This window comes from Streptomyces sp. NPDC056144 (assembly GCF_042264145.1).
Classification (GTDB): Bacteria; Actinomycetota; Actinomycetes; order Streptomycetales; family Streptomycetaceae; genus Streptomyces.
This window is the reverse complement of the sequence record NZ_JBHJVF010000012.1, coordinates 55615-111597: the sequence shown is the minus strand read 5'-3', so window position 1 is coordinate 111597 and position 55983 is coordinate 55615. Positions and strand designations below refer to the sequence as shown.

Below are 55983 nucleotides of genomic sequence, written 5' to 3'. Positions count from 1 at the left end.
GTACCCCTGCTGTCCGTACGCCCCCTGCGGGTACCCCGGCTGCGTCGGCGGCTGCTGCGGGTATCCGGGCTGGGCCGGCGGCTGCTGGTACGGGTTGGGCTGCTGGTAACCCGACTGCTGGTACGGGTTCTGACTCTGGTCCTGCGGGTTCTGCTCGCCCCCGGGCGGCTGCTGTCCTGGCCACATGGCCAGTAACGATAGAGGTGCGGCGGCGGCAGGGCCACGAGAGGGATGGCCAAGCGTGCTACTGGCGGGTAACATCGCGGTCCATGAGCGCAGACCAGATGACCGTCGGCGAGATGCTCGCCGCCACGGTTCCCATGGCCGGAACCCTCAACCTGGAGTTCCTGGAGACCACCGCCGAGCGCGCCGTCGTGCGCCTGCCGGACCAGCCCGCCTACCACAACCACGTCGGCGGCCCCCACGCCGGAGCGATGTTCACCCTGGCCGAGTCCGCCAGCGGCGCCATCGTCCTCGCCGCCTTCGGCGACCAGCTGAGCCGCGCCGTCCCCCTCGCCGTCAAGGCCGAGATCGGCTACAAGAAGCTGGCCATGGGCGTCGTCACCGCCACCGCCACCCTCGGCCGCCCGGCCGCCGAGGTCGTCGCCGAACTCGACGCGGGCGAGCGCCCCGAGTTCCCGGTCCGCATCGACATCACCCGCGAGGACGGCGCCGTCACCGGCGAGATGACCGTCGTCTGGACGCTTAGGCCTAATGACCTGGGGAAATGAGCCGAACGGCGGGCGTAGGTCCCGCACCGGTCCCATCTCCTCTCAGTGACTGAGCGTCGTTGCGCGCAGCGTAGCGGAGACGAAGGCGTCGGTGGCGAGAGACCCACGATCGCCAGCTCCATTCCGGCCGTGGACGTAACGCTCAAACGTGATCAGCGGATTCTCGTGTCCTAGCCAGTCCGCCACGTCAACGGGTGACTCGCCCGACTCAACCCACCGGGTTGCGCAGATGTGCCGGAGCATCCGCACGCCGTTCTCCGGCGAGGCCATGTACTTGGTGTCGCCGGGGCCCGGCGTGTCTGGGATGACCCCCGCGTCCACCAGGGCGGGCTTCCAGTAGTCCGCGTTGAAAACCTTGGAGCTGACCACCCTGAGCTGCGGGGTGTAGAACATCAGCCGCACTACCCGGGGCCGGAACTCCTTGCCGGGCTTCGCGTGCGGGTCGTACCAGGGCAGCAGTACCTCCACCGGCGGAAACGCCTCCGTGTGCAGCCGCAGGACGTCAGCCAGGCCCCCGGAGAGCGGCGCGCGACGCACCTTGCCGAACTTCGGGAGCTTGTAGCACCAGCCGGACCCCTTGATCCACTGGATCTGACGGACGACGTCCACCCAGCCGCCCTCGAAGTCCACGTCATCGGGGGAGAAACCGATCAGCTCCGCCGGCCGCAGCGCGGCTCCCGCGCCCAGGAATCCCTTCGCGCGGTACCGCTGGGGGAGCGCTTGGACCACCGCCGACGTCACCGGGTCCGCCCATACTTTCACCGGACCGCCATTGGCGCCCCGCTGCCGATTCTTCGGGCGCAGAGGCGCGAGCGACTCCGCCTTGCATGGGTTCGAGGCCAGGAGCTTGTCGTCGACCGCTGCGGTCAGTAGCGTCGACAGCGTGCTGTAGATCGACTCTGAGTGCGTGGAATTCGCCATCAGGCACTTCGTCCACTCTCGGATGTCCTTCGGCGTCAGCGACGAGACGATCCGGTCGCCGAGGACGGGGTACACATGCAGACGTAGGTGCCGTTCGTAGGTGTCCAGCGTCGAGATGTCGCCACGGCGGCCTGTGAGCCACTGCGTGCCGTACGCCTCAAGCGTGATCCCTTTCGCCTCCGGCCGCAGGTACGTCCCCGAGCGCAACTTGTGCGCCACCGCGTCGCGGTGCTCGTCTGCCTCGCCCTTCGTCTCGAAGGCCGGGCGCCGCTGCTCGCCATCGGGATCGCGATAACGCACCTGCCACCGCCGCCCCTTGCCGTGATCGGCGGACGGGACCAGTCGGTTTCCCTTCTCCTGGTGGGTGCAGGTCTTCTCACCCGGCCTCGGCCGGGCCTTGTGCCATCGGTCGAAGACCGAGACCGCCACCATCAGATACCCCTCCTCGCGGCCCGCAGCCGCTTCTCCGGGTCGACGACCCGCGTGTTGGTCTTCTGCCACGCCTGCACGACGGCTGGGCGGTACAGCACACCTCTGTGGCCTTGACGGACTTCGTATGCGGGCCCGCGGCCAGCGCAGCGCCAGTTCCGCAACGTCTTCGGTGCGATCCGCAGGAAGAGGGCGGCTTCGGCAGTGGTCCACACCTGATCAGCCGGTGTGGAGTTCGACGACGGTTTCAAGCCATCGGATTCAAGTTCATGACGCATCGGCGGATTCCAGACCGCTCCGGCCCCAGGCCGCGCACCACGCAGCGGCTCGACGGCGTTCACGGCAGCGGTACCGGGCTATCCGTCTCGCAGGACCTCGGGCTGAGGGGTCTCACAGAAGCCCCCGAAGTATCCCTAAGAGCCCCCGAGTTCACCCCGACGGGGGCAACCGCGACCCACTACCGGACTTGTCGTTTTTCTGATGCTATGTCAGCCGAGCGGGTGATCTTTGAGGCCGGGTTGCCAGTCGCCCCAAGGACTGCATTTTTGCGGCATTTTTAGGGCACTTGAGAACATTTATGGCTATTGCGGATCATGTGAGTGGAAGTTCGATCTCGCACTGGGAGGCATCCATGTCCGCGTCCGTGCCCCAGCTCGACCCTGAGCGGCTCGTCGCCGCACGAGTCGGACGCTTCCTGTCCCCGCAGGAGGCCGCACTGCGGGTCGGTTGCTCGTCCAACTCGTGGCGCAACTGGGAAGAGGGGCGCAACCAGCCCCGCCCGGCGTTCCTGCGGGCCGTGGCCGAAGTGCTCGGCGTCGACCCCTTCGACCTGTGCGTGCCGGGGACCGTTCCCCGCGCGTCGCTCGCCGCAGTCGGCGTGACCGAGCGCCGGTGGACGCGTCGTATCGCTGCCCGCTGACGCAAGAGCGCCCCGGCGGGGTCGGGGCTTCGTTGAGATGGAGAACACCTTGTCACCCAAAGCTACGTCCACGACCGTCACGGAGTCGTCCGCGACGCCCGCCGCGATAGTCCAGCGTCTCACGGCCCGCGCCGGTCGCCTGCCCGACCGTGGCGGCCTCGTCCCCCGGCTGCAACCCGCCCTCTACGAGGGGCACCTGGTCGCCCTGCAAGCGCTCGGCTTCGTGTCCGGCCGATGCCCCCGGCTCGACGTCCGCGTCCGCGTCGAGGTCAACGGCCAGGTCGAGGACCACGGCGTCCGTCGCCTTCACCTCATCCACCACATCAAGCAGCTCGCCGGCCTCCGCGTGGGCGAGTGGTCGGTGGGCCGCTTCGAGCGGATGCACCGTCACGGTCACCAGTGGGCGCCGCTGGCACACAAGGGTGCGCGCCGGACATGAGCGAGGCCCCCGGCTACGACTCCGGGGGCCTGCACGGCGAGCGAGAAGCACCACCAACCCACCAACGCCTCGGAAGAAGTTTCACATGTTCACAAATTCCACAGCAAGCGGCGCTCCGCCGTACGGCCCCACGTCCCCGTGGGACGACCTGACCGGTACCAACTGCCCGGACGGCGCGTACTACGCCCTGGACGCCGTGGTCGAGCGGCTGATGGAACAGGGCTGGGAAGCCGAGGAGACCAAGCCGGGCGTCTGGAAAGCCCAGTGCCCGATCCACGGCAACGCCAGCAGCGACCTCAACCTGGAGATCAAGTACGGCACCGCCAACCGCGAAGCCCTGATGCTGCGCTGCTGGGTCTGCCAGGACACCGTCACCCTTGATGACTTCGCCGAAGCCCTCGGTCTCACCACCACCGACTTCTTCAACCACGACGGCCAGGACGACGCCGAGGTCCCCACCGACGCGTACGAGGAGCCAAAGGAAAAGAGAGAGAAGCCCCACCGCGATGGGCAGCCCCGCCTGATCGAGACGTACGAGTACCGGGACGTCACCGGGGTCCTGTTGTACGAGCGGCGCCGGTTCGAGCCCGGACTCGACGGAAAGCCAAAGTCCGTCACCACACGCCGACCCGACGGTCGGGGCGGCTGGATCAAGAAGGACGTCTTCAAGGGCCCCGAGGCGCCGCCCCACATCCCGTACAACGCCCCTGACCTCCACCAGGCCGCTCTCCACGGCGACGTCGTGACCCTGACGGAGGGCGAGCGCGCCGCCGACCGGCTCATGGAGCTCGGATTCATCGCCACCTCGCTGGACGGAGGGGCCGGTGTGACCTGGACGCCGCTGCTGGTCGGCCGGTTCGCCGGGGTCGGCGCGGTACGGCTGTTCATGGACGACGACGAACACGGCGCCCAGTGGGTCCGCAACGCGGTCACCGCCCTGTCCCCGGTCGTCGGTGAGATCACCGCGCACAAGGCCGCCACCGGCAAGCGCGGGGACGACGTCGTAGATCACCTGGACGCCGGATACTCGATCGAGGACATGATCGAGGTCCCGCTGGCGGCCTTCCGGGCCCCCGAGCACGAGTGGCCGGACACGCCCATGCCGCTGGACTCGCCGAAGCTGCCACCGTTCCCCGTGCATCTGCTCGGCACGCTGGAGCCCATGGTCCGTGCGGTGTCGGCCGCCTTCCAGTGCCCGCAAGACTACGCCGCGATCTGCGCCCTCGGCGCGCTCGACACCGTCCTCGGGGGGCAGGTGCAGGTCCGACTCAAGCCGGACTGGCTGGAGAAGCACTCGGGCAAGTACCTCATGGGCTTCGGTGAGCCCTCCGACGGCAAGTCTCTCGTCCAGGACGAGATGTTCTCCCCGGTGCGCAGCGCCCTCGCCGACTACGCCGTAGCGGTGGGTCCGTTCCTCCGTGACGAGCTACTGGTCGAGGCCCTCGGCCGCACCCCGGATGCGCCGCGGGGGATCATGGAGGACACCACGTTCGAGTCCCTGATCGGCCAGCTCGGCAAGCATGGCGGCCGGATGGCTCTGGTCTCCGACGAAGGCGGCATCTTCAAGATGCTCGGCGGCATGTATGCCGGTACCGGCCAGAAGTCGAACGACGAGATCCTCCGTAAGGGATACTCGGGCAGCTCGTACACCTACGACCGCAAGAGCACCGGCGGCAAGGGCGAATCCGTCCACATCCCCGTCGTCAAGCTCAACATCTGCATCCTCGCCCAGCCCGGAATCCTGCGGGGCGTGGAAGCCGCCAATCCGAACTTCCGCGCCAGCGGCTTCCTGGCCCGTATCCTCTACGCCCTCCCGGCCCCGCTGCCCCACTACATCCTTGACGTCCCCGACATCCCCGCCCCTGTCCGTGCTGCGTACGCACGTACGCTCCACGCCCTCTTCGACCGCTTCTGGCTCACCAGCCTCCCGTACGTCTCCACCCCCGCCAACAGGAGTGAGGGATGGGACGGCGTGGACGGTGGCAGCATCGAGGCCCGCAAGTCCGTCGACCCGGTAGTCCTGACGTTGCCCGAGCCGGTGCGTGACGAGTTCCTCAAGTTCAACGTCAACCTGCGCCAGCGGGCCAAGCGAGGTGGGGCCCTGTACGACATCGCCGACTGGGTGGGCAAGCTGGCCGGCTCGACAGCGCGCATCGCAGCCGTGCTCACACTCGCCGACAACCCCGAAGCGACCGAACTCTCCCCCCGCGCCGTACGCGACGCTATGGAGATGACGCCCTACTGGATCGCGCACGCCCGGCACGCCTTCCGGCTGATGAGCCGGGCCGGAAGCGCCAACGCCCCGGCGATCCACGTGCGCGAGTGGGTGCGAACGCACACCGAGTACGGAGAGACGTTCTCGGAGTCCCAGGTACACCAGTCGATGCGGTTCCAGACCTCGTGGTATGAGACGAAGGAGGACTCCACGTCTGCCCTCGCTGTGCTCGAACGGTATGGCTGGGTCTGTGGCGTTGAGAACACCGACCGGGCCAAGACAGGCCGGTCGCCGTCACCGAGGTTCCTCGCCCACCCGCTCACGTACCGGCTGGACGACGATGTTGACGACGTCGAGGACGGCGTTTTCAGTGTTTTCAGTGGCACTCACGAAGGAGTAACCCGCGCGTCGGATCCGGAAGAACGACTTTCTAGTGTTTCCAGTGGCTCTCGCGATGTAGTGACCCAGGAGCCCGAAACATCGCCCGCTCCGCCGGTTACTGCATCGCAGTGCCCCCTGAGAACACTGAAAACTCGACGGGCAGAAGTTGCCGATCCGCCCCGGGACGCAGCCAAGCACACTGCCGCGCCCACCAAGAAGTCATCCCGCCGGACCAAGAACCCTGGTGTCGGCCAAGGAGCCGGCGGCGGCCGGAAGCCCTCGTACACGCCCGAGCAGGCCAAGGCCATGGAGGAGCTCCGCGGGGAGGGGAAGACGTTCCCGCAGGTCGCCGACGCGCTCGGCCTCAAGACGTACATCGTCCGGGACTACATCAAGAAGGTCACCCGGCAGACTGAGGCGGCTGTGTGATGTCCCGCCCTCGTCGTCGCATCCGGCCCTCCCACACCATACGGGCCTGGAACGAGATTCCCGCCGCCAGCCGCACTGCGCTCCGGACCTTCGTGTGCTGCCAGGTCGTCAGCGTCCGCCGGCCGACCGAACCCGGCGGCCTCGTGATCCTGCTGCACACCCATCAGCCCGACTGCCCCATCTGGGGACGACCCGAGGGGAACGTGTGACCGATCACCCGGAGCAGATGCCCGAGGACTACGACACCGCCGTATTCCTCGCGCAGATCGCCCTTCTCGGCGTCGGACCCGGCGCCTACGAAACTCGCCGCCCCGGCTACGTGGTCCTCGACAGCGACTCGAAGTTCTGCGTCCGCCTCGAAGACTGATCCCCCCCGACCGGCACCGTGAACGTCTTCGGAATCGCGCGGGCCGGCTCACACTTACTCCGGCCGGAGGATGTCGCCTACGCCGACGCGTCGCCGCCGAAGACGTCGGGGTGCGTGCGTTGCAGCACCGGGTAGAGCCATTCGAACGTGCGGTTCACGAGCTCTTGTAGCACGCCTGAGAGGACGTCCAGGTCGGTGACGACCAGTGGACGCGTGCGGAAGCCGTTCTTCCTCCGGTTTATCGCCATGAGCGTGCCGTCGACCTCACCCCACGCTCCGTGTATGTATGTATTGCGGCTGGTCAGATGAGGGCCAGCATCGGCGATGATCCTTGCGAGTTCACCTCGTTCGGCTTCGGTGACCTGGGGATGCCCGTCGACGATGGCCTGGACAGCGGGGAGCAGCGTCCCCGCCGTCTTGTTCACGAGTGCCTTGGATTCTTGTTCTGTAGCCGAGAGCATCTCCCCCGAGAAGCGCATCACCGTCTCCAGGGAGGCCGCTTGGTAAACCATGCGTCCGAGGGCTGCCTCGACGTCGCTCCGGTCGGGAACCGGTGCCTGTTCTGTTGTCATGGCGGGCACTCTAAGCCGCTGGTCCGGCAGGCGTTCCGGACCGGCTCAGAAAAGTGTCTCCTCCTTCACCGGCTCGTCCTCGTCGAACGGAAGGAACATCACCCCACCCAGCTCGACCTCGCGCTCGGACCAGTGGCACAGGACCAGGTCGAGGGCACGCTCACGGGGCCGCGGGTGCTTGTGGTCGGCGATGCGCCGGGTGTCCGGATTCACGGCGACGCGACGGCGGCAGGCGGGGCAGATGATGCGGGGCCATGCAGGCATGACGAGCTTCCCTTCGACGAAGGCGTGGTGGGGAGATGCGTCCCGAGAACCGGGGAGTGCTAGTGCTGCGAGCGTACGGACGCCGGCTGACAGCGGCGAGGACGTGATGCGGAAACCGCCAAGACCCGTGTTCGGGTGGGTTCGGCCGAGGTCCGAGTGGGTTCGCGCGGGTTGGAGGGGCGTTCCGTGCGAGCAACTGCTAGTAACTGCTAAGTCCTGCTGGGTAATTCGTTGCTAGGTTGGCCGGATCGAACCGGTCATGAGTTGAGTGTGGCATGGGGGCGCAGCGCCGGCCGGAGTGCAGAGAGCCATCCGGCCGGCGCTGATGCGTGAGTCTCAGTGAGCGTTGCCGAGTACTCCCGAGAGCTGGTGAGGTACGGAAGCCCTGAACTGGTCCCTCACATACGAAGCGAGCCGCGCTGAACCTCGTACGTCCAGCCAGGCGGCACCGGATTGCCCTCATCCATGCGCAGGGCCTCGTAGGTGTTGCACACGAGCCGGAAGGCGGCGTCTTCCGCCGCCACCAGGTCGACCTCGAACGGCCCCGCGACGTACACCGGCCGGCGCTCCTCGCCGTCCGCCCTCCATTCGAGACGGTGGTTGTACTGCTCCGAAAGGTCGTCGTCCGGGGTGTTGTCCCGACGGGACCCGCCTGGCTGCTGGAGGTAGCCGATCCCCATGGCGTACTCGTCGAAGTGCTCGATCACGTCTCGGGCCTTCTTGCCGCCCGGCACGGCCTTGTCGAAGTCGCCCAGCGCCTCGCGCAGCAGCTCCTTCGCCGGCTCGGTTTTGAGGTGCTCGTGGGCCATGCGGACGCCGCGGATCACGTGCCGGAGTGCCATCACGGTGTACGGGGCGTCTATGACCGCACGGTCGGGATCGTCCTCGCTGAGGATCCGGTGCACGTCGAGAGCGACCTTGCGGTGCGCCATCCACGCCGACGTGTGACCGATGTTGGCGCCGTGCTGCGTCGGCCGCCACTTCTCCTTGGTCTCGCTCACGCCGCCCAACTCCCCTCCACGTATGGCAGAACAGGCCAGGCTACGGGGTTTCGAGGAGAGCCGAGGTGGGATTTCTTTCGAGCAGTGGCAAGTGCTTTGGCCGCGGTAGGTCAAATGACCTCGGACCGGCATTTGCCATCGACTGCGGGCCCCCTCAGGTCGACTACTCGTCCGCCGCCGAGTCCAAGAGCCCAGCCGTCCGGCCGATGCGCTGGAGCTCGTCCGTCCACGGAGCGCCGACCATGAGGTCGTTGAACGCCTCCATCCCGAAGTACAGCAGCATGAACGCCACGAACGGAGACAGCTCGTCCGGGTCGGGCGCATCGCCGTAGTGCGGGCTGTCGTAGAGCCGGACGGCCTCTTCCGAACTGTCGTCGAAGAAGACGCGCGCTGCGGCGATTCCGGAGTGGGAGTGCTGCGTCTCGCTGGTCCAGATCTCGGGCAGCCCGTTGCCGAGGCGTCCCAGGAGCTTGGTCGTAAGGTTGAACTCGTTCGCGGAGTTCGGCGGGATGACCGCCGCCGCCACGGCGTCGGCTGCGGCAGCCACCTCGTCGTCGTATGTGAACACGCCGCCCGTGTCGACGGCCTTGCGCAGCTTGCCGTGGCTGTACTGGAACGCCTTGTTCATCGAGTCCACGGCGTCCTCGCCGTCCCGGGCCAGCCACTGGAGCTGAGCCATGTACTCGATCATCAGACGGCGGTTCGGGGCAGCCTCGTGACCAAGCCCGTTGCGGTGAAGGAGGACGACGGCGCACGCCTGGCGGTGAAGCGCGGCGACCAGCCCCCACCCGATCGTGAACGGCCGGCGATCCTCGGACGGGGGCGCGTGGAGCCCTGTGTCCTGCTTCAACAGCTCGGTCAGTTCCTGGAGGCCCTGGTACGCCTTCTCGTTGCGCTGCTCGGCGGAGATGCTCATGGCGCAACGATCCCCCAGCCGCCGCACGCAGCGCACCCGAAAATGAACATGGCCCGCAGCCTTGGTGGGCCGGACGCGCGGAGGCCCCGCCGGCCGCTCCTTGAGGAGGGTGAACCCCGGCGGGGCGCGAGAGTCCAGGATGACTCACGGCACTGATCGCGCGGACGTGCTATTCGGACATCACCTCGCGCAGGACCGTGCTCAGCGGCTCCCCGTCCTCGCTCCAGCGCTTGAGCGCCTGGCGGTCGATCAGCCGGGCCCTGTCGCCGTCCTCAGCCCACGCCTTCGCCCCGCCGACGAACAGCCCGTTCGTCACGACGATCGGCAGCGTCCGGGGAGGATGGGAACCGCCCACGAGGTGCTGCACCACTGGCTGCCCGACGCGCCCGTTGCCCCCGGTGAAGTGCTTGCACTGGACCGCGAGATGGTTGCCGAGCTCGTCGACCGCGAGGACGTCGACCCCCTGATCGCCGGAACCCCCGCCGGACCGCACGATCCGGTACCCGTCCCTGTCCAGGAGATCGGCAACGAGCTGCTCGAACGTGGAGTGGTGCAGCGCGTCGACTCGGTCCATCGGCAGTCCCGCCGGATCGTCCAGCAGCGAACCTTCCCTCGCCTCCTCCACCACGATCCGCAGCGCGGCCCACCGGTTCCGCAACTCCTGAAACAGGATCCGGACGAACGTGGCGTGATCGGTGTACCGCTTGACGAAGCGCGGGGTCGGCACGAAGAGACTGCCTCCCCCGACCCTGAGCAGCGGATCGGACGCGTACGCGAACGTCTCGGCGAACGTGCCCGTCATCTCCCAGAACGACGAGTTCTCGAAGGCCGATCCATGCAGTTCAAGGAGGAGTCGCTCGGCCTCCTCCTTGCGACGTGGCGACACTGAGTCCAGAGACAAGAGGGCTCCGAGGGATTCACGGGTGGCTTCGGTGAGCTGACCGAGTTCACCGCCCAGCTTCTCGACACCGTGCAGGAGGTCCACCTCCGACTTCACCCGGTCAAGCTCCGACACGATGTGTTGCGGAGGGTGGGCGGCCGTAGTTGCGTACCGGTCGAAGGTCTCGGGGATGCGGCGGAGCTTCAAGTGGACGATGTCCAGGCGTTGCCGGATACCCTCCATGCCCAGCTCCATGCCGGGAAAGACGTCCTGCGGGGCGAAATGGTCCGCGGGTCGTACGGTTCGATGCCCAGTCATAAGAGGTCCCTCCCCAGGGTTGTGCCATGCCAGGAACGAGCCTAGGTGATCACGCAGACAGCGCCGTCCGGGGCCGACGACTGGGCCGGTGGCCTGAGTTGATGACGTACCGGTCGCCGGAATCGGGGGAGACCGAAGGTCTGACGGCTGTGGGTACAGAGAAGGACACCGCCTCGCCGGCCCGCTGGTGCCAGCGCATGAAGAAGGCGCCCGCGGTCCTCTCCGAGGAGAGGCTCAAGCCCGCGGACGCCGGTGCCCCACCTAGCAGGAGGAAGCAGCTCCGACACTAGCAGCGGATCGCGCATTAGCCAATTCCGCAGCGCAATTCGCAGTCAGCCGGCCACTGCTTCGGCTATTTTGATACTGCCTCCCGCGAGAGTGCCATTCGCGTGCGACAGGCCAGGCCTCCATTTTTCAGGAAATTGCAATGAATGGTGGGGGGTGTTGCGCTATCGCATCCTTTATGCAGGGATTCGATCCCTATCTGGACATTCGATTTCGCGCAATAGAAATTGAGTGTGGAATTACTCACACCCCTTTTCCTCTTGAATTCCCTCTCGCCTATACCCATAATGCCGCTCCCCTGTGAGAATGGGGGAAACGCCGGACCTCAAGCCCCGGCCCACCTGGCGACGTTTCTAGAGGAAGGCTGAATTCGCGTGGAGAACGTTCAAGGGGAGAGCTCTGCCCAGAACCAGGTCGTCCCGAAGAATGCCGCAAAGCTGATCACACTTGCCGGTGGCCAGGGTTGGGACGTCGAGCATACCTGGGCGGACGGCGCACTCACGGTCACCGTGTGGACGGAGACGCTGGAGGGATACCAGGAATTCTCTGTGACGTGGGATGCGGCGGGAAAGGTCGACCGCAAGGAATCGGCGGACACCCTGTCGGCCACGATGGAGGCGGTTACGCGTCTCGTGGCGGTCGAGCCGGAAGGGGATGAGTGTGCGTGTGAGGACCCGGAAGAGGCGGAGGGGCTATTCCCGCGCGTGTGCGTCGAGCACGCATCCGGCCCGACCGAGACCGCTAGGGGAGATCTGTTCCACCCCGGGCGCGGCGGGTGGGGTGTCGGCATGACCCGGAATTACGAGCTTGCCGAATGGCAGTCCGATGGGCTCATCTTCCGTGACACGTACAAGGGTGACGCGCGTCTGGAAGACGTCATCCCGCGCCGGATTTTCCGTCGGCACCTCCAGAATTCGGAACTCCCCCAGCCCGTAGAGGTGGGCAACTGCACCGTCCGAGTCGACGGGAATTTCGAGGACGAATGCGACGCGTACGGCGTGCGCCTGCACTCCCTGGACGGCGGGCGCGCGACGTGTGCCAAGCACGCTGCGGAAGCGGCCGGATGCGCCGTCGAATCGCTGCGCGTGCTGCCGCTGGACGCGGAAGAGCAGACGTACGCGGCTGATCTCCAGGAAGACGCGCGCCGACTGGTGATCTTCCGGGGCGCGGAAGCGTGGGCCGAGGAGATGAACGACGCGGGGCACCACATCCCGCACCGTGGATGGGAGGACTGGGCCGAGAAGCACCACCGGGGCGACGACTACGCAGTGACCTACCGGGCGTGGCTGGCCGAGAAGGGGTGGGCGTCGGAGGAGTGGGCGCGGTGGGCGTTCGAGGAGCCGGAACCGTGCCCGGCCGTCCCCAGCATCGTGCAGCTCGTCCACGACCGCACGTTCGGCGTGGGCCTGCGCCTGGTCTGCGCGTGCGGCGATTGCCTGCCCGTCAAGCTGCGGCCGGTCATCCTCGCCGACCAGGGCCGTGCGTACACCGACCTGTCGTCGGTCGCCCCGGCCGCCGTCGAGGGGATGCTCGCCGAGCTCGGCTACGCCCCGGCGGGCGGCTGGGCGTCGTCCATCGTCACCCTGTCGAGCGGGAACGCCAATGCGCGCGTGGCACCCGTGCGCCCGCTGGACGACGGCGGCGAGGAGCAGCCGGAGCCGGTGTTCCCCGTCGAGCTCCAGGACGGCGAGAGCGTCGAGCCGTACGAGGGGGAGCACCACCGGGCCGAGGGCGACGGGCGCGACTGGTCATTCACGACCAAGGCCGGGCATGGCTACCGGCTGTGGGAGAAGAACCACAGCCGGGACACGTGGTGCGTGGGGCATGGCGTCGACACCGCCAACTCCTTCTGGTGGGCGGAGTCCGAGGACGGCGACGCCGAGGATCTGGCGGCGGCGGTGGCGTGGTGCCGGAAGGACTCCGAGTCTCGGGCGTGGGCTGCGCGTGTCTGGGAGACGTACGGGCACATCAACGGCGAGCGGGTGGCGTGGTCGGCCGAGACGGTCATGACCGAACTGGAGCCGAACGCGTGGCGTATTGAGCGGTTCGGTCGTGTGGGGCTTGCCGGGAAGTACGGGTGGGGCTGGGAGATTCACGCGGGCGGTTCGCTGGCCGAAGCGGGTTCGGGCGGCAATGTCGACGGAGCGTTCCGTAAGCGGGCGGTGCACCGGCTGACCGTGGCTGGTCTGGAGAAGATCCCTACGGATCGGCTGGTGATCACCGGTACGGACGCCCTGCACGGCAAGGACGCTGCTGCCGAGTGCGGGCACGCGTGGGAGTACGCGGCGTTGGTCGGGGGCGCGTGCTGGAACAAGAAGGCCCCGGGCCGGTACCTGGTGGATGTGCTGGCCGAGGACGGCTCCGTGATGGGCCGGATCGGGCTGTGTGCCTTCCACCTGGGGAAGCGGTTGGCGGCGGTGCACGGGCACGAGGGCAACCCGTGGGAGACGGCGTATGAGCGGGCGGGAAAGGTCGGCGGCCACATGGGGACCCGCACGGACTGGGAGGAGCGCTTCTTCGAGCTCACCGCCGAGCTGATGACGTCTGCCCTGGAGGCCGGGGAGTCCAACCCGCGCCCGGACGCGGTGGCGGTGCTGTACGCGGAGGCCGAGGAGGTCCGGGCCAAGCTGGACGCGAAGGCGGCCAAGGCGAAGCCGTCCAGGGCTCCGAGGATGGCGGCGAAGGGTGCGCCGAGGGTGCGCGACATCGCGTTTTCGGAGAAGAGCTCGTTCCCGTGCGTGGCGGAGCTGCTGGGGCATCGCTATGTCGTGCGGCAGGAGGGGAAGGGCTACAGCGTCCAGCATGAGCACAGCGCAACGAAGCTGCCGTTGGAGCTGAACGCCAAGGGCGTTCGGGCGTTGCCGGAGGCGAAGCGGGCGATCCTCACGGACGCGATCCAGCGCGGCCTGGCCGACGTCGAGCACCAGGAGCAGCGGGAGCCGGTGGCCGAGGAGCCCTCGAACCTGCCCCGGCCGCTGCGGCTGGCCCTGGAGCGCGAGGCCCTGGAGACCTGTGAGGAGTGCGAGGGGCCGTGCGAGTGCTGGGACCCCGACGCGCTGGAGCGGGAGCCGGAGCCCGAAGGCCCGGAGCTGGACGGCGAGGAGCTGGTGGCGTGGCTGGACTCCCTGACCGAGGAACAGCGGCAGGAGCTGGCCGGGCGGTGGCCGGTGCGGTGGCTGTACCCGTGGAAGAAGGGCCAGCCGGAGCGCGGCATCAACGTGTGCGGCGGCTGCGGCGGCGGCTGCGCGGGCCTGCGGAAGGTGCTTGGGGCCGAGCTGGATCTGATCTGCATCGACACGTCGAAGGACGCCTGCGCGACAGCTGAGGCGGCCGGGTGCACCGTGATCCGTATGGACGTGCGGGACATTGACCCGTCTGACTTGGCGCTGCGTGACACGCGACGGGCGGTGTTCACGATGCCGTGCCCGGACTGGTCGCCTGCGGGCAAGCGGCTGGGGCACCAGGCGGAGAACCTGGAGATCCTGGAGACGGCAATCTGTGACGTGGCCGAGGCGTACGGGAACGTCTGGACGACCGGCGGCCACCACGGGGACGTGTCGACGGCCACCTACGGGCACGTCGCTGACATCCCGGTGTCGGAGATGTGGAGCTGGATCGACGACATGACCGCGCCCACGGCTGGGCTGATGCTGGCCCCGGTCCTGATCGGCATGGGGCTGATCGCTGCCGGGGCGCCGCTGGAGTCGATCATCATCGAGCAGTCGTCCGCGCTGCCGGAGTCGGTCAAGGGCTCCATCGGGATCGAGTACATCGTGGCCGGGTGGGATGGCGTTCGGTGGGACGTCATGGACGCGGCCGACTTCGGCTCCCCGTCTGCCCGGAAGCGGGCGATCATGATGGCCCACCGCGACCGTGTGCTGGACGCGGTCGAGGCGCCAGGCATCGTCACCATGGCGTCGACCGCGATCGGCTGGGCCCCGGGTGCCCGGATCAACACGAGGGGGGTGCGGAAGACCAGCGGGGGCAATGAGTTCTCCCTGGACCGCACCATGCCGGGCATCACGTCGAAGATCCGGGGCTGGTACGACGCGCAGACCGGGCAGCGGTTCACGATCGAAGAGGTCTGCGCGCTGGTGGGTCTGCCGCGCAACTACCCGGTGACCGGCTCGCGCACCTCCCAGTGCCAGCAGCTCGGCGACATCTTCTCCCCGCTCGTGTCGGCGGCCGTGTGGGGCACGCTGCTGGGCGTGCCGTGGCTGGAGATGTTGCGGGCCTACCTCGCCGCGCGGTACCCGGCCGTTCACGGAGCCGAGGACGGCGCAACCACTGAAGCCGTTGCCGACACGGCAGATATTCCGTCCCAGGGTCCGGCCGGCGAGCTTGTCGCGGTCCAGGAGCAGGATTCCGGGCCTGCCGACACGGAGTCTGCCCCCGAGTGGTCGTACGAGAGCGAGCGCAACCCGCGCCCGGAGTGCGGCTCCTTCCCCGAACCCTGCACCCACGCGTGGCCGTGCGGGCGGGACGCCGTGGCCTGGCGCAAGGCACAGGCTCAGGAGCGGGCGGAGAAGGCGGCGGCCACCCCGGGCGCCAAGCTCACCGAGGGCGAGAACGTCGTCTACGCGGGGGCCGCCGATGACGGGTACGGCCACCACTTCGAGCGCATGGCCTACGACTGGCAGATCACCGAGGGCCAGTTCCGCACGAAGAGCAACGATCTCGGCGACACGCACCGTTTCCACGGGGAAAGCCCCAAGGGCGACAACGGATGGACCATCTCCGTGCGCTGCCTGCATGAAATGTGCAAGGGCAAGGTGTTCACGTCGGTGGACTACGACGCCGAGGCGCTGCTCGCGATGCGCGCCCACGGACGCAAGAAGCACCCGCAGGAGACGTCCGCGACCACCCTCGTCGGCACCCTCGGAAAAACCGTCGAGACGGAGAGCATCGCGGCCGGCGAGCCCGCACCGGCCCCGCTGGTCCTGGAGGCCGCACCCGCACGCGCCGCACTGACCGCAGGGCAGCGGACGTCGATCGCTCTTCCCTACCGAGCTCCCGCCCGCACCTTCGCCACGCCATTCCGTGCCCCGCTACCGCCCACAGGCCGGGCGACGTGGGAGCCGGGACAGCGGGTGACGCTGCACGGCAGGGCCGGAGCCACGCGCTACAGCACCTTTGACGGCGTACGGGTTGTGTGGGACGACGCCCCCAACGGCACCGACTATGTCAACCCCCGTGTGCTGTGGCTGGAGGGCACCGAGGCCAAGACCGTCGCGCAGATCGAGAAGCAGATCGTTACCAGGGTGCTGCACCAGACCACGGAGCAGCAGCGCAAGGCCGTGTGGAAGATCGCGGGCGAGGGGAAGCAGGCCGAGCGCACCCACGAGCGCACCACAGCGAAGCAGGAACCGAGCGCGCCCGCGATCCTCGACGGCGAGACCATCGAGCCCATGTCCCCCGGCTGGGGCCACACGTGGTGGCGCTTCGCCGACCAGTACGGCTACCCCTTCGAGGTCCAGGAGCGCCGCGCCCGCTGGTTCGGCATGATCCGCGAGGGCGAGTGGGAGACCACCACCGGGGCGACCATCCCCCGCAACCTCGTCGCCATCAACAACGACGGCTTCGACACCGCCGAGGAGCTCCTCACGGCCTGCCGGGGAATCGGGGAGGAGCGGGCACGGCTCGACGCGGGCGGGCGCATGATGCGCCGTGTCCTGGAGCAGCAGAACGAACCCGTGGGCCACACCGTGACTATCTCCGCCGCGCCGGAGCCGCGAGACTGGTTCGCCCCCGCCGTCATGCCCGAGCCGATCGACGACAGCGGCCCCGACTACGCCGCGATCTCCCGCGCCAACCGCTCCGCCAGCGAACCGGCCTCGCTGGCCTGGCACACGCTGACCGCCGAGCTGGACGACCTGCGCGCCGAGACCGCCGCACTCCTCGCCCCCGTCGGGACATGGGACGACGTGGCCCGCGAGCTGGAGGAGCTGCGCACCCTCGTACACGGCGAGCAGGGCGACGCCGAGCCTGCACCGACGTGGGAGGAGCTGACCGGCGAACTCGCCACCCTCCGCGCCGAGGTCACCACCACGCCCGTGAAGCCGCAGCCGCTGCGGGTCGTCATCCCCGCCCGCCTCGCCCGCGAAGGACTCTCCCTCGCCGCCAGCGCCGCCCTGGTGACGTTCGCCGCCGCACAGGTCGCGGCGGTGGTGCACGTCGGCTGACCGGCGGGGCTCCGGCCCCGCTGCCCGCCACGCAGACCGCCCCGACCACGAGGAGACCGCTAGCAGGAGAACCGACCGGCCACGGCTGAGGTACCCAGCCAGGCCAGCACCGCCCCCGAGGCGACGCGCGGGAGAGAGGGCCCCTCTCCCCGCCGAGCTCCGGGCAGGCGGCAGGGGCAGCCGAACCGCGCGAGCCGGGCCGCGCGGACAGCGCCCCCACACGTCCGCGATTCCGGCGCTCGCGGGACGTCGTTCTCGTTCCCGCAGCCGACCGCGGACTGGGCAGAAACACCTGGACGGGGAAGGCGAGGACACCTCCGCAACAGGCACTGTCCGCGAACTCGAATTCGGGGTCGAGGTTCATGTCGTCGGCGCCGGCGGTCGACTCCGCGGTCCGGTCGAGGATCGAGTCCGTCTCCAGGTGTCCGCGGTCGAGGTCGGATTCCAAGATCCGGACTCCACATTCGAACCGTCAACTTCCCAACTAAGGTACGGCTCAGTCCTGGTAATCGTGCTTACCGGAACTCAGGAAAGGAACTCATGTCCGAGCTCGACATCATCGACGCGGAGCTCCTCCCCGTCGGTCACGAAACGCATCCTCTCGTTCATAACGCCGCAGATCATGAGCTGAGCCCTGAGACGGTCGAAGCACTCAAAGCGGCTATCCCTCCCGAGACCTACCGGAAATACGACTTCTGGCTCAAGAAGGCCGAAGTGTGGTGTACGGCGATGGGGCGCACCTACTTCCCCATGACCACCGAAACCCTGACCGAGTGGATCAGGGTCACCAGCGACACCCCCAGCGACAAGACCCGGCAGCCGTACGGCGCATCCGCCCTCGGTCAGGCCGTCGCCGCGATCCTCGCCGCGCACACCTGGGCCCGCGTCCCCGTCGAGCGACACCCCGACCCGCGGCCGGCCCGACTGCTCATCAAGGCCCATAAGAAGCGCCTCGCCGACACCGGGCGCCGGGTCAAGAAATCCGCGACCGTCGACATCGACGGCTTCGCCGCCATGGTGCAGCAGTGCGACACCACCACCCTGCGCGGCCTGCGAGACCGACTCATCGCCGTCTGGTCGGTTTGGGCCATGACCCGCCGCAAGGAATTCGCCGCCCGAGTGATCCCGGACGTTGTGGTCGTCCCCCGCAAGGGCGTCCGACTCTTCTTCGCGAGCAGCAAGACCGACCAGGCCGCCGAAGGCGAGTGGGTCACCATGCCCCGGCGCGACGATCTCCTCGACCCCGTCACCTCCTGGACCGAATACCGCGACGCCCTCGCCGCTGTCGGCATCACCGACGGCGCGATCCTCCGCCGCATCGACCGCTGGGGCAACGTGGGCGAGGCCCTGTCCGCCGAGAGCGTCAACGACATCATCCAGGCCCTCGCCGAGAAGGCCGGCGTCCTCTACGACGAGAACGGCCTCAAGCTCACCGCCCACGGTGCACGCGCCAGCGGCGCCACCATCGCCGACGAGAACGGAGCGTCCGGAGCGGCCATCCGCAAACAGGGCCGCTGGTCTCCCAACTCCAAGGTGGCCGATGGCTACATCCGACCCCGCGATGAGTGGGACGGCAACGCCATGGCGAAGATCCCGACCATCCCGGCACCTCGCACCGAGCCGGCCTGAGAAAATCACGAGCCCGCACGAATTCTCCGGCGCCCCCGCGGAGGGGTGCGCGGGGTGTCCGCGCGGTCCGCTACCAGGACGTCCCTGGACACCGCGCCGACGAGGAGAACACTTCATGACCGACATCAACGCCGACATCTGCACCATCCCCACCCTGTCCGGCGAGCCGTGCACGAGTCCGGTCGTGTGGGAGGTGACGCCCGATCGAGACGTCGCGCCCTACGTCGCCTGCGGCCAGCACGTCACCGCGCCGATCATGCGGGCTGAGGGGCTCGTGGCGTTCAGCGCCCGGCCGATTTAAATCTCCGGACGTGCGGAAATATTATGCAGAGCCCCCGCGGAATTACTCCGTCGGGGCTTCCTGCTGTCGGCGCAAGCTTCCCGGACCCGGGGAATATATATAGGTCAGGCTATTTATCGGCCGGGCCACTGTTTCGCCTGGCCGGCGCGAGTGCCGCGCGCCCTTCCTGGCTCTAGTAGGAGCAAGTGCGTGGCTCCGCATGAGTAAGCGCAGGGGGGTGTTGGCTCCAGCGGGAGTAAGGGCGGGGTTTTCGCAGGAGAAAGCGCAGGGCTCCCGTGGGTGTAGGCCACGGCACACCTGTCTCTATAGTGCTCCTCGTCGGGAGACTATTGGCATCCCCGATTTCGGCAGGAATTCAGTGGTGTCAGGAGCAGGAAGCGCAGCCCGCATGGACGGGCCACAACGCGCGAGCAACCAAAAGAGCACCTTCGGGGTGCTTAAGTGACAGATCGGTGGAGTCCGTCACGATGAGATGGAGTACTCCGTCGGGCCTCACGAAGTTCACACCCATGTTGAGCTTCGTGTCAGCGGTGGCGTCGAGGGAAGCGCGCGTACCTCTTATCGTCAGGGCTGCCACGAGCGAGAGGGAATGAGGCGCATCGCCGACCCTCCTAAGCTCGTTCAGAAGCCCCGAGACCGCGGCAGGGTACGGAATGCCGACCTTGGCCTTGGGCGACATCCCCGTGTAGTGGACCCTCGGGTGGTTGCTCATCAAGACCGTCTTGACAATCCAGCGGGACAGCGGCGCGAGTTTCTCCTGAGTCGAGATGAAAAGCTCCCGCCCCTCAAACAGCTTCGGAAAGTGCTCGGCGGCGGGCTTCTCGAAAGTCTCATTCAGCCACTGATTGCAAGAAAGGTAGCAGGGAACTCGGATGGCGCTCAGCCGGTTCTCCAGCTTCTTCGTCTCCTTCTCCGTGGACCCCTGACGCGTCATGGCGTACATGTCGTATGCGTTCTCGCCCAACATGACGTCATTGGCGAAATTGAGGTACTGGAGGAGCTGCTGAGGTACAGCGTGTTCGCCCGTGGCCTTCCGCACCGGCGCCGAGCACAGGGCGCAGGTGTGCTTCTTGGCAGACATGAGCCCGAACGTAGCAGTCAGCAGCCCGACGTGAAGCCCTCCCTGCACCCCCGCACGTGACAAGGAAGGCTTCGTGCTGTTCAGCGCCCGTGGGGCTCCTCGAACCCGGCCTCGACGCCTTCGCCGAACTCCTGGACCACGGCGCCGCCCAGCTTGGGCCGGCCGCTGCGGTAGTACCGCGAGGCGTGGGTGGGGTCGGTGTAGCAGCCCATCGCGTAGTCGTGATCGGACCAGTCGTCTACGACCATGCGCCGATTCCATGCGTTCGTCATCTTCCCGGGGTGGTCTTCGTTGACCGAGCTTCCGCTGAACGAGCCCGCGGGCCGCCACCCGTCGGGGCGGGCGATGTCCGGGTGGATCGCCGTTTCGCTGGAGAAAGCGCCGGGCCGGTATCCTTCCTCGGACTTCATATTCCTGATATTCGACGTCGGCGGATTCTCCTGGAGCGCGGAATCCCTCGTCACCGACTTCTGCGTCGCCCGCTTCTCGTCCAGCGGAACACGGCTACTCGTGTCACGGTATCGCATGTGAACCTCCTTAGGTTTTTCTCTATTCTCTGGCGCGATTATCAATGCGTGGTATTCGCAGGTCACGATGGACAACGCCAAAGGGGGGAAACGGAAAAGGAGAACATGATGAGCGACTTCTGGATCAACGCGAGCCGCGCCTACGCGGAGCGGCAGCGGGAGGCCGAGACGCAGGCGGCGGCGGAGAGTCTGCGGCCGAACTACCCCGAGCTGGCGGGGAACACCGCCTCGTGGGTGGAGGTGCGGCGGGCGAAGACTGAGCGGAACCGCGCCGCCGGCGCGGCCATGAGCTACCTGAACCTCGACCACGTTCGTGCCGCCAGCCACGAGTACGCCGTCCAGCGCTACCTCAACACCGGATGGCGCTGCTCCCGTGGGGCGCTGACTGGTGTCGAGCAGAACCCGGACCAGGCCACCGCGTGGCGGGCCGAGCGTCCGGCCGCGGCCTACTCGGACGTCTGGTGACCACCGCACCGCCGCCGCAGTGGGCGACGGCCTACCGCTACCTGCACGACGGGTTCGCTCCTCCGCCGAGCGCCGGGCCGGCGGCTCGCGTCATGCCGGGCGTCAAGGTGTACGACGCCCCGGACGGCTGCTTCTTCGCCTCGGGCACGCTTTGGTGGAAGGTCGACCAGGGCAACGCGCTCCTACGGTTCGACCGGTTCGAGCGGGGCCACAACGGCAGCCGATGGCTTATGGCCGCTGTCGTCGACCTCTACCTCCCCAGCGGACGAGAGCTGAACGGCATCGCTCTGCCCTCCAGCTCGCTCTCCCGGGACGTGGAGACGCTGACGTCGTGGACGGCGCTGCGCATCCTGCGGGACGGCCGCAACCGGCCCTGGCGGGCCATCCTCATCCCGGCGGGCCCGTGGCATGACGTGGCCGCCGAGCTGAACGCGCGAGACGCGTGAAGCCCACGCTGGCCGGGTGCGGGAGACGAGTTCTCACCGAGCCCGTCGAGCCTGGGGAGTTGAAGAGCCCGAGTTACCCGCTCGTTCTCCACTCCCGTCCCGGCCGCCGCGGGCCCCTCTGATGTTGTTACCCACTCCGCTGGTGTGGATGTCGAGCCACGCCAGCGGTGATCTCCAGGAGGCATGATGCTTCTCCCTGAGTTCCTTCGCCGGCGTCGGTCCGACACCGACCTGGTCATCGACCTGACGACCCCGGAGGCTCGAAGCGAGTACGAGATGCTGCGCGAGGCCGAGGCGCTGCCGGAGAAGCGGGTCGTCGACTTCACCCGCCCGCAGGCTCCCTCACCGCGACGACGGCGTCAGGACGACTACCCCATGCTCGTCCGGATCGTGAGGAAGGACGACGGCCGTGGGTAGGCGGCGTAAGGCGGCACGGCGGGTGCTGCGGCATGTGCCGGTGCTCGGGACGTCGGCGCGGCGGGAGTACGCGGAGGCGATTCTGGCCGAGCCGCCGCCGGATTCACCGACGGCCCCATACAGCCTGGAGCCGCCCGCCTGGATGATCACCCCTGTGGCGGTCCACGACCCCACGACGGGCGCGCCCGTGTATTGGGTGGACGAGGCCCCCTACGAGGCGTGGACGACTCGCCGTGGGAAGGCCGCGTACGAGCTGGAGAAGGAGAGCGTCCTGGACCGGCTCCGCAGCCGCGAGCCCCAGGAGGACGAAGGGCGGCCCGACTGGGCGGGCCCGGCACCGTTCAGCGTGCGGACACCCATGAGCGTGATCAACCACCCCGCCAACCGCCTGACAGTTCAGCAACGCCAGGAACGTGAGCTTACGGCTCCCTGGAACCGCCGGCCGATGCCGAAGCCGCTGACCGAACCGGAGCTCCCGGAGGCCGCGTGCGGTTGGGCGCCCTGGTGGCTGGAGTAGAGCGCGGACGTGGCCGTGCCCCCCTCTCGGTCAGTCGGTAGGGGGGCACGGGCGTGACGGCTAGCGTTCCAGGTAGGCGACGGCCCCGGCCCGACGGGCGGTGTCGACAGCGTGGAGTCGTGCGAAGTTCCGCGGTGTCATCTCCCGCTCCCACTCCTCCAGCGTCCGCACGCGAACCTCCGTGTGCTCCTCCGGGTCGAGCACGATGCTGTTGATCTGTTCGTCGGTGAGTGTTCCGCCGTCGAAGACGAAGCCGATGTGGTTGACGGGCCAGCCGTCTCCGGGGCTGAGGAACTGCGTGCCGAGGAGCTTCTTCTCGCCCTCGAAGACCATGCCGGTTTCCTCCCAGCACTCACGTAGCGCGCACTCCCATGGAGTCTCACCCGGGTCCATGTTCCCGCCAGGCCACTGCCAGATCTCGGCCTTCCGAGTGGAGCGGAGCTGTACCGGGCGGCCGTCGGTGTCGGTGAAGTAGAAGCAGGCGTATGAGGTGGCGCGGGCGATGGTCTCGATGTACTGCTCGGGCGGCAGCCACTTCGGGCTCACGCGGTGACCTCCTCGAAGCGGGCGAGCACCTGCTCCAGATAGACGAGGATGTACGGCGGCACCTTCATGTTCACCACGTCGTCGACCGGGATCACTCCTAGCGCCTGGCCCTCGTCCCCCTTCACGAGGTTGTCAGCAGTGCCGCTCCACAGCTTCCAGAAGACGTGTGGGGGCCGCTTGCTGACCTCCTGCGTGCCGGGGAGGATCTCGTACGGCTCCTCGGCGAACACGACGTCGATCTCGTGGAGCTCCGTCAGGTCCAGGCCGGCCTCCTCGCGGACCTCGCGCAGCGCGGTCTCCAGCGCGGTCTCACCGACCTCCGGCTTTCCGCCGAGCACGCCCCAGTAGTCCGGCCAGCAGTGACTGCCCTCCTTGTCGCGGTGCATCATCACCAGCTCGCGGCGTGGGGCGATGAGGAATACGAGCGTGCCTTCGGGGCGCGTGAACGTGGTCATGCGGGACCTTTCATGTCGAGGCGGCGGCGTCGAGTCGGTTCTGCCCGGCTCGCGAGCTCGAAATCGGTCGCTGTGTGGAAGGCTCGGCGGAGCCCACCCCCTCTCCTGGGAGGCGCCCCGCTACAAGGCCCGGTTCGGCCTGGCCGTGGTGAGACGGGCAGGGAGCCCGCGTCCTACTTCGCGCGTCAGGGCCTCGTGGCAACGGTGCACTCGATGTGGACCGTGTTGCGGTAGATCCCGGCGGGGTCGAAGTCGAGCAGGGCGGCGCGGAGGTCCTGCTCGAACCTGGTCTTCTTCGTGCTGAGCACGTGCGGGCTGGAGTAGGAGAAGGAGAATTGCAGGCCGACCAGTTCGTCCAGGGTGCGGTGGAAGTGCTGGGGCACGACCGTGGTCTCGACGTGGCTGAACGGCGAGCGGGCGAGGGTGGACTCGCGTTCCTCGGCTGGATGCCGAGCGGGACCGTGGCGTCGGCGGTAGTCAGGGCCGAGGTGGGAGGTGGCGACTTCGTCGATCACCGTGAGCCAGGCGGGCCGGTCCGCCGTGTGGGCGCCTGACAGGAGTACCACGCCGCCGTGCGAGGTAATCACGCCGTCCAGGTCGGCCAGCACCTGGGACTGGTTCATCCAGTGGAAGGACTTACCCATGGTGCACAGGTGGATCGGGGGGAGATTCAGTTCCCCGAGATTGGCCGAGTTGCCCAGCCGCCACTGGATGCCCTGGGTGACGTGTTGGTGGGCCGCGCGCTGTGCCTCGGCGAGCATGGCAGGTTCCGGGTCCACCGCGATCACGCTGCCGACCAGCGGGGCGAGCGGGATCGCGACCGCACCGGTGCCGCAGCCCAAGTCGAGTGCGGTCTGTGTCCGGTCCAGGCCGAACCGGTTGACGAGGAGTTCGAACACCTCGCTCGGGTAGGCGGGACGGTAGCGGGCGTAGTAGGGCGCGGCGGAGGCGAAGGCGCTCATGCGGGCTTCCTCTCTTTCCGGTAGCGGGTCGCGATCAGCACCTCGGTGCGGATCAGCTCGGGGAACAGGCCGTCCGGGCTGTGCTCGATAAGGGCGCGACGTAGGTCGGCCTCGAAGCGGTCCTTGTCGTCGCCGAGCTGTGCAGTGGTGGAGTACGAGTTGGAGAACTGGATGCCGACCAGCTCGTCCAGGGTGCGTTCCACGTGCTGTTCGAAGGTGGTGGTGGAGACGTACGGGAACGGGGAGCGTTCCAGCGTCTCGTGGAAGCTGTCGGTGGGTTCGGGGTAGACGCCGGTTCCGGCGCGGCGCACGGGCCCGAGGTGCGCGGTGCGTACGTCCGCGATGACGTGCGCCCAGCCGGGCAGGGGCGTGGTCCCCGGCGGTCCGGCCGAGGCAACGACCACGCCACCGTCAGCGGTGACCATGGTGCCGAGGTCGGCCAAGACCTGGGGACCGTTCATCCAGTGGAACGACTTGGCCATGACGCACAAGTCGATGGGCGGCAGGCCCAGGCTGGGGAGTCCGGTGGAGTCTCCGCGAGTCCACGCGATGTTCCGGACGTCGCGCTCGTCGGCAAGGCGCCGGCCCTCGGCGAGCATTCCGGGCTCGGGGTCCACGGCGTGGACGCGGGCGACCAGCGGGGCGAGGGGGAGGGCCACCATGCCGGGCCCGCACCCGAGGTCCAGAGCGGTCTGCGTGCCGTCCAGGCCGAAGTGATCCTTGAGCAGGGCGAAGAGCTCGGCCGGGTACCAGGGGCGGTAGCGGGCGTAGTAGTGGGCGGTCGAAGCGAACAGTCGGCTGGGGTCGGACATCGCACTCCTCCGGTGGGTTCACTGCGTGAGGTTGGCCAGGTAGGACTCGGCGTCGGTCCAGGGCGTCAGCTCGATGCCGAAGCCGGACACGTCACCGGTGCGCATGTGCACGAGCTTCCCGGACAGGTAGACGACATCACCGGTACGGAAGGCGCCGGTGTAGGCCCCGAGGTAGGAGCGGACGTGCGTGATCCTCCGGGCGAACACCTCGGGGTCGTCCACGGTCGCGTGCGTGACGGCCTCCACCGCGACCTCGTACAGGGCCGGGGTCGCGAGTCCCTGGGAGTCGTCGGTGACGCGGGCGAGGACGCTGATAGCCCCCACTTCCTTCGTGGTCACGCCGGTGAACGTACGGTCGCCGTCGTCGCGCAAGGGTTCGCAGTTGATGTGGGCGCCCGCGCTCGCCGTGAGTCCTTGCAGCTTCCGGGCTTCCTGCTTCATCAGGACCTCGAAGGAGCTGCCGGTCATGTACTTCGCGCGCCGCAGGTAGAGCTGGGTGAGGTCGTCGCCCTCGTACGGGCGGATGAGCGACCGGTCCGCGAACAGCTCGCGTGCGATCTCGTACCCTCTCGCTCCGTAGCACACGAGGTCTACGTCGGAGCGGGCGTTGAAGCATCCGACGAGGAAGGAGCCGGTGATGCCGACGGCATCCTGCGCTCCCCGCTCCACCACCGCGTTCACGATGGCCAGCAGGTCCCGGCTCACCTCGAAGTCGCCGAGGAGTTCCGGTGCTTGGTGCAGGGCGGTCAAGGCGTGGCGGCACGAGTAGTGAGTGACCACGTCCTCGCGGGGAACGCCCGTGATGACGCACCCCACGGCGTCCGAGTACACGTAGCACTCGGGCCGGTCCGCGAGGATTCCGAACGCCTTGGAGACCACGGTGTTCTGCCGGTATCGCCGGCCGAACAACTGCCGGTCGCCCTTCTCGTCCGGGTAGTACTTCACGTAGCCGAGGTAGTGGCTGCCCGGGTGCACGTCCCCGATCACCTTGAAGATGACGCCGTGGCGGTCGAGAAGGTAGTCGCGGTCACGGACGGCCGGTAACGCGGTCCCCAAGCTCGGCCGCGAACTGGTCGAAAGTGGGGAAGGCCGCTGTGTCGATGCTTCCGGCCTGCTCATACTGGTCGAGTCCCCTCGTGAGAAGCGCGCGGCGGTAGCGCCACTTGCTGACCTTGGCCGCGTTGGTTTCGTCGGCCGGCCGCATGAGCGCGAGGAAGAAGAACGCCTTGACGAGCAGGAATTCGCCGGCGTGCTCGCTCACCGGGAAACCGGCCGCCGTGGTGCTGACGTCGTCGAGGGCGGTCAGGTAGCGGGCGCGCTGGGCGGCCGTGGCGGTGTAGCCCTTGCCGCCGCCCTTGAAGGCGATGATGTCGAGCATGGGCACCACGTCGTACCCCAGGGGGGCCAGACCGTGGTGCTGCCAGTCGATGACGCCGCCGGGGAACGCGTTCGGCAGCCCGTAGTCCAGGTGGGCCCAGCACACGGGTACGTTCGCCAACCGCTTCAAGGCCGTGGCGATGATCCCGTGGACGCGGTCCGTGTCGAAGTCGGGGTTCTCCTGGAACACGTTGTCGGTGAAACCGGCCTGCCGGAACCAGTCGGCCATGGTGCCAGGGGCCGGGATGACGGAGTTCTCGGCCTGCGCGACCAGCAGCCTGCCGGACACGGAGGCGGCCGCGCCGACCACGTCGTCCGGCATCGGGCCCGCCGTCCCGGCGACAGCGGCCACCGCCAGGTCGTGGAGAGAGTGCTTACCCAGGGACCTCTCGACGAAGTACTGCGAGTCGCCCTCCGTACCCTCCGCCTCGACCTGGGGAACCGGGTACCCAAGGGCACCGATCCGGCGCTGGAAGGCGGCCTCCTCAGCGACGTCCTCACCGCCGGTCCTCTTGTACGTCAGCCCGTCGGCCGACCGCCACACGGCCCCGATCGCGGCTGTGCGGCTCTTCACGAACTCCCAATCCGTGCTTCCCATGTTGACCTCTTCCGCTATCTAGTCATTTGCCCGTGTCTGCGCGTAATGTGCCGACCCATGATGCTGGCCATCGTTCGTCACGCCGAGTCCATCGAGAACGCCACGAAGAACACCGGGTTCTACCAGGACCCCCGCCCGTGGACTGGATCTGCCGCACACGAACTGTCCCGGGATCTGGTCGGCTTGACGCCCAGAGGATTCCGCCAAGCCTGTTGGCTCACCGAGGCCCTGCGCCCCTTCACCGGCCCGGCTCCGCAGGTCTTCACCTCGGAGTACCGGCGGGCCGTCGACACCGCCACCATCGCCTTCCCGACGTCGCAGACCCTCAGCGTGACCGGACTGCTGAACGAGATGCACTACGGCGACGTCACCTACATGGGACTGCCCGAACTGTTCGCCACGTACCCGGAAGAGGAACACGACCGCCGCCACCGCAAGCACACCTGGACTCCTCCCGGTCCCGGAGGCGAATCCCTCGCGGTAGGCGTCTATGCACGCGCCGCGCGGTTCGCGGACATCGTCCGCCAGGCCGCCACCCTCGGCACGGTCGTCGCCGTCACGCACCTCACCACGATCATGGCCCTGCGCGCCGTGTTCGAGCAGAGACCAGTAGAAGACCTCGTTACCGAGTTCCGCGCGCACAAGATGGCCAACGCCGCCATCCTCCGATACGAGATCCACGGCGCGCGATGCCACCTCGTCGAGACCATCGAGTCGAAACTCTGAGGAGGGTCCATGTCCGTCATGTTCTTCAACGGCCCGGTCCAGAACGGCGACTTCACCTTCGCGGACCGTCCGGGAAAAGCCACCGGAATCCACATAGCCGAGGCGCTCAACGCCATAGCCCTCAACCCGCAGGCACCCCACCTGTGGAACACCACGACCCTCGCCGGCGACCAGCGCCACCGCGCCCAAACCGAACAGCGGCCGGTCGACCGCACGACGCTGGAGACCGACACCATCCACGGTAAGTACCCTCCGGGCACGTTCCCGCAAAGCGGCGTCCTCACGGATGCCGACCCGGCCGTGGCCGCGCTCGCAAGGGAGATGATCGCCGCCCGCCTGGCGGACGGCGCCCTCACCATCAGGCCGACCACTGTCCGAGTCTGTGCGCACTGCGACCACATGACCGGCACCGGCCCACACCCCTGCCGCAACTGCGGCAACACCGAAACCCGCCCCCGCACCGAGCGGCACCTGATCGCCGACCGCGACCCCGACCACCCCGTCCTCGACACCGACGACTTCCACGCGCACCACAGCCGGCCACCCCGGCACCTGATGAACATCGCGGCCAATGTGCCCGAGCAGCTCATCCTCTCCCGCACACGCAGCCACGGAATCGACCTCGCCCCCCTCGGCCTGCCCGGACTCGTCCTCGACCCCCGCGCCGCCCTCCACGTCACCGTCCTCGCCGCCGCTCGCAGCCACGGCGCGGACACGGCCGCGATGACCACCACCCAGAACGCGGCGGCCCACATCGCCGCCCACGGACAGCCCTTCCGCCACTTCGACGGCACCCGCGTCCGCTACGCCCTCCACGGCCGCGTCCCCGAAGGCGACACCAGCAGCCGACAAAGCCTGTACGAGGTCCACCGCGTCAGCCCGCACGTCCGCGACCTGTTCGAGTACTGGTACCTCCCCCTGTGTTCTCTGAGGGAGAAGGACCAGGTGCGACCCGAACGGGTGGCCGGACTCGTGAAGTTCCTCCGACGAGCCTGCCTCGCGCAAGGCGTCGCCCCCGACCCCGAGCGCCAGGCGGCTGTGCGTGAGGCGGTACGCGCGGGTGACACCGGCTGGCTCACGGACATCGATCTGCTGCCCCATGTCATTCCCTCCTCACAGACAGCGCGCGGTGCGCAGAGGCCGCTCTAGGCAGGGTCGGACTGGCGGTACGGCGGGCGGAGGCCGGCGGGCTACCCGCCCGGCGTACCCGCGATGGCGAGGCCGAGAACGACGGCGGTAGCGACGAGGGCGTACGCGAGGACGGCGAGATGCTGACGCCACCCCCAGCGCCGTAACCGAATCACGGGACGAGCTGGATATTGTCCGCGGCCGTCGTCCACTCGATCCCGCCCTTGGGGCGGATGTGCGCGAGACGTACGGTGCCGTGGCTGTGGAGCTCGTGCGTCACGGCGACGAGGACACCCTCCCCGCGCGACGCGATATCGCGGACGATCTTGTACAGGAGCGGGTGCTGCTCGTACCCGTCCGGATCGACCGGGTTCACGTCCCCGCCTCCGGCCGGCTCTCGGCGCGGCGCATGAACCGCTCCCAGCCTTCGGCCGCTCGCAGACGCAGGGCCCGGCTCGGCGCACCCGGCTGGGGCTCCGTCGGCATGTACGTCCGGCCGCTTGCGCCGGGGGTCCTGCGGGGAAGGTCGGAGGTCGTCACGCGGTCGCTCCTCTCGGACGGGGCAGCAGCGGGCCGCAGGTGCGACGGGCGGGACGCGGTACGGCCCGCTGCCTCGGGGGAGCCGCCCAGAGGGTCCTTCAACCTCCGGGGGCGTGAGACCAGTGAACGCGGCCGGACTCGTTCGGACTATGTCTGACTGAGGGTCTGCAAAGTCTGTGCGTGGATCGGCACACTCTGTGCATGGGCGAATCACTGGGGGATGTGCTGCGGCAGGCTCGGAACGCCAAACGCCTGCCGCAAGGCGAGGTCGGCAGAGCCGTCGGATACTCCGGCTCGTGGCTGTCGCGGGTCGAAACCGGGAAGATCCAGCCGGACGAGGACACGCTGATCGCGTTATGTGGTGTCCTGGGGCTGACTGCTGATGACGTCGGACTCGAAGGGGATGCCGTGCACCGCCGAAAAGTGCTCACGCTCGGGCTGGGGGTCGGAATCGCTGCCGCACTGCCCGGCACGGCAGCCGCCGCTGCCGACCCCAAGGAGTTGGTGGAGCGGTCGCTGTTTCACCTTCCCAACGCGCGGCCGGCGTCGCGTGAAGCGCTCTTCTCCGCGCTCGTCGAGGCCCGGACGGTGTTCCAGGCGGCCCAGTACAGCAAGTTGGGGCGGACGCTGCCGTCGCTAATCTCCGGCTCCCTTGCCTCGCAAGCCCACGACATCGCGGCCCGCGCGTACGTCCTGCTTGCCCAGCTCGCGATCAAGAACTATCAGGGCATGGCGTGGGTGGCGGCCGAGCGGGCGCGGGCTCAGGCGGAGCTGACGGGCAATCCCGTGGTGATGGGCGAGGCCGCGCACTCCATGGGCGTCTCTCTGCGCCGCAGCGGGGACTATCAGGCCGCGATCGACCATCTCCACGAAGCGGCCGGACGGTTGGGGCAGCATCCTGATGAGCTCGCGATGCGGGGCACGCTGATGCTGACGGCCTCGTACAGCGCCGCACAGGCCGGTTCGCGGGGGCAGGCGATGGAGCTGATCGGCGAGGCCGAGGAGACGGCGAAGCGCCGGGAGACGGCCGCACAGCGCCTCTATATCCCGGGAGAGTTCGGAGAGGCCCAGACACGCGGCTTCCGCATCTCCGTCCACCACGCGCTCGGCGAGGACGACCAGGCGCTGATGTACGCGGAGAAGCTCGACCCGCGCCGACTGCCGACGGCCGAGCGGCGGGGGCGTATGTGCATGGACGTCGCTCGGGTCTGGCAGGCGCTCGACGAGCCGGAGAAGACGTTCCACGCGCTGCGTGCCCTGGCGTCGTACGCGCCGGAGGAGGCGACCCGGCCGAAGGTCCGAGGGATCGCGGCGGAGCTGCTGATGATGCACCCGGAGATGCCGGGGCTGCGCCGGTTCTCCCAGAAGATCGGGGCCACCATCTGATGACGAAGGGCGACAGCATGGACGAGGACGGCCGGATCTTCCGCGAGGCGTGGATCGCCGGGGTCAAGAAGCACTTCCCCGGCGAGCCGAAGCCGGGTTACATCGCACCGTGGGACGAGACGCCGGAGTGGGAACGGCAGTCCGCGGCGGCCGTCTACGGCCAGGTGCGCGCCTTCGTCCAGGTGAGCGGCGGCCAGACGGCCAAGCTGAGCCGGGAGCAGAAGGGCCGCTTCGTCGCGCTGTGCTGGATCGCGCAGATCCACAAGCACATCGAGGACCCGAAGCCCGGCTACGTCGCCGACTGGGACGCCCTGCCCGAGTGGCAGCAGCAGACTGACGCGGACATCTTCGAGCACATCGAGCAGACCGTCTGATCAACCTCAGCAGACGACGAAGCCCCCGCTGGTCCGGAGACCAGGACGGGGGCCTCGTTGCCAACGTTCGGAGTTCAGTCAAGGCCCTCGGCCGGTGGGAGGGACTCGCCTCGCATCTCGTAGTAGCGGCGCAGGCTGCGGGCGTGCCGGATGTTCTTGATCTTGCGTTCTTCGAGCTGCGCCGCTTGCCTTCTGTCAGCCCTGATGCGCTCTTTCACCCTGTCGTCCAGCGTGGGGTAGAAGCTTTCGAGGCCCACGTGTACGACAACAGGGCCCAAGGCAAACACCAAGGCCACGTAGGAGCACGTCAGGATGCGGTCAGGGTGGCCCTCGGTGGCTTCCAACGCGTAGGCGACGGCGGGGGCGGACGTGACGATGGTGGCCAGGCCGTACATCACCGCCAGCACCGGGCCTTGATCCAGCACCTGAGTCCGGTTACTGATGTCGGCGGCGACAGCGCAGATGAGGAAGCACGGGATGGCCGCAGAGAAGATGATCTGTGGGAGGAGTGCCATGTTCGAGACCCAGCCCAACAGCACGGCGTAGGCCGTAATGAAGATGCCGAGACCCACGGCAAAGCGGCCGAAGCGGCGGAACCCCGTCGGGGTGCTGGTGTCGTGGGCGGCTTCGACGTTCCGCACAAAGTGCTTGTTGTACGCCTCGGGGTCTTCTGCCTCCCACAGGGGATATGCGCTGTCCAGGGTGAGTCCCGCCGCAGTCACTGCCTGGACGGGGTCCATGTCGCTGAAGTCGAACCACTCGCCGGACAGGCGGCGGGTGGCGAATCGCTTGTGGAGGGCACGTTCAGTGCGGGCATCGCCGTGGAACACAGCGAAGATCACCAGTCTGGCAGGGTTGCCTGTCTGGATCTCCGACAGACGGCGTTTGGGGTCCGAGGCTATGCCGATCTTGACCTTCATGGTCTTCGCGTCACCGATCAGGTAGACCCGGTCGGGGTCGCGGCGCGTGGCCTTACGAGTCACAACTCTCCTACCAGGCAGGGCTATCGGCTCACAGAAGGACGTCGATGGCGGGCAGGTGCACAACCACGAAGCAACGCTACCTGGCGGCACTGACACCTAGCGTGGGTATGCGAAAGCCCCCGCGGACCGGCGACATGCAGGGGCGGGGGCTTTCTGTTCAGTCCTGCTGCGGCACCAGCCGGGCGGGGACGCGGCCGGCGTACAGTTCCTCGCGCTCCTCGGGCGTGATGTGCTCGCACGCGTTGCGGTCGACGGAGTCCTTGATGAACTCGGGTCGGCTGGAGTGGATGCCGTAGGCGGGTGCGCTCAGGCCGTCGTGCGGTTCGAGGCACTGGAAGCGGATGGGGTTCGTCATGCCGCGGTTCCCTTCGTGTCGGTGTGTGCCATGTGGAAGAGCGGCGAGGCGGCGTTGTGCAGGGAGACGGCCAGGGCCTCCAGGTCGCCTGCGGCGTCGGCGAGGTAGGCCAGGACCGCGTGGACGGCGTTGCCGGACTCCGAGCCGTCGTCCATGCGGATCTGCCCCTGTTCCTGGCGGTGGCGGAGTTGGGCGGCGAGCTGTTCGAGGGCCTGGGGCATTCGGTCGACGGCGGCGACGAGGCCCTGGATGGTGGCCGAGATCTGTGGGGCTGTGAGGCGGCCGTTCAGGGATGCGTGGTTGATCTTGCGTATGGCCTCGGCGGTGGCGATGGCGGCCTTGGTGGGGTCGGGGCTGGGCATGGAATCTGCCTTTCGCGTCGGGGTATGAGGCCGGCGGCCTCGTGGCCGTTCTCGGACCGGGGCGTCCGCTCCGAGGGCGACCACTAGGTGCCGGTCAGGCATCGGTCTTGTCCGCGAGGGCCCGGCGGAGTGTCCGGGTGGACACGCCGAGCTGCTCGGCGAACTCGGAGAAGGTGATCTTCGGCGTGTCCTTCTGCGCCTGGGACCAGCCGTCGCAGTAGGCGGCGTACCGCTTGGCCGCGTCCTCGGATGCCCTCGCGTTGCGAGCGGCGAGCGGGTTCGCCGGCCCCGGACTGACGGGCGTCACCTGCGGTTTTTCCGGTTCGCTGCCTCGGTCGGCCGCCTGCGTGTCCGGCTCTTCCAGGGCGGTCTCCGTGGCCGCCTGCTCCGCTTGTCCCGCGCCCGTCTGGACCTCGGGTCCCGGCATGGCTCGCACAGGGATACGTACACGCACTTCCTGCCGCGGCTTGTCCGCCGCGAGAACTGTCTTCGGGGACGGGACGGCGGCCACTTCGCGCGCGGTCAGTGACTTCTCCTCGGAGGCGGGCAGCTCTGGCACGTCACCCGGGAGGGGCCAAGGAGCGGAAGGCCCTTCCACGGTTATGCCCGCTGCCGTGAGGCCGAAGGGGGCGGTCTCGACGAGTGGAACGCCCAGCTTGGCCAGCCTCAGCGGCATGACCGCCTCGACGGGGGCCTTGCGCCGCCACCGCCGCCCGAACCGGGCGTGAAGCCGGGCCTGGTAGATCAACCGGTCCCGCTCCAGGCCCACGGCGTCCTCGTACCGGCGCAGCTCCCACAGCTTCATCCGGCGCCACAGCTTGAGGGTGGGGATGGGGGAGAGGAGCCAACGCCAGAAACGGACGCCCTCCATATGCCGGTCAGTGGCGATATCGGCGAGACGGCCGACGGCATGGCGTACGGCCTCGACCACGACGACGAACAGCACGGGCATGGTGGCGTGCATCCCGACCGCGATCGGGTCGGGCCACGCGGCGGCGGCGTTGAAGGCGATCGTCGCGGCCGTCAGCAGCCACGCCACGTGGCGGAGGACGGGGAAGGGAATCCTGACCCAGGTAAGGAGCAGGTCGAGCGAGAGGAGAACGGCGATGCCCGCGTCGATGCCGATCGGGAAGACGTACGCGAAGCCGCCGAAGCCTTTGGTCACCGCAAGGTTGGCCACAGCCCCGTAGGACCCGGCGAAACCGATTCCGGCGATCACCAGGGCGCCGGTCCCGACGGCGAGGGCGAGCTTCCTCCGCGCCCCGGTGATCTGGACGAGGCCCGTGCGCGTGTCTATCTCCACTGCGGGGGTGTGCTGCTGCTTGTTCATGAACTTTCTTTCAGGTGGTCTTGAGGTGGTCCAGCGGTGAGACGTCGCAGGTCAGGCAGCCATCCATGCCTCCTCCGCAGCGCGTGCGCGGGCACGGAGGATGGCACGATCGGGCTCGGTCTCGTGCCAGATCCAGCAGCTGTCATCCGCGACGAGCAGGTCCTCGATCACCTCGCCCGACACCGGGTCGACCACAAGGCCGTCATCGCCGACCAGGTCCATGTCCACGGCGTGCAGGTGGCGCGCGGGAACGGCGGCACGGCGGTTCTCGGCGAGGCGAGCCCGGAGCTTCTCCCAGTGCTCGCGCTGGGCCGCGTGCCGGATCCTGCGTCGCTCACCGGCTCCGGTTACGCCGAGGCGCTCGGCAGCCTCATCCCACGTCCGGACCGGCTCCGGACACTCCTCGGTCCGCGCGCCGATGCCGTCGAGGGCCTGCTTGGAAAGCCGGTAGGTCTCGCCGTCCTTCACGACCAGGCCGAGAGCGAGGAGCTTGCCGACGGCCCGGTACGCGGTCGGGCGGGAGACGGAGGCGGTGCCCTGAAGCTGATCAATCGTCTGGTCCGGGTTCTCGGCGAGCGCAGCGACGACGGCGAGGCCACTGCCCCCGAGCCCGAAGTGGGCGAACGCGTCCTCCGGCATGATCTTCGAGGCCGCGCGAGAGTCGATATCGGCTGCGGGCTGTCTCGCCGTGGGGCCACTCAGGACCCCCCCAGCCTTCGGCCCCTGGGTAGTGGCCCAGCCCTGAGACGAACGCTCCGCCACCGGCTTGATCAGCATCCAGCCCGCGGCCTCGGTCGCGGAGCCGCCGTTGAGCTGACGGAGCAGACCTCGTTCCATGAGGCGCCCGTTCGATCTCCGTGCCGTTTCCCGGCTGCACCCCATCCGCTCGGCCAGGTCCCGCTCGGAAACCGCGTGGTCCCAGCCGCCGGCCTGCTCGCAGACGACGAGTCGGGCGATCAGGTTCCTCAGGTCAGTCTTCCCCGCGACACCCGGCCACGGGGTCCGCTCGACCTGGGCGCGCAGCTCGGCGAGGGCAGCGTGGAAGTCCGTACGAGCCGCGATGGCATCGGTCGACGCGACGTGAGCGGAGGCGCCCTCCCAGGCCCGGGAGAGCCACTCGACGGCGCGGGTACGCTCGCGGCGGCGCTCGATGAGGCGCGCGTGCACACCGGCCTTGTACGGGCCGTCGAGCATGACCTGGATGAAGTCGGTCCGGGACCATCCGGCGCGCGCGGCGGCAGCGGCCACCGCGCGGGTGACGGCCCAGGCGTGATCGGCCGCTGCCGAGTCCTTGCCGCCCCGCTGGCGGGACCACCGGGCATAGGTGCTGGTGGTGTCGCCCTGGACTAGGAGAGCGTGGGTGCGCCGGGATAGGGGCGGCAGCGCGGCCAGGAGGCCCGTGCGTACGGCTCTCGGATCAGCAGAGCGGTGCGTCGGAGATGCGCCGTTTGCGTCATGACGCGTCCCAGAGGCTCCCGAGCCTTGCTCGCAGGTCTCAGCGGTACTCCGGGGGTGCGGGAGGTGCGAGGGGGTCGTTAGATTGGCTGAAAGAGATCGTTGAGGGTGCTCCCAGTCCTGTAGTGCGTGGGAGTGAGCTGCAATAATCAGGGCGTTCGCGCCGGGATGGTTGGGGTACCTCTCGGCGGCGGGCCCCTGATGCTGACGAGGCATTCGGGGGTACCGGGGTCCTTGGTTCGAAGGACTCGACCGGGGTGGAGTTGACGCTCCTGACCGGTCGCTGACTGGACTTCGGTCCAGCGGAACCTCGCCTCATGGAAGGCCCGGAGCTCCAACTCCGGGCCTTTCGCATGCGCGGGGCCGCCGTGACCTCATCAAGGCGGCATGTGCGAACCCTCCCCGCGCCAGGGAGTTCTCAGGTCCCATTGGCGCGGGATCGTCCGGGACGCTTCGGGACGCACAGGGACGCAAACTTGCAGGTCAGATGCCGTTCGGCTGCTCAACTCCCCAGGTCCCGTATTCCCAGCGCCCAAACGACCGTCGTCTGGACCCTGCGCCCGAACGCCTGACCAGGCCGGAGCGAGCGTCCGCGGCCCCCGCACCCCCCTTCGGGTGCGGGGGCCGACGTGTTCCGGGCCGCCGGGGCCGAAACGGACGATCCGTCACGCATAGTGCGGACAGGGCACGGACGCACCCGGGCCGGGCCCGCACCCCGCGCCAAGGAGCCGCCGCGTGTCCGACGACGTGTCCGACGACCTGTCCGACGAGAAGTCCGACGAAGCCTCACCCGCCACCCCCGCCCCGGAGAACCCCCACGGCGGCCCCAGGGCCCGGCGGCGCGGCCCCCGGCTCTCCCGCCGCGCGCTCCTGCTCGCCCTCGGCGGCGCCGCCGCCCTCGCCTCGCCCGCCGCGGCCGCCACCCGGCACCCCGGGGGGAAGCCCGCCGCACCCCGCGGCCGGGTCGACCGGCTCCTCGCCGAGCTCACCCTCGACGAGAAGGTCTCCCTCCTCCACGGCGCCGCCGACCCCGCGAGCCTCGGCCAGGCCGGGTACGTCCCCGGCGTACCCCGCCTCGGCATCCCGCCGCTCCGCCTCGCCGACGGCCCCGCCGGCATTCGCGTCCACCGCACCGCCACCGCGCTCCCCGCGCCCGTCATGCTCGCCGCCGCCTTCGACCCCGGCCTCGCCCGCGCCTACGGCCGGGTCGTCGGCCGCGAGGGCCGCGCCCTCGGCCAGGACGTGCTACTCGCCCCCATGGCCAACCTCATCCGCACCCCGTACGCCGGACGGAACTTCGAGACCTTCTCCGAGGACCCGCTCCTCACCGCCGACCTCGTCGCCGAGGAGATCCGGGGCGTCCAGGCCGAGGGCCTCGTCGCCACCGTCAAGCACTTCGCCCTCAACAACCAGGAACGCGACCGCGCCACCGTCGACGTCCGCGCCGGCGAACAGACTCTCCACGAGACCGAACTGCGCGCCTTCGAGGCCGCCGTCGCCGCCGGAGCGGGCGCCGTCATGGCCGCGTACAACAAGGTCGACGGCGTCCACGCCGCCGAGAACACCACCCTCCTCACCACGATCCTGCGCGAACGCTGGGGCTTCGACGGCTGGGTCATGAGCGACTGGGACGCCGTCCACACCACCGCCGGAGCCCTCTCCGCCGGGCTCGACATGGAGATGCCCGGCGGCTCCCGCTACGGGGCCGCCCTCCGCGACGCGGTCCGCGCCGGCCGCATCGACGAGTCCGCCGTCGACCGCTCCGTGCGCCGCGTGCTCGCCGTACGCGAACGGTTCGGGCTCCTCGCGGCGGCGGAGGCCCCGCGCCCCGGGCGCGACGCCGACTCCGGCGCCCGCCTCGCCCTGCGCGTCGCCACCGCCGGAGCCACCCTCCTCCGCAACGAGAAGAACGCCCTCCCCCTCACCGACCGGGCCGCCCGCTCCCTCGCCGTCGTCGGCCCCACCGCCGCCGTCCCCTTCGTCAGCGGCGGCGGCAGCGCCCACGTCGTCCCCGACGCGGCCACGAGCCCCCTCGACGCCCTCCGCGCGAGGGCCGGGAAGGACGCCACCGTCACGTTCGCCGTCGGCGAGGACCTCTTCGGCCGCCCGCTCCCGCCCCTGCGGCCCGCCGTCGACCTCGAAGGCGTCCGCGTCGCCGCCGGAACCACCTGGAGCCGGACCACCACCCTCACCGCGACCGACCCCGACGAGTGGACCTTCCTCGTCCACTACAGCGGGGCCCGCCCCACCGTCAGCCTCGACGGCACCGAGCTCTTCCCCGTCCGCGAGGGCGTCGCCGAGTACTTCGCGGGCGGCCTCCTCGGGCAGGCACCCGACGGACTCACCGTCCGCCGCGCGACCCTCCGCCTCGCCGCCGGCCCCCACGAGCTGCGGATCACCGCCCACGGCGGCCCCGGGGGGCAGCTCTTCCGGCTCCGCGCCGTCACCGGCGGCACCCGCGCCGCCGACGTCGCCGAGGCCGTACGGACCGCGCGCGCCGCGCACAGCGTCGTCCTCTTCGCCTACGAGGACGCCACCGAGGGCCAGGACCGGACGACGCTCGCCCTCCCCGGCCACCAGGAGGCCCTGATCGAGGCCGTCACCGCCGCCAACCCCCGGACGACCGTCGTCCTCAACACTTCCTCGGCCGTCACCATGCCGTGGCTGGAACGGACCGCCGCCGTCCTCCAGATGTACTACCCCGGCCAGGAGGGCGCCGCCGCCACCACCGCCGTCCTCTTCGGCGACGCCGACCCCGGCGGCCGCCTCACCCAGACCTTCCCGGCCTCCGAGGACGGCCACCCCACGGCGGGGGACCCGCGCCGCTACCCGGGCCGGGACGGCGTGGAGGAGTACGGCGAGGGCGTCCACGTCGGCCACCGCTGGTACGAGGCCGAGGGCGTCACCCCGCTCTTCCCCTTCGGCCACGGGCTCTCGTACACGACCTTCCGGTACGAGGACCTCACCGTGTCCGAGGGGTCCCCCGAGCGTGCCGGCGGACTCGATGTCACCTTCACCGTCCGCAACACCGGCCGCCGCCCCGGCGTCGAGGTCGCCCAGGTGTACGTCGGACCCTCCCCGGACCTCACCGCGATCGGCGTCGACCAGCCGCGCTCCGCCCTCGCCGGCTACCGCCGCCTGGAGCTCGCGGCCGGCGAACGGCGCCGGGTGACCGTCCCCGTCACCGCCCGGAGCCTCTCCTCCTGGGACACCGCACGGCACGCCTGGATCCTCGGCACGGGCCGCAGGACCGTCCGCGTCGGCACCTCCTCGGCCGACCCCGGGCTCAGCATCGGAGTCGAGGTCCGTACACCCTGACCGGGTAGGCTGCCCCGGCGTGCCCGACGCGGTGCACGCCGGGCGCACCGACACGGGAGGAACCGCGTTGCACGTACAGGAGTGGCTGGAGACGATCCCGGCGGTCGCGATCTACGCGCTCGTCGGCGTGGTGATCGGCCTGGAGAGCCTGGGTATCCCGCTGCCCGGCGAGATCGTGCTCGTGAGCTCGGCGCTGCTCGCCTCGCAGCACGGCGACATCAACCCGTGGGTGCTCGGCGCCTGCGCCAGCGCCGGAGCGATCATCGGCGACTCGATCGGCTACGCCATCGGCCGCAAGGGTGGGCGGCCGCTGCTCGCCTGGCTGGGCGGGAAGTTCCCCAAGCACTTCAGCGAGGCCAACATCGGGCTCGCCGAGCGCTCCTTCGAGAAGTGGGGCATGTGGGCGGTCTTCTTCGGCCGCTTCGTCGCCCTCCTCCGCATCTTCGCGGGCCCGCTCGCCGGTGTCCTGCACATGCCGTACTGGAAGTTCCTCGTCGCCAACGTCTTCGGCGGCATCCTCTGGGCCGGCGGCACGACGGCCGTCATCTACTCGGTCGGCGTCGTCGCCGAGGCGTGGCTCAAGCGCTTCTCCTGGCTCGGTCTCGTCCTCGCGGTCCTGATCGGCGCCGCGTCGATGCTCGTCATCAAGAACCGCGCCAAGAAGGCGGCGGCCGAGCGGGCGAAGGAGACCGGGGAGACGGCTCCGGAGCCGGTGCCGGTCGCGGACTGAGCACCGGATGACGACGTACGAGGAGGGCGGCCCCCCTGACCTGGGGGCCGCCCTCCTCCGCGTACAGACGCCGATCAGGCGCCGATCAGAGGTCGAACGCCTCGGCGTGCGCCTTCGCCAGGTGCAGGTACATCTCCGCGTTCAGCTTGATGCCCTCCTTCTCCTCGTCCGTCAGCGGCCGGCGGACCTTCGCCGGGACGCCCGCGACGAGCGAGCCCGGCGGGATCTCCATGCCCTGCGGCACGAGCGCCTGCGCCGCGACGAGCGAGCCCGCGCCGATCCGGGCGCCGTTGAGGACCGTCGCGCCCATGCCCACGAGCACGTCGTCCTCGATCACGCAGCCGTGCACGGTCGCGTTGTGCCCGACCGTCACCCGTGCCCCGATGGAGACGGGGAAGCCGGGGTCGACGTGGACGGTGGTGTTGTCCTGGATGTTGGCGTCCTCGCCCACCGTGATGGGACCGCAGTCCGCGCGCAGCACCGCGTGGTACCAGACGCTGGCGCGGGCGCCGAGCGTCACCTCGCCGAGGACCACGGACGTCGGCGCCGTGAACGCGGTCGGATCGACGTTCGGCTCCTTGCCGCCCACACCCTTGATCAACGCCTCTGACATGGTTCGCTCCTGATCGTCAGCCGTACGGTCGCACCCGGGGGTCGCCCCCGCCCGCACCCTATGCCGTGCCCATGACGGACATCACAGCGCACCGCACTGATCAGGCACGACGGCGCCGACTACGGTGGCCGGATGCCCAGGAACAGAAACACGTTCTCCTCGCTCGCCGCCTGGCGCCGCCGGGCCGTCGCCCGCGCCGTGCAGGGCGGCTGGCGCTGGGCGCAGCAGGCCGGTTCCGTCACCGCCGAGCACCCCGGGCGGCTGCGCTTCCGCCGCCTCGGCGCGGGCACCCGGCTCGCCTTCCCGCAGGGCACCGTCTTCGGCGAGCGGTGGATCGAGATCGGCGAGTGCTGCATCATCGCCGAGCAGGTCACCCTGACCGCGGGCATGCTGCCGGGCCTCGACCTCGGCACGGAGACCGTCCTGACCCTCGGCGACGGCGTCGTTCTCGGCCGGGGCAGCCACGTCATCGCCGACACGACGATCACCATCGGTTCGGACACGTACTGCGGCCCGAACGTCTACATCACCTCGACCAACCACAGTTACGACGACCCGGACGAGCCCATCGGCCGCCAGTGGCCCCGCTCCGAGCCCGTCTCCATCGGCCCCGGCTGCTGGCTCGGCACGGGATCGGTGATCCTGCCCGGCGCGCGCATCGGCCGGAACGTCGTCGTGGCGGCGGGCGCGGTCGTCCGCGGCGAGGTGCCCGACCACTCGGTGGTCGCGGGCGCCCCCGCCAAGGTCGTCCGCCGCTGGGACGCCGAGAACGGCTGGCAGCCCCCGCTGCGGACCCCGGCCCCCGTGCCGCTCCCGGAGGGCGTGACCGCCGAGCAGCTCGCGGCGCTCGCCGCCTGGGAGGCCGAGCAGGCGGGGACGACGCCCGAGGCCGTCTCCTCCTGACCCTCCCCGTGACACGTCGGCCGTCCCCTGAGCGGGCCGTCGGCACTACAGCCGTCGGCACTACAGTGGATCGCGGGCGGGTGCGCGGTGCGGAGGTGGACGACGCGTGCGGAGCTATACGGCGGGACGAGGCGCCCGAACCGGTGCGACGACGTGGCGGGTCCTCTCGGACGGTGCCGAGGAGAGCATCGCCCCCGACGGCGTGATGGACCTGATGTGGTTCCAGGAGCGGCTCGTCGTGGCGGGCCCCGACACGCGGCCGTTCGTCGTGCCGACGCGTGCGGGCGAGGTGACCTGGGGTCTCCGGCTCGCGCCGGGCGTGGCGCACGCGCTGCTCGGTGTTCCGGCGCGCGAACTCAGGGACCAGCGCGTCGAGTTGACGGATCTCGTCGCGCTGCCCGGGCAGGACGGCCGGTCGTTCGAGGAGGACGCGGCCGACGCGCTCGAACGGGTCCTCGTCGCCCTGTGGGAGCGGGCGGCTCCGGATCGCTCCGTTCTGCGGGTCGCGGCCTCGCTCGACCGCGCCGCTCGCGAAGGGCTGAGCGTGCGGGAGACCGCGGAGCTCCACGACCTGCCGGAGCGGTCCTTGCGGCGCCTCAGTGACCGGCTCTTCGGCTACGGTCCCGCGACGCTCACGAGGATCCACCGCTTCCAGCGTGCCCTGCGCATGGCACGGGCGGGCCTGTCGTTGAGCGATGCCGCGGCGACGGCGGGGTATGCCGACCAGGCCCACTTCACCCGGGAGAGCAAGCGGCTCACCGGCCGGACGCCGGGCAGGCTCACGCGTACCGACTAGGGACCGGCTAGGGGCCGACCAGGGGTCGACCCTGGCTGCGCCGTCGCGTTCTTCCCGTCCGGCCGTTTCGTTCAAGACCGGCGCGGCCGACGGATGACAGCGTTCCCGTATGAGCATCGACCTGGGCCGCGCGCGAGCGTTCATGGCCTCACACGCCCGAGTTCTCGATCGGCGGCGCTTCGAGGCCGTCACCATGGACAGCGAGGCGGCCCGGCAGGCCGTCCTCCACGGGCTCGACGCCTACCGGAACGCCGACGGAGGCTACGGATGGGGACTCGAACCCGATCTTCGCGCACCGGAGAGCCAGCCGGGAGGGGCCCAGCACGCCCTTGAGGCGCTCGCCGACGCCGGTCCCGCGACCTCGCCGCACACCGTCTCCCTCCTCGACTGGCTCGACTCCGTGACGCTGCCCGACGGCGGGCTGCCCTTCGCGCTTCCGGTCGCCGACCCCGTGGCGTGCGCCCCGTTCTGGGCGGGCGCGGATCCCTCGGAGTCGTCGCCGCAGATCACGGCCGCGGTGGCGGCGCAGGCGTATCGCGCCGCACGGTGGGACGCGGCCGTCCGGGACCATCCGTGGACGGCGAAGGCGACGCGGTACTGCTTCGACGCGATCCGGGAGATCGACGAAGAGCCCTTCGCGTACGTGCTCTCCTTCGCGCTCCAGTTCCTCGACGCCGCGGCCGACTCCCACCCGGAGGCGCGTGAACTCATCGACCACCTCGGACGGTTCGTCCCGAAGGACGGGGCGCTCGCCGTGGCCGGCGGGGCCGAGGGCGAGACGCTGCACCTCCTCGCCTACGCGCCCGGGCCCGGGCGGCCGGTCCGCGCCCTGCTCGACCCGCGGGCCGTGTCGGAGGACCTCGACCGCCTGGAACGCGGGCAGCGGCAGGATGGCGGGTGGGCCGTCGACTTCGCCGGCTACTCGGCCGCCGCGGAGCTCGAATGGCGGGGTCACGCGACGGTCGAGGCCGTCAGGGTGCTGCGGATGAACGGACGCTGACCGCGGCTGACCCCGGCTGTCTTCCGGTCGCGCGCGGAGTGGCCTCAGCCCGTCGCCAGGAGGACCGCTCCCGCGAGGGCCAGGCCCGCTCCGGCCGCCTGGACCGGGCGGAGACGTTCCTTGAGGACGCCCCGGGCGGCGAGCGCCGTGACGACCGGATAGAGGCTGGCCAGTACGGCGGCGAGGGCGACCGGGCCGGACTGCGCGGCCAGCGCGTACGTCCCGTTGGCGGCGACGTCGGCGAGGCCGACGAAGGCCAGGGCGGGGAGCGCGGTGCGGATGACCGACGCGCCCTCGGCGGGCAGGGCGCGGCCGCCGCGCCGGACGGAGGCGTACAGCGCGACACCGCCGACGAGGACGTTCGTGACGCGCTGCACGAAGAGGGCGAGGAAGAGACCGGTGACGGTCGTCGACGCCTCGGAGATGAGCGCCATCACCGCGCCGAAGCCGAAGGCCGCGACGAGGGTCAGCAGCACCGCCTGGCGCTGGACGGGCGCGCCGCGCAGCTCGGGTCCGCCCGCGAGGATCACGCCGAGGACCGCGACCGCCATCCCGGCGACCTGCCACAGCCCGGGGAGGTCGCCCGCGAGCAGTCCCACGCCGATGGGGACGACCACGCCGAGCGAGCCGAGCGGCGAGACGACGCCCATGGGGCCGAGGGCGAGCGCCTTGTAGAAGGCGAGCATCGCCGCCGGGCCGACGACGCCGGCCCCGACCGCGTACCAGAGCCGGGGGTCGGCCTCGGTCCACGCCCCGGTGGCGAGGACGACCACGCCGAGGACGAGGACGGCGAGGACCTGGGAGACCACGACGACCGTGAGGGCGGGGATCCGCCGGGTGAGGAGTCCGCCGCCGAAGTCGGCGAGACCCCAGAGCAGGCTGGTGGCCAGGGCGAACAGGGCGGTCATGAAAGCCTCGCAGTCCCGTACGGCGGGACGCAGTACAGTGCGGTGAACGGTCGGGTACAGCCCACCGTAGTTCACTGTACTGAACTGTGTCATCCAGAATATTGGACGGAATGTGTCGGACCTCGATCAGCTCACGCAGTCGCTCGCCCGGAACCTGAAGCGCTGGCGCAAGGAGCGGGGCTTCACCCTCGACGCGCTCGCCGCCCGGGCCGGGGTCAGCCGGGGCATGATCATCCAGATCGAGCAGGCCAGGACCAACCCCAGCGTCGGTACGACCGTGAAGCTCGCGGACGCGCTCGGCGTCTCGATCACCACCCTCCTCGACTACGAGCAGGGCCCTCAGGTCCGGCTCGTCCCGCCGAGCCAGGCCGTCCGTATGTGGTCCACCGACATGGGCAGCCACACCACACTCCTGGTCGGAACCGAGGCGCGCGGCCCCCTGGAGCTCTGGTCCTGGACCCTCATGCCGGGCGACGGCAGCGCCTCCGACCCGCACCCCTCGGGCACGACGGAGCTCCTGCACGTCACCGCCGGCGTCCTCACGCTCGTCGTCGACGGCGTGGAACACCCCATCCCGGCCGGCACGTCGGCCGTCTTCGAGGCCAACGTGCCGCACACGTACCGCAACGACGGCGACGAACCGGCCGAGATGACGATGGCCGTCTCGATCCCGCCGGCCCGCTGACCGTTCCCCTACCGGGGGACGGGGGACGGGGGATCGGGGCCAGGGACCGGGGACGGGGGACGGGGGACGGTCAGCGGTTCAGACGCGGGATCTCGATCGCCGGGCAGCGGTCCATCACCATGTCCAGGCCCGCCTCGCGCGTACGCGCGAAGGCGGCCTCGTCGATGACGTCCAGCTGGAACCAGACCGCCTTGGCGCCGATCGCGACCGCCTCGTCCGCGATGGCTCCGGCCTGGTCGCTGTTGACGAAGACCTCCACGACGTCGACCGGGAACGGGATGTCGGCGAGCGAGGCGTAGCCCTGCTCGCCGTGGACCGTCTCGGCCTTCGGGTGGACCGGCACGATCCGCTTGCCGGACTTCTGGAGGAACTCCGCCACGCCGTACGCGGCACGCCGCCGGTTCCCGGAGAGACCGACCACGGCCCAGGTGTCCCCGGTGGACGTCAGGATGCGGCGCACCGCGTCCTCGGCGGAGTACTCGGTCGGCTCGGCGGTCGTGGTGTCGACGCTCATCGTCTCTGCTGCCTCTCATCGGCGCGTATCGGATCGTCCACGGGGAGAACCGGCGGGGCGCCGCGCTGATTCCCGTACCGCTCCGCCAAAACCGGTCAGCCTTCCCAGGAGCGGCGTTCGGCCTCGCGCGGGGACTCGACGACGGCCGGAAGGCCCGGGCCGAAGGTCATCACCGGGCGCGCGGGGTCCCACGGGCGCCAGCCCGGGTCGCCGGTCCTCGCGAACTCCACCCAGGCCGTGTGCATCGCCGTCGCCAGGTCCCGGGGCGCGTCGGCCCCGGTCAGCGCCCGCGTCTCCGGCAGGTCGAGCGTGTCGAAGACGAAGCCGAGTTCCAGCGCGTGGCAGGCGCCGAGGCCGAGGACGGGGGAGCGCCAGCCGAACTCGTACACGTACGTGGGGGAGTTCGTCCCCGACCGCCGCCGCCACCGGGCGTCCGCGACCCGGTACAGCGGGAGGCGCATCAGCTTGTCCGTGACGATCGCCCCCAGCACCTCGCCGGGCTTCTCGTCCGGCCGCCCCGCGCGGTACACCCGTGCCGTCCGCGCCGGGACCCTCGCCTTCCGCAGGACGTACCACTGTGCGAGACGGCCGATCCGGTCGGTGAGACCGCCCGGCACGAACCAGAGGCGGTACTCCTCCGACGTCGTGCCGAGCAGCAGGTCCACGTCCGCCGACGCGCCCGCGTCCAGCGCCTCCACCGGGTCGCGCGGCACCACCTCGCCGTCCACCGCCACCTGGAAGGACGGCCCGTCCGTCAGCGGCGAGCCCTTCGCGGTCGCCTCCGTCTGCGCCGCGAGCAGCCGCTCCGGGTCCACACGGGCGAAGGCCTCCGCCGTCGCCGGTACGCCGAGGGCGGCGGCCACCGCCTCCGTGGCCGTACGGGCCGCGTCGAGCGGCAGCGCGGCCGGCGGACCGCTCTGGAGCACCGCCCGGCGGAACAGGCCCTTCGCGAGCGGTGACGTCAGCAGGGCGGCGATCGAGATCGCGCCCGCCGACTCGCCGAAGACCGTCACCCGCTCCGGGTCGCCGCCGAAGGCCGCGACGTTCTCCCGCACCCAGGTGAGCGCGGCGATCTGGTCGCGGAGGCCGAGGTTGGCGGGCGCGTCGGGGAAGACCCCGAACCCCTCGATGCCCAGGCGGTAGTTGAGCGAGACGAGGACGACGCCGTCGCGGGCGAAGGCCGTGCCGTCGTAGACCGGGACCGCCGACGAGCCGTGGAGCAGGGAACCGCCGTGGATCCAGACCATGACCGGACGGCTGCCGTGCTCCTGTTCCTCCTGATCCTGGTCCTGGTGCTCCTGTTCCCACGGCGCCCATACGTTGAGGTTCAGGCAGTCGTCCCCGGCGACCTCGGGGTCGGGGAGGAGTGCGGCGAGCGGCGGCGCGTACGGGCGCTTCGGCGCCGTCGGACCGAACGCCGTCGCCTCCCGTACGCCTTCCCAGGGCTCGACCGGCTCCGGGGCGCGGAACCGCAACGGGCCCACGGGGGCCTGCGCGTAGGGCACGCCGAGGAAGGCGGCGACGCCGTCGCGGAGGGTGCCGCGCAGCGTGCCCGAGGCGGTGCGGACCTCCGCCGCCGTGCTCGTCGATCCGTCCTTCGTCATCGGTTCAGCCCTCCGTCGGTGCGGTGGCGGTGGCGGTGGCCATGGCCGCGGCGGTTCCCGCGGTCAGCGCGCGCTTCAGGACCTTGCCCGTCGGACCGAGGGGGAGGGCGTCGACGAAGCGGACGATCCGGGGGTACTTGTGGCGGCCGAGCCGCTCCCTGGCCCACTCCACGAGCTCCACCTCCGTGAGCGGGGCCGCGCCCTCCCGGCGTACCACCACCGCGCACACCTCCTCGCCCTTGGCGTCGTCGGGGACGCCGATCACCGCGACCTCCGAGACCGAGGGGTGGCGGACGAGCACCTCCTCGACCTCGCGCGGGTAGATGTTGAACCCACCCCTGATCACGAGGTCCTTCTTCCGGTCCACGATCCGCAGGAAGCCGCCGTCCTTTTCTCTGACGCCCAGGTCGCCCGTACGGAACCAGCCGTCCACGATCGCGGCCGCCGTCGCCTCCGGATCGTCGAGGTATCCCGCGAAGACGTTATGGCCCCGCACCACGACCTCCCCCACCTCCCCGTGGGCGAGCAACACGATCTCCCGCTCCACGGCCGCGTCCGCGATCTCCACCTCCACGCCCCACACGGGGTGCCCGACCGTACCGGGCCGGCAGCCTATGTGGGACTGGTTGAACGTGGCGACCGGCGAGGTCTCGGTCAGTCCGTACCCTTCGAGCACCTGGGTGCGGAAGGTCTCCTCGAACCGTTCCAGGACGGCGACCGGCAGCGCGGCCCCGCCCGAGACGGCGACGCGCAGGGCCGCCGGGCGCCGCTCGGAGCCCGCGGCCGCCTCCACCAGCGCGTGGTACATGGTCGGCACGCCCATGAAGACCGTCACCCCCTCGTCGGCGAGCACGCCGAGGGCGGCCGGGCCGCTGAACCGGGGCATGAGCACGAGCGTCGCGCCCGCGCGCAGCGTCCCGTTCATCGCGCAGGTCTGGCCGTAACTGTGGAAGAGCGGCAGACAGCCGAGGACGACGTCGCCCGCGCCGATGCCGAGCAGGTCCCGCGAGGTCACCGAGGCGTTCATGACGATGTTGAGGTGGGTCAGGAGGGCGCCCTTCGGGCGGCCCGTCGTCCCGCTCGTGTAGAGGACCACCGCGACGTCCATCGGATCGGCCGGTTCCGCGGCCGGCAGGGGGTCCGCCGCCGAGGGCGCTCCCTGGAAGGCCCGAACCCCGGCGGCCCGCGCGGCCTCGTCCGCCACCGCCCACAGCGGCCCGCCGCTCACGATGCCGACCGCGCCGCTGTGCTCCAGGACGTACCGCACCTCGTCGGCGACGAGCAGCGCGTGGACCGGGACGACGGTCGCCCCGGCCGCGAGGGCCCCGTAGTAGACGCGCAGGAACTCCGTCGTGTTCGGGAGCAGGACGGCCAGCCGGTCGCCCGGCCTCACCCCGGCCTCCCGCAGTCCGGCGGCGCAGCGCAGGGCCTCCGTCCACAGCTCCCGGTAGGTGAGCCGGGCCGCGCCCTCGACGACCGCGATCCGGTCGGGGAAGTGGCGGGCGGACTCGCCCAGGACGGCGGCGACGCTCAGGGACATGACACGCTCCAGGGAGGGACACACACAAGGGCCAAGGACAGTGGGGACGGCGCACGTGGCGGCGCGGTACATGGCGACAGCGCACGTGGCGGCGGCGCACGTGGTGGCGGCGCACCGGACACCGTCCCGACCTGGCACAGAATCCGCCGCGTCCCCGCTCCGACACCATGTGCAGATGCCCTCCATGTGCCGCTCCGAGCTGGGCAGCGGCCACCCCGTCCCGCCCGACCCGTGGCATTCGCCAAAACCCGGCGCTACCGTGCGGCCCATGACGCACCGCCCGGCCGCCGCGTCACCCTCCGACGGCGGCCTCACGCCCCCCGGCACCGCCGCCGGTTCCGAAGCCGGTTCCGCAGCCCTCCGGCGCGCGCTCGCCACCGCGATGCGTGCCGACGTCGACCGGCTCACGGACCGGGCCGTCGACGACATCCGCGCCCACTCCGGTACGTACGCCTCCGGGGCGCCCGTCACCCGCGAGGACCTCTGGGAGATCTGCCGCGACAACCTCCTGCGCGCGCTGGAGGACTTCGGCGGCATCGCCCCGACCGGCGGCGACCTCGAACGCGCCGCCCGCGTGACCGGCCGCCGCCGCGCCGAGCAGGGCGTCCCCCTCGACACCGTCCTCCAGGCCTACCGGCGCGGCGGCCGGGTCCTCTGGCAGGTCATGGCCGAACACCTCAGGGCCAGGGCCGGGCGGGAGGCCGACAGCAGGGACCTGGAACTCGACATGGCCGGCGGGGTCTGGGAGACCATCGACCGCTACTCCGTCGCCATGGCCGACGAGTACCGGCTCGCCCAACTGGAGCTCCAGAGCCGCCGGGACACCCGGCGCGTCGCCCTCTTCGAGGCGCTCCTCGACGGCCGCGCCGACGACCCCGCCGTGGCCACGGCGGCCGCCGCAGCGCTCGGCGTCCCGTCCCTCGACCGGTACGTCGTCGTGGTCGCCGCCCAGGACCCGGCGGCCCCTCCGGACCTCGCGCCCGTCCTGGAGGCCCACGGGATGTGGTCGTTCTGGCGGCCACGCGCCGGCCGGTACGCCGGGATCGTCCGCCTGCCCCGCCGCGACACCCCCGCGGGGCGGCCCGGCGCGGGCCTTCGGGGCGGCGCCGGAAGCTGGGGCTCCGTCGCGGCCCGTACCTCTGGGGCCCGGGGAGCGGGCGCGAGTCGCGGGTTCGCCGCGGGCCGGGAACCGGGCGGCGTCCGCCAGGCCGCCGGGAGCACCTGGGCCGCCGGGAGCGGCGGGACGGGAGGCCCCGGCGGGGCCTCCCGGGGCCGGGGCTCCGGCAGCGCGTCCGGTGGGTCGAGCGGGCCGGGCGGGCCGGGCGGGTCCCGGGTGGCCGCCGGGCCCGGCGCGGTCGGCGGCGTCGGTGGCAGCGGCGGGTTCCTGGGCGCCGGCGGTGCCGGCGGCGCCTTCGGTGTCGGCGGGTCCGACCAGTCCGACGCCCTCCGGGACGTCCTGCGCGAGCTGACCGGTGCCACCGCCGGGATCTCCCCGGAGTTCGAACGGCTCTCCGACGCCGGCCGCGCCCTGCGGCTCGCCGAGCAGACCCTCCGTACCCTCCCGGCGGGCAGCGGCGAGGCCGCCGTCTTCGACGAGCGGCTCGCCGAGGTGCTCCTCGGCGGGCGCTCCGACATCGCCGAGCGGATCGTCACCGTCCACCTCGGGCCCGTCCTCGCGACCGGCGGCGAGCGGACCGCGCTCCTCACCACGCTCCGCGTCTGGCTCGACCACGGCTGCTCGGCCGCCCGCGCCGCCGAACTCCTCTACTGCCACCGCAACACCGTCCTCAACCGCATAGGCCGGGTCGCCGAGCTCACCGGCCGCTCCAGCGAGTGCGGGGAGGCCCGCCTCGGCTGGGCTCTCGCCCTCCGCGCGCTGCCCTTCGCAGGTCAGGACGGTGCGGGCGGCGGCGCCCCCGAACCGGCCGCCGGGGAGTACGGGCCGGACGGAACGTAGGCTGGCGGGATGCAGGAGCAGTACCGCACCCTGGCCCGCGAGGGCGTGCACGAGACCGAGATCAACCGCTCGCGCTTCCTCTGCGCGCTCGCCCCCGTCGCCGACGAGGCCGAGGCGCAGGAGTTCGTCGCGCGCGTCCGCAGGGAACACCCGACCGCCACCCACAACTGCTTCGCGTACGTGCTCGGCGCCGACGCCTCCGTACAGAAGGCCAGCGACGACGGCGAACCGGGCGGCACCGCCGGCGTCCCGATGCTCCAGATGCTCCTGCGCCGTGAGATGCGTTACGTCGCCGCCGTCGTGACCCGCTACTACGGCGGCGTGAAGCTCGGGGCGGGCGGGCTGATCCGCGCGTACGGCGGTGTGGTCGGCGAGGCGCTCGACGAGCTCGGCACGATCACCCGGCAGCGGTTCCGGCTCGCCACCGTCACCGTCGACCACCAGCGGGCGGGCAAACTGGAGAACGACCTGCGGGCCACCGGGCGCGCCGTCCGCGACGTGCGGTACGCCGAGGCCGTCACGATCGAGATCGGCCTCCCGGACGCCGACGTCCCCGCCTTCCGCGCCTGGCTCGCCGACACGACGGCGGGCACCGCGGCGTTCGAGCTCGGCGGAGAGGCGTACGGCGACGCGTGAGGGGGCCGCCCCCATGTGGCGAGGGCCCATGTGCCGTATGGCCCCGCTCACACCTCCGGTCGGGATAGCGTGGACGGAGCACAGGGCGGACGAGGCGGACGAAACGCGCGGCGAGGAGCGGCACACATGCGGGGTGGGACGGCATCGTGAGGCTCCTGCACACCTCGGACTGGCACCTCGGCCGGTCCTTCCACCGCGTCCCGCTCCTCGAAGCCCAGGCCGCCTTCCTCGACCACCTCGTGGACACCGTCCACGCCCACCGGGTCGACGCCGTCCTCGTCGCCGGTGACGTCTACGACCGGGCCGTACCGCCCCTCACCGCCGTCGAGCTCTTCGACACCGCCCTGCACCGCCTCGCCGAGGCCGGCGTGCCCACCGTCATGATCTCCGGCAACCACGACTCGGCCCGCCGCCTCGGCGTCGGCGCCGGGCTCATCGGACGGGCCGGCATCCACCTCCGCACCGACCCCGTCGGCATCGGCACCCCCGTCGTCCTCGCCGACGACCACGGCGAGGTCGCCCTGTACGGCCTGCCGTACCTCGAACCCGCCCTCGTCCGCGACCAGCTCGGCGCGGCCAAGGGCGGCCACGAGGCCGTCCTCACCGCCGCCATGGACCGCGTCCGCGCCGACCTCGCCACCCGGCCCGACGGCACCCGCTCCGTCGTCCTCGCCCACGCCTTCGTCGCCGGCGGCGCGGCCAGCGACAGCGAGCGGGACATCACCGTCGGCGGCGTCTCCGCCGTCCCCGCCGGGGTCTTCGACGGCGTCGACTACGTCGCCCTCGGCCACCTCCACGGCAGCCAGACGATCACCCCGCGCGTCCGCTACTCCGGCTCGCCCCTCGCGTACTCCTTCTCCGAGACCGACCACCGCAAGACGACGTGGCTGGTCGACCTGGGCCCGGCGGCGCCCGACGGCGCGCTCACCGAGGCCGTACGCCTCGACTGCCCCGTTCCGCGCCCCCTCGCCCGCCTCCGGGGACGGCTCGACGACCTCCTCGCCGACCCCGCGCTCGCGCCCCACGAGGAGTCCTGGGTCGAGGCCACGCTCACCGACCCCGTACGCCCCACGGAGCCCATGGCGCGGCTCGCCGGACGCTTCCCGCACGCGCTCCACCTCGTCTTCGACCCCGAGCGCGCCCCGAGCGACCCGGGCGCCTCCTACGCCCAGCGCCTGCGGGACCGCAGCGACCAGCAGATCGCGGAGGACTTCGTGGCCCACGTCCGTGGCGGCACGGGGCTCGACGCGACCGAACGGGCCGTGCTCCAGGGCGCGTTCGACGACGTCCGGGTCCAGACGGCGGAAGGCGAGGGGGACCGATGAGGCTGCACCGCCTGGAGATCACCGCGTTCGGGCCGTTCGGCACGACACAGACCGTCGACTTCGACGCCCTGTCCGCCGCCGGCCTCTTCCTCCTCCACGGACCGACCGGCGCGGGCAAGACCTCCGTCCTCGACGCCGTCTGCTTCGCGCTGTACGGGAGCGTGCCCGGCGAACGCCAGAACCCCGGCACCTCCCTGCGCAGCGACCACGCCCCCGTCGGCACGTCCACGGAGGTCGTCCTCGACCTCACGGTGGGGGAGCGGCGCCTGGAGATCACCCGGCGGCCCGCCCAGCAGCGGCCCAAGAAGCGCGGCACCGGCTTCACCACCGAGAAGGCCCAGTCCTGGCTGCGCGAGTACGACCCCGAGAGCGGCGAATGGGCCGGACTGAGCCGCTCCCACCAGGAGATCGGCGAGGAGATCGCCCAGCTCGTCGGCATGAGCCGGGAACAGTTCTGCCAGGTCGTCCTGCTCCCGCAGGGCGACTTCGCCGCCTTCCTGCGCGCCGACGCGGAGAAGCGCGGCAAGCTCCTCGGGCGGCTCTTCGACACCCGCCGCTTCGCCGCCGTCGAGGAACGCCTCGCCGACCTCCGGCGCGCCGCCGAACAGCAGGTACGCGAAGGGGACGAGCGGCTGCTCGGCCTCGCCCACCGCATGGCGCAGGCCGCGGGCGGCCTCGACGCGGCCCGGGCGCCCGTCGAGGGGCGTCCGGGCGAGCCCGGAGTCGCCGACGCCGTCCTCACCTGGGCCGCCGTCGCCCGCACCGAGGCGGCCGAGACCCACGACATCGCGGCCGAGCGGTACGCGGCGGCCGAGGCGCGCGCGGCGGGCGCGGAGAGCGCGCTCGACGCCGAGAAGGCGCTCGCCGACCGCCAGGCCCGGTACGCCGACGCGCTCCGGCGCCGCGAGCGGCTCACCGCCACCGTCCCCGACCGCGACCGGCACCAGGCGGCGCTCGACGGGTCCCTCAAGGCCGATCGCGTCGCCCCCGCCCTCGTCCTGCGCGAGGACGCCGAGCGCGAGCACGCCACGGCCCGCGCGGCCCGCGACCGTTCCCTCGCGCTGCTGCCCCCCGAACTCGCCGACGCGGAGGCCGAGCAGCTCTCCGCCCTCGAACACCGGCTGCGCGCCGAACTCGGCGGCCTGGAATCGGCCCGCCGCGCGGAGCGCCGCGCCGCCGCCGTCGCCGAGGAACGTGCCGTCCTGGCCCGGGAGGCCCGCGCCGACGAGGACGCCCTCCAGGACGCGGCCGCCTGGCTCGCCGACTGGGAACCGCGCCGGGCCTCGCTCGTCGAGCGCGTCGAGTCCGCCACGGACGCCGCCACCCGCGCCGAGCACCTCGCCGGCCGCCTGGAACCCGCCCGGCGGCGGCTCGCGGCGGCCCGCCGACGCGACGCCCTGGCGGCCGGCACCACGGCCGCCGAGGGGCGGCTCACGGTCGCCCGCGAGCGGCGGAACACCGCCCACGAGGCCTGGCTCGACGTCAAGTCCCGCCGCCTCCAGGGGATCGCGGCCGAGCTCGCCGCCACACTCACGGACGGGGCGGCCTGCCAGGTCTGCGGCTCCACCGCCCACCCGGCCCCCGCGCGCACCACCGCCGACCACGTCGACCGCGCCACGGAGGAGGCGGCGTACGAGGTCTACACCCGCGCCGACGAGTCCCGCACCGCCGCCGAACGCGAACTGGCCGTCACCCGCGAGGCCTGGTCGGCGGCCCGGGCCGAGGTCCTGAGCGCAGGCCCGACCGACACGAACGGCGGCCGCGCGGACGGGTCCCACGTGGTGGGGGACCACGTGGACGGGGCGCACGTGGAGGGGCCTCACACGGACCGACCTCACGCGGTCGGGTCGCACACGGTCGGGCCCCACACAGGCGAGCCTCACGCGGACCGGCCCCACACGGACGTGCTCCCCATGGGCCCGGGCGCCACAGGCGCGGCGCACATGGCTGCGTCGGCCGTGGGTGGCGCCTCCACGGGGGTGACCCCCGCGGACGCCGACCCCACCGTCCCCGACCTCGCCCGTGACGTCGACGAGCTCACCCGTCTGCACGCCGAGGCGCACGACCTCGCCTCCCGGACGCACAGCGCGCGGGAGACGCTCGCGCGGGCCGAGCGGGAGCACGAGGGGCGGATCGGCGCGCAGCGCGAGGCCGAGCGCCGCGTCGCCGCGCGCACCTCGCGCCGCGAGACCCTGGAGGCCGAGCAGGCCGCGCTCGACGAGGAACTCGCCCTCGGGCGCGGCACCTTCGGCAGTGTGGCCGAGCACGCCGCCTCCCTGGAGCGCCGCATCGCCCTGCTGCTCGACGCCGCCGGAGCCGTACGCACCGCCGAACTCGCGGCGCGGCGGCTCAAGGAAGCCGACGGCCGGCTCGCCGACGCCGCCTACCGCGAGGGTTTCACCACCCCCGACGAGGCCCGCGCCGCGCTCCTCCCCACCGCCGAACGGCGCGCGCTCCAGGAGCGCGTGGACGCCTGGCGTGCCGAGGCGGCGGCCGTCGCGGACCGGCTCGCCGAGCCCGGCGCCGCCGAGGCCGCCGCGCTCCCGCCCGCCGACCCGCACGCGGCCGAGGCGGCCCGCGCCACGGCCGGGGGCGCCCTGCGTCAGGCCGTCTCCGGTCTGTCCGCCGCCCGCGACCGGGTCGGCGAGCTCGCGGCCCTCTCCCGGCAGGCCGTCACCGAGGTCCGCCGTCTCGGCCCGCTCCGGGAGGAGTACGACCGGGTGGCGCGGCTGGCCGCCCTGACGGCCGGGACCTCCGCCGAGAACGAGCTCCGGATGCGCCTGGAGTCGTACGTCCTGGCCGCCCGCCTCGAACAGGTCGCCGCCGCCGCGACCGCCCGCCTCCAGCTGATGTCCTCCGGCCGCTACACGCTGGTCCACTCCGACGCCCGCGCCGGGGGCAAGCGGGCCGGTCTCGGCCTGCACGTCGTCGACTCCTGGACGGGCAACGCGCGCGACACCGCGACACTCTCGGGAGGCGAGACCTTCTTCGCCTCCCTGGCGCTCGCCCTGGGCCTCGCCGACGTCGTCACCGACGAGGCCGGCGGGGTCAGGCTCGACACGCTCTTCATCGACGAGGGCTTCGGCAGCCTCGACGAGGAGACCCTCGACGAGGTCCTCGACGTCCTCGACTCACTGCGCGAGCGGGACCGCAGCGTCGGCATCGTCAGCCACGTCGGCGACCTGCGCCGCCGCATCCCCGCCCAGCTGGAGGTCGTCAAGGCCCGGCAGGGCTCGGCGGTACGGCTCCGTACAGGCGGCGACGGGCTCAGCGGCTGATCGAACGCCGGGGCAGCGGCGAGGAGTAGACCACGCTGGTCGTCACCGAGCCGAGCGTGGCGATCTTCCCGGAGACCTGCTCCAGGTGCTTCATCGACCGCGCCGCGACCTTGAGGACGAAGCAGTCGTCACCGGTGACGTGGTGGGCCTCCAGG

The 55983-nt window shown here is 70.8% G+C and carries 55 protein-coding genes (2 of these 55 cut by a window edge); 26 read left to right on the top strand and 29 right to left on the bottom strand.

Translation table 11 applies throughout. From position 1 onward, the window contains the following. Positions 1-186, bottom strand: the 5' portion of a protein-coding gene (locus ACFC0Z_RS28815) for a hypothetical protein (protein WP_376443898.1). It extends 978 nt beyond the left edge of the window; 186 of the gene's 1164 nt are visible here — the first part of the coding sequence; the start codon lies at positions 184-186; its stop codon lies off the left edge, out of view. Between the two features lie 98 nt (positions 187-284). Here ACFC0Z_RS28815 and ACFC0Z_RS28810 point away from each other — a divergent pair, with 98 nt between their 5' ends. After that, positions 285-731 carry a DUF4442 domain-containing protein gene (locus tag ACFC0Z_RS28810; protein WP_376444152.1) on the top strand — a complete coding sequence of 149 codons (447 nt, stop codon included), beginning with the start codon at positions 285-287 and terminating at the stop codon, positions 729-731. Positions 732-773: 42 nt separating this feature from the next. Here ACFC0Z_RS28810 and xerC read toward each other — a convergent pair whose 3' ends face one another. Both xerC and ACFC0Z_RS28800 read right to left on the bottom strand, forming a co-directional pair. Beyond that, the gene (xerC, locus tag ACFC0Z_RS28805; protein WP_376443895.1) at positions 774-2084 is read right to left on the bottom strand and encodes a tyrosine recombinase XerC; all 1311 of its coding nucleotides are present in this window, start codon (positions 2082-2084) and stop codon (positions 774-776) included. Next, the gene (locus ACFC0Z_RS28800) at positions 2084-2422 is read right to left on the bottom strand and encodes a helix-turn-helix domain-containing protein (RefSeq protein ID WP_376443893.1); all 339 of its coding nucleotides are present in this window, start codon (positions 2420-2422) and stop codon (positions 2084-2086) included. The genes xerC and ACFC0Z_RS28800 overlap by 1 nt, the downstream gene beginning before the upstream one ends. A 290-nt stretch (positions 2423-2712) precedes the next feature. On the opposite strand from ACFC0Z_RS28800, the gene ACFC0Z_RS28795 reads away from it, so the two are divergent. From ACFC0Z_RS28795 to ACFC0Z_RS28780, 4 genes are all read left to right on the top strand, one after another. Then, entirely contained in the window at positions 2713-3000 is a 288-nt protein-coding gene (locus tag ACFC0Z_RS28795) for a helix-turn-helix domain-containing protein (protein WP_376443890.1), read from the top strand. Positions 3001-3049: 49 nt separating this feature from the next. After that, positions 3050-3439 carry a hypothetical protein gene (locus tag ACFC0Z_RS28790; protein WP_376443887.1) on the top strand — a complete coding sequence of 130 codons (390 nt, stop codon included), beginning with the start codon at positions 3050-3052 and terminating at the stop codon, positions 3437-3439. Positions 3440-3524: 85 nt separating this feature from the next. Further along, positions 3525-6464: a DUF3987 domain-containing protein gene (locus ACFC0Z_RS28785; RefSeq protein WP_376443885.1), complete on the top strand. Its 2940-nt coding sequence runs from the start codon at positions 3525-3527 to the stop codon at positions 6462-6464. A gap of 205 nt (positions 6465-6669) precedes the next feature. Then, entirely contained in the window at positions 6670-6831 is a 162-nt protein-coding gene (locus ACFC0Z_RS28780; RefSeq protein ID WP_376443882.1) for a hypothetical protein, read from the top strand. A gap of 77 nt (positions 6832-6908) precedes the next feature. Here the strand turns inward: ACFC0Z_RS28780 and ACFC0Z_RS28775 are convergent, their stop codons facing one another. The 5 genes from ACFC0Z_RS28775 to ACFC0Z_RS28755 all read right to left on the bottom strand — a co-directional run bounded on the left by ACFC0Z_RS28775 (position 6909) and on the right by ACFC0Z_RS28755 (position 10719). After that, the gene (locus ACFC0Z_RS28775) at positions 6909-7403 is read right to left on the bottom strand and encodes a hypothetical protein (RefSeq protein WP_376443879.1); all 495 of its coding nucleotides are present in this window, start codon (positions 7401-7403) and stop codon (positions 6909-6911) included. Between the two features lie 45 nt (positions 7404-7448). Then, positions 7449-7667 carry a hypothetical protein gene (locus tag ACFC0Z_RS28770; RefSeq protein WP_376443877.1) on the bottom strand — a complete coding sequence of 73 codons (219 nt, stop codon included), beginning with the start codon at positions 7665-7667 and terminating at the stop codon, positions 7449-7451. A 398-nt stretch (positions 7668-8065) separates the two neighbouring features. Further along, positions 8066-8668: a hypothetical protein gene (locus tag ACFC0Z_RS28765; protein WP_376443876.1), complete on the bottom strand. Its 603-nt coding sequence runs from the start codon at positions 8666-8668 to the stop codon at positions 8066-8068. A gap of 163 nt (positions 8669-8831) precedes the next feature. After that, the gene (locus tag ACFC0Z_RS28760; protein ID WP_376443873.1) at positions 8832-9584 is read right to left on the bottom strand and encodes a DUF5677 domain-containing protein; all 753 of its coding nucleotides are present in this window, start codon (positions 9582-9584) and stop codon (positions 8832-8834) included. A 169-nt stretch (positions 9585-9753) separates the two neighbouring features. Next, entirely contained in the window at positions 9754-10719 is a 966-nt protein-coding gene (locus tag ACFC0Z_RS28755; RefSeq protein WP_376443870.1) for a restriction endonuclease, read from the bottom strand. Positions 10720-11441: 722 nt separating this feature from the next. Here ACFC0Z_RS28755 and ACFC0Z_RS28750 point away from each other — a divergent pair. The 3 genes from ACFC0Z_RS28750 (at position 11442) to ACFC0Z_RS28740 (ending at position 19179) form a co-directional block, all read left to right on the top strand. Next, positions 11442-17249 (top strand): hypothetical protein, encoded by a 5808-nt coding sequence (locus ACFC0Z_RS28750; protein ID WP_376443868.1) that lies wholly within the window; start codon positions 11442-11444, stop codon positions 17247-17249. 540 nt (positions 17250-17789) lie between these two features. Beyond that, entirely contained in the window at positions 17790-18878 is a 1089-nt protein-coding gene (locus ACFC0Z_RS28745) for a hypothetical protein (protein ID WP_376443866.1), read from the top strand. A gap of 115 nt (positions 18879-18993) precedes the next feature. Further along, a complete protein-coding gene (locus tag ACFC0Z_RS28740; RefSeq protein ID WP_376443863.1) occupies positions 18994-19179 on the top strand; it encodes a hypothetical protein in 186 nt (61 codons plus the stop codon). Between the two features lie 364 nt (positions 19180-19543). Here ACFC0Z_RS28740 and ACFC0Z_RS28735 read toward each other — a convergent pair whose 3' ends face one another. Then, positions 19544-20260, bottom strand: coding sequence for a hypothetical protein (locus ACFC0Z_RS28735; RefSeq protein WP_376443860.1), 717 nt, complete (start codon positions 20258-20260; stop codon positions 19544-19546). 80 nt (positions 20261-20340) lie between these two features. Beyond that, positions 20341-20787 carry a hypothetical protein gene (locus tag ACFC0Z_RS28730; RefSeq protein WP_376443858.1) on the bottom strand — a complete coding sequence of 149 codons (447 nt, stop codon included), beginning with the start codon at positions 20785-20787 and terminating at the stop codon, positions 20341-20343. A 108-nt stretch (positions 20788-20895) separates the two neighbouring features. Here ACFC0Z_RS28730 and ACFC0Z_RS28725 point away from each other — a divergent pair, with 108 nt between their 5' ends. The 4 genes from ACFC0Z_RS28725 (at position 20896) to ACFC0Z_RS28710 (ending at position 22632) form a co-directional block, all read left to right on the top strand. Further along, complete coding sequence (locus ACFC0Z_RS28725) at positions 20896-21252, top strand: hypothetical protein (RefSeq protein WP_376443856.1); 357 nt, start codon at positions 20896-20898, stop codon at positions 21250-21252. Beyond that, positions 21249-21698 (top strand): hypothetical protein, encoded by a 450-nt coding sequence (locus ACFC0Z_RS28720; protein WP_376443854.1) that lies wholly within the window; start codon positions 21249-21251, stop codon positions 21696-21698. The genes ACFC0Z_RS28725 and ACFC0Z_RS28720 overlap by 4 nt, the downstream gene beginning before the upstream one ends. A gap of 183 nt (positions 21699-21881) precedes the next feature. Next, positions 21882-22115: a hypothetical protein gene (locus ACFC0Z_RS28715; protein WP_376443851.1), complete on the top strand. Its 234-nt coding sequence runs from the start codon at positions 21882-21884 to the stop codon at positions 22113-22115. Then, positions 22108-22632 carry a hypothetical protein gene (locus ACFC0Z_RS28710; RefSeq protein WP_376443848.1) on the top strand — a complete coding sequence of 175 codons (525 nt, stop codon included), beginning with the start codon at positions 22108-22110 and terminating at the stop codon, positions 22630-22632. Before ACFC0Z_RS28715 ends, ACFC0Z_RS28710 begins: the two co-directional genes overlap by 8 nt. A 60-nt stretch (positions 22633-22692) precedes the next feature. Here the strand turns inward: ACFC0Z_RS28710 and ACFC0Z_RS28705 are convergent, their stop codons facing one another. The 6 genes from ACFC0Z_RS28705 to ACFC0Z_RS28680 form a co-directional block, all read right to left on the bottom strand. Beyond that, on the bottom strand, positions 22693-23178 hold the full coding sequence (locus ACFC0Z_RS28705) for an NUDIX domain-containing protein (protein WP_376443845.1): 486 nt from the start codon (positions 23176-23178) through the stop codon (positions 22693-22695). Continuing rightward, complete coding sequence (locus ACFC0Z_RS28700; protein ID WP_376443844.1) at positions 23175-23633, bottom strand: NUDIX domain-containing protein; 459 nt, start codon at positions 23631-23633, stop codon at positions 23175-23177. The genes ACFC0Z_RS28705 and ACFC0Z_RS28700 overlap by 4 nt, the downstream gene beginning before the upstream one ends. Positions 23634-23818: 185 nt before the next feature. Beyond that, positions 23819-24595, bottom strand: a complete 777-nt coding sequence (locus ACFC0Z_RS28695; protein WP_376443841.1) for a class I SAM-dependent methyltransferase — start codon at positions 24593-24595, stop codon at positions 23819-23821. Beyond that, positions 24592-25407, bottom strand: a complete 816-nt coding sequence (locus ACFC0Z_RS28690; RefSeq protein ID WP_376443839.1) for a class I SAM-dependent methyltransferase — start codon at positions 25405-25407, stop codon at positions 24592-24594. The genes ACFC0Z_RS28695 and ACFC0Z_RS28690 overlap by 4 nt, the downstream gene beginning before the upstream one ends. A gap of 18 nt (positions 25408-25425) precedes the next feature. Then, the gene (locus tag ACFC0Z_RS28685) at positions 25426-26463 is read right to left on the bottom strand and encodes a hypothetical protein (RefSeq protein WP_376443836.1); all 1038 of its coding nucleotides are present in this window, start codon (positions 26461-26463) and stop codon (positions 25426-25428) included. Then, positions 26435-27382, bottom strand: coding sequence for a phosphotransferase (locus ACFC0Z_RS28680; protein WP_376443833.1), 948 nt, complete (start codon positions 27380-27382; stop codon positions 26435-26437). The genes ACFC0Z_RS28685 and ACFC0Z_RS28680 overlap by 29 nt, the downstream gene beginning before the upstream one ends. A gap of 57 nt (positions 27383-27439) precedes the next feature. On the opposite strand from ACFC0Z_RS28680, the gene ACFC0Z_RS28675 reads away from it, so the two are divergent. Together ACFC0Z_RS28675 and ACFC0Z_RS28670 are read left to right on the top strand one after the other, a co-directional pair. Continuing rightward, the gene (locus ACFC0Z_RS28675; protein WP_376443830.1) at positions 27440-28108 is read left to right on the top strand and encodes a histidine phosphatase family protein; all 669 of its coding nucleotides are present in this window, start codon (positions 27440-27442) and stop codon (positions 28106-28108) included. Positions 28109-28117: 9 nt separating this feature from the next. Next, positions 28118-29257, top strand: a complete 1140-nt coding sequence (locus ACFC0Z_RS28670) for a hypothetical protein (RefSeq protein WP_376443827.1) — start codon at positions 28118-28120, stop codon at positions 29255-29257. Positions 29258-29408: 151 nt separating this feature from the next. Here the strand turns inward: ACFC0Z_RS28670 and ACFC0Z_RS28665 are convergent, their stop codons facing one another. Both ACFC0Z_RS28665 and ACFC0Z_RS28660 read right to left on the bottom strand, forming a co-directional pair. Then, positions 29409-29612, bottom strand: a complete 204-nt coding sequence (locus ACFC0Z_RS28665; RefSeq protein WP_376443824.1) for a hypothetical protein — start codon at positions 29610-29612, stop codon at positions 29409-29411. Further along, complete coding sequence (locus tag ACFC0Z_RS28660) at positions 29609-29776, bottom strand: hypothetical protein (protein ID WP_376443821.1); 168 nt, start codon at positions 29774-29776, stop codon at positions 29609-29611. Before ACFC0Z_RS28660 ends, ACFC0Z_RS28665 begins: the two co-directional genes overlap by 4 nt. A 201-nt stretch (positions 29777-29977) precedes the next feature. On the opposite strand from ACFC0Z_RS28660, the gene ACFC0Z_RS28655 reads away from it, so the two are divergent. Together ACFC0Z_RS28655 and ACFC0Z_RS28650 are read left to right on the top strand one after the other, a co-directional pair. After that, a complete protein-coding gene (locus tag ACFC0Z_RS28655) occupies positions 29978-31162 on the top strand; it encodes a helix-turn-helix domain-containing protein (protein WP_376443818.1) in 1185 nt (394 codons plus the stop codon). Then, a complete protein-coding gene (locus tag ACFC0Z_RS28650; RefSeq protein ID WP_376443815.1) occupies positions 31162-31536 on the top strand; it encodes a hypothetical protein in 375 nt (124 codons plus the stop codon). Before ACFC0Z_RS28655 ends, ACFC0Z_RS28650 begins: the two co-directional genes overlap by 1 nt. 74 nt (positions 31537-31610) lie before the next feature. Here the strand turns inward: ACFC0Z_RS28650 and ACFC0Z_RS28645 are convergent, their stop codons facing one another. The 5 genes from ACFC0Z_RS28645 to ACFC0Z_RS28625 form a co-directional block, all read right to left on the bottom strand. Further along, the gene (locus ACFC0Z_RS28645; protein ID WP_376443812.1) at positions 31611-32519 is read right to left on the bottom strand and encodes a GIY-YIG nuclease family protein; all 909 of its coding nucleotides are present in this window, start codon (positions 32517-32519) and stop codon (positions 31611-31613) included. A 157-nt stretch (positions 32520-32676) separates the two neighbouring features. Continuing rightward, positions 32677-32874, bottom strand: coding sequence for a hypothetical protein (locus tag ACFC0Z_RS28640; RefSeq protein WP_376443809.1), 198 nt, complete (start codon positions 32872-32874; stop codon positions 32677-32679). Next, a complete protein-coding gene (locus ACFC0Z_RS28635; RefSeq protein WP_376443807.1) occupies positions 32871-33236 on the bottom strand; it encodes a hypothetical protein in 366 nt (121 codons plus the stop codon). The genes ACFC0Z_RS28640 and ACFC0Z_RS28635 overlap by 4 nt, the downstream gene beginning before the upstream one ends. A gap of 94 nt (positions 33237-33330) precedes the next feature. Continuing rightward, positions 33331-34566 (bottom strand): DUF2637 domain-containing protein, encoded by a 1236-nt coding sequence (locus ACFC0Z_RS28630; protein WP_376443805.1) that lies wholly within the window; start codon positions 34564-34566, stop codon positions 33331-33333. A 51-nt stretch (positions 34567-34617) separates the two neighbouring features. Beyond that, positions 34618-35760, bottom strand: coding sequence for a MarR family transcriptional regulator (locus ACFC0Z_RS28625; protein ID WP_376443802.1), 1143 nt, complete (start codon positions 35758-35760; stop codon positions 34618-34620). 996 nt (positions 35761-36756) lie between these two features. On the opposite strand from ACFC0Z_RS28625, the gene ACFC0Z_RS28620 reads away from it, so the two are divergent. Together ACFC0Z_RS28620 and ACFC0Z_RS28615 are read left to right on the top strand one after the other, a co-directional pair. Further along, the gene (locus ACFC0Z_RS28620) at positions 36757-39339 is read left to right on the top strand and encodes a beta-glucosidase (RefSeq protein WP_376443799.1); all 2583 of its coding nucleotides are present in this window, start codon (positions 36757-36759) and stop codon (positions 39337-39339) included. A gap of 67 nt (positions 39340-39406) precedes the next feature. Then, positions 39407-40069 (top strand): DedA family protein, encoded by a 663-nt coding sequence (locus tag ACFC0Z_RS28615; RefSeq protein WP_376444150.1) that lies wholly within the window; start codon positions 39407-39409, stop codon positions 40067-40069. An 85-nt stretch (positions 40070-40154) separates the two neighbouring features. On the opposite strand, the gene ACFC0Z_RS28610 is transcribed toward ACFC0Z_RS28615, so the two are convergent. Continuing rightward, positions 40155-40682 (bottom strand): gamma carbonic anhydrase family protein, encoded by a 528-nt coding sequence (locus ACFC0Z_RS28610; RefSeq protein ID WP_376443796.1) that lies wholly within the window; start codon positions 40680-40682, stop codon positions 40155-40157. Positions 40683-40814: 132 nt separating this feature from the next. Here ACFC0Z_RS28610 and ACFC0Z_RS28605 point away from each other — a divergent pair, with 132 nt between their 5' ends. The 3 genes from ACFC0Z_RS28605 to ACFC0Z_RS28595 all read left to right on the top strand — a co-directional run bounded on the left by ACFC0Z_RS28605 (position 40815) and on the right by ACFC0Z_RS28595 (position 43381). Beyond that, positions 40815-41585 (top strand): acyltransferase, encoded by a 771-nt coding sequence (locus tag ACFC0Z_RS28605; RefSeq protein WP_376443793.1) that lies wholly within the window; start codon positions 40815-40817, stop codon positions 41583-41585. 106 nt (positions 41586-41691) lie between these two features. Further along, on the top strand, positions 41692-42381 hold the full coding sequence (locus ACFC0Z_RS28600) for a helix-turn-helix domain-containing protein (protein WP_376443791.1): 690 nt from the start codon (positions 41692-41694) through the stop codon (positions 42379-42381). A gap of 109 nt (positions 42382-42490) precedes the next feature. Beyond that, positions 42491-43381 carry a hypothetical protein gene (locus tag ACFC0Z_RS28595; RefSeq protein ID WP_376443789.1) on the top strand — a complete coding sequence of 297 codons (891 nt, stop codon included), beginning with the start codon at positions 42491-42493 and terminating at the stop codon, positions 43379-43381. Positions 43382-43425: 44 nt separating this feature from the next. Here the strand turns inward: ACFC0Z_RS28595 and ACFC0Z_RS28590 are convergent, their stop codons facing one another. Continuing rightward, on the bottom strand, positions 43426-44289 hold the full coding sequence (locus tag ACFC0Z_RS28590) for an EamA family transporter (RefSeq protein WP_376443787.1): 864 nt from the start codon (positions 44287-44289) through the stop codon (positions 43426-43428). A 112-nt stretch (positions 44290-44401) separates the two neighbouring features. Between ACFC0Z_RS28590 and ACFC0Z_RS28585 the strand changes: the two genes are divergently transcribed. Then, positions 44402-44974, top strand: a complete 573-nt coding sequence (locus tag ACFC0Z_RS28585; RefSeq protein ID WP_376443784.1) for a helix-turn-helix domain-containing protein — start codon at positions 44402-44404, stop codon at positions 44972-44974. A 70-nt stretch (positions 44975-45044) separates the two neighbouring features. Here the strand turns inward: ACFC0Z_RS28585 and ACFC0Z_RS28580 are convergent, their stop codons facing one another. From ACFC0Z_RS28580 to ACFC0Z_RS28570, 3 genes are all read right to left on the bottom strand, one after another. Then, the gene (locus ACFC0Z_RS28580) at positions 45045-45488 is read right to left on the bottom strand and encodes a CoA-binding protein (RefSeq protein WP_376443782.1); all 444 of its coding nucleotides are present in this window, start codon (positions 45486-45488) and stop codon (positions 45045-45047) included. A gap of 95 nt (positions 45489-45583) precedes the next feature. Next, a complete protein-coding gene (locus ACFC0Z_RS28575; RefSeq protein WP_376443780.1) occupies positions 45584-47092 on the bottom strand; it encodes a carboxylesterase/lipase family protein in 1509 nt (502 codons plus the stop codon). A gap of 4 nt (positions 47093-47096) precedes the next feature. Then, positions 47097-48632, bottom strand: a complete 1536-nt coding sequence (locus tag ACFC0Z_RS28570) for a long-chain fatty acid--CoA ligase (RefSeq protein WP_376443778.1) — start codon at positions 48630-48632, stop codon at positions 47097-47099. A 268-nt stretch (positions 48633-48900) separates the two neighbouring features. On the opposite strand from ACFC0Z_RS28570, the gene ACFC0Z_RS28565 reads away from it, so the two are divergent. The 4 genes from ACFC0Z_RS28565 (at position 48901) to ACFC0Z_RS28550 (ending at position 55828) form a co-directional block, all read left to right on the top strand. Next, the gene (locus tag ACFC0Z_RS28565) at positions 48901-50589 is read left to right on the top strand and encodes a PucR family transcriptional regulator (RefSeq protein WP_376443775.1); all 1689 of its coding nucleotides are present in this window, start codon (positions 48901-48903) and stop codon (positions 50587-50589) included. A 9-nt stretch (positions 50590-50598) separates the two neighbouring features. Continuing rightward, positions 50599-51225 carry a YigZ family protein gene (locus ACFC0Z_RS28560; protein ID WP_376443773.1) on the top strand — a complete coding sequence of 209 codons (627 nt, stop codon included), beginning with the start codon at positions 50599-50601 and terminating at the stop codon, positions 51223-51225. Between the two features lie 146 nt (positions 51226-51371). Next, on the top strand, positions 51372-52550 hold the full coding sequence (locus tag ACFC0Z_RS28555) for an exonuclease SbcCD subunit D (RefSeq protein WP_376443770.1): 1179 nt from the start codon (positions 51372-51374) through the stop codon (positions 52548-52550). Continuing rightward, positions 52547-55828 (top strand): AAA family ATPase, encoded by a 3282-nt coding sequence (locus tag ACFC0Z_RS28550; protein ID WP_376443768.1) that lies wholly within the window; start codon positions 52547-52549, stop codon positions 55826-55828. Before ACFC0Z_RS28555 ends, ACFC0Z_RS28550 begins: the two co-directional genes overlap by 4 nt. Here the strand turns inward: ACFC0Z_RS28550 and ACFC0Z_RS28545 are convergent. Continuing rightward, positions 55818-55983, bottom strand: the 3' portion of a protein-coding gene (locus ACFC0Z_RS28545; protein ID WP_376443766.1) for an Lrp/AsnC family transcriptional regulator. The gene runs 284 nt beyond the window's last position; 166 of the gene's 450 nt are visible here — the last part of the coding sequence; its start codon lies beyond the right edge, outside the window — the gene reads right to left on this strand; the stop codon is at positions 55818-55820. The genes ACFC0Z_RS28550 and ACFC0Z_RS28545 overlap by 11 nt on opposite strands.

Bases quoted from the DNA above. Each gene is read 5' to 3' on its own strand.
- ACFC0Z_RS28810 (WP_376444152.1), top strand. From the start codon at position 285: ATGACCGTCGGCGAGATGCTCGCCGCCACGGTTCCCATGGCCGGAACC.
- xerC (WP_376443895.1), bottom strand. From the start codon at position 2,084: ATGGTGGCGGTCTCGGTCTTCGACCGATGGCACAAGGCCCGGCCGAGG.
- ACFC0Z_RS28795 (WP_376443890.1), top strand. From the start codon at position 2,713: ATGTCCGCGTCCGTGCCCCAGCTCGACCCTGAGCGGCTCGTCGCCGCA.
- ACFC0Z_RS28785 (WP_376443885.1), top strand. From the start codon at position 3,525: ATGTTCACAAATTCCACAGCAAGCGGCGCTCCGCCGTACGGCCCCACG.
- ACFC0Z_RS28775 (WP_376443879.1), bottom strand. From the start codon at position 7,403: ATGACAACAGAACAGGCACCGGTTCCCGACCGGAGCGACGTCGAGGCA.
- ACFC0Z_RS28770 (WP_376443877.1), bottom strand. From the start codon at position 7,667: ATGCCTGCATGGCCCCGCATCATCTGCCCCGCCTGCCGCCGTCGCGTC.
- ACFC0Z_RS28760 (WP_376443873.1), bottom strand. From the start codon at position 9,584: ATGAGCATCTCCGCCGAGCAGCGCAACGAGAAGGCGTACCAGGGCCTC.
- ACFC0Z_RS28755 (WP_376443870.1), bottom strand. From the start codon at position 10,719: ATGGAGCTGGGCATGGAGGGTATCCGGCAACGCCTGGACATCGTCCAC.
- ACFC0Z_RS28745 (WP_376443866.1), top strand. From the start codon at position 17,790: ATGTCCGAGCTCGACATCATCGACGCGGAGCTCCTCCCCGTCGGTCAC.
- ACFC0Z_RS28740 (WP_376443863.1), top strand. From the start codon at position 18,994: ATGACCGACATCAACGCCGACATCTGCACCATCCCCACCCTGTCCGGC.
- ACFC0Z_RS28735 (WP_376443860.1), bottom strand. From the start codon at position 20,260: ATGTCTGCCAAGAAGCACACCTGCGCCCTGTGCTCGGCGCCGGTGCGG.
- ACFC0Z_RS28730 (WP_376443858.1), bottom strand. From the start codon at position 20,787: ATGCGATACCGTGACACGAGTAGCCGTGTTCCGCTGGACGAGAAGCGG.
- ACFC0Z_RS28725 (WP_376443856.1), top strand. From the start codon at position 20,896: ATGAGCGACTTCTGGATCAACGCGAGCCGCGCCTACGCGGAGCGGCAG.
- ACFC0Z_RS28715 (WP_376443851.1), top strand. From the start codon at position 21,882: ATGATGCTTCTCCCTGAGTTCCTTCGCCGGCGTCGGTCCGACACCGAC.
- ACFC0Z_RS28700 (WP_376443844.1), bottom strand. From the start codon at position 23,633: ATGACCACGTTCACGCGCCCCGAAGGCACGCTCGTATTCCTCATCGCC.
- ACFC0Z_RS28695 (WP_376443841.1), bottom strand. From the start codon at position 24,595: ATGAGCGCCTTCGCCTCCGCCGCGCCCTACTACGCCCGCTACCGTCCC.
- ACFC0Z_RS28690 (WP_376443839.1), bottom strand. From the start codon at position 25,407: ATGTCCGACCCCAGCCGACTGTTCGCTTCGACCGCCCACTACTACGCC.
- ACFC0Z_RS28680 (WP_376443833.1), bottom strand. From the start codon at position 27,382: ATGGGAAGCACGGATTGGGAGTTCGTGAAGAGCCGCACAGCCGCGATC.
- ACFC0Z_RS28675 (WP_376443830.1), top strand. From the start codon at position 27,440: ATGATGCTGGCCATCGTTCGTCACGCCGAGTCCATCGAGAACGCCACG.
- ACFC0Z_RS28670 (WP_376443827.1), top strand. From the start codon at position 28,118: ATGTCCGTCATGTTCTTCAACGGCCCGGTCCAGAACGGCGACTTCACC.
- ACFC0Z_RS28655 (WP_376443818.1), top strand. From the start codon at position 29,978: ATGGGCGAATCACTGGGGGATGTGCTGCGGCAGGCTCGGAACGCCAAA.
- ACFC0Z_RS28650 (WP_376443815.1), top strand. From the start codon at position 31,162: ATGACGAAGGGCGACAGCATGGACGAGGACGGCCGGATCTTCCGCGAG.
- ACFC0Z_RS28640 (WP_376443809.1), bottom strand. From the start codon at position 32,874: ATGACGAACCCCATCCGCTTCCAGTGCCTCGAACCGCACGACGGCCTG.
- ACFC0Z_RS28635 (WP_376443807.1), bottom strand. From the start codon at position 33,236: ATGCCCAGCCCCGACCCCACCAAGGCCGCCATCGCCACCGCCGAGGCC.
- ACFC0Z_RS28630 (WP_376443805.1), bottom strand. From the start codon at position 34,566: ATGAACAAGCAGCAGCACACCCCCGCAGTGGAGATAGACACGCGCACG.
- ACFC0Z_RS28625 (WP_376443802.1), bottom strand. From the start codon at position 35,760: ATGCTCGACGGCCCGTACAAGGCCGGTGTGCACGCGCGCCTCATCGAG.
- ACFC0Z_RS28610 (WP_376443796.1), bottom strand. From the start codon at position 40,682: ATGTCAGAGGCGTTGATCAAGGGTGTGGGCGGCAAGGAGCCGAACGTC.
- ACFC0Z_RS28605 (WP_376443793.1), top strand. From the start codon at position 40,815: ATGCCCAGGAACAGAAACACGTTCTCCTCGCTCGCCGCCTGGCGCCGC.
- ACFC0Z_RS28595 (WP_376443789.1), top strand. From the start codon at position 42,491: ATGAGCATCGACCTGGGCCGCGCGCGAGCGTTCATGGCCTCACACGCC.
- ACFC0Z_RS28590 (WP_376443787.1), bottom strand. From the start codon at position 44,289: ATGACCGCCCTGTTCGCCCTGGCCACCAGCCTGCTCTGGGGTCTCGCC.
- ACFC0Z_RS28580 (WP_376443782.1), bottom strand. From the start codon at position 45,488: ATGAGCGTCGACACCACGACCGCCGAGCCGACCGAGTACTCCGCCGAG.
- ACFC0Z_RS28575 (WP_376443780.1), bottom strand. From the start codon at position 47,092: ATGACGAAGGACGGATCGACGAGCACGGCGGCGGAGGTCCGCACCGCC.
- ACFC0Z_RS28570 (WP_376443778.1), bottom strand. From the start codon at position 48,632: ATGTCCCTGAGCGTCGCCGCCGTCCTGGGCGAGTCCGCCCGCCACTTC.
- ACFC0Z_RS28565 (WP_376443775.1), top strand. From the start codon at position 48,901: ATGACGCACCGCCCGGCCGCCGCGTCACCCTCCGACGGCGGCCTCACG.
- ACFC0Z_RS28560 (WP_376443773.1), top strand. From the start codon at position 50,599: ATGCAGGAGCAGTACCGCACCCTGGCCCGCGAGGGCGTGCACGAGACC.
- ACFC0Z_RS28550 (WP_376443768.1), top strand. From the start codon at position 52,547: ATGAGGCTGCACCGCCTGGAGATCACCGCGTTCGGGCCGTTCGGCACG.